Here is a 57,671-nt window from a genome sequence, read left to right as displayed (position 1 = left end):
CGACTTCAGCACCTTTCTCTGCGTCCTGGACTGCGACAGAAGGGCTGCATGAATTTTCAACGGTAGCGTATGACAATGTTGATGCGGTAAGTACAGCAAGTAGTGTAACGCTCACTGTGGGCGCTTCTCAACCAGGAAACGAATCGCCAACTGTCGGTGTGGCTCTGTCAGCGACATCAATTGAGTTAGGCGGTTCTGTAACGCTTATAGCGAATGCTGCAGATGTTGATGGCACAGTGGCTAAAGTCGATTTCTACGTTGCAGGTGCATTAGCGGGTACAGTAACAAGCGCGCCATACACTTTGGAATTTACTCCTTCAAAAGCGGGCTCTTTGGCTGTCTACGCGAAAGCGACGGATGATGCTGGTGCAACTTCGGAATCAGCACTTGTTACTCTGACTGTGAATGGCGGCGCAGTAGCATCTAACTGTCGCCCAGACGGTTTACATCAAACTTCTGGTTTAGATGTGCCTTACTGTACGATTTATGACGAAGAAGGCCGTGAGAAGATGGGGGCAGACCACCCTCGTCGTGTGATTGGTTACTTCACAAGCTGGCGTAGTGGTGATGATCCACAAGCAACTTATCTGGTGAAAGACATTCCTTGGGAGCAGTTAACACACATTAACTACGCCTTCGTGAGTATTGGCTCCGACGGAAAGGTTAACGTTGGTGATGTGAACGATCCAAATAACCCTGCAACTGGCAAGACGTGGCCAGGTGTAGAAGTTGATCCAACATTAGGCTTCCAGGGTCACTTTGGTGCACTGGCAACTTACAAGCAAAAACACGATGTTAAAACCCTCATCTCGATCGGTGGATGGGCTGAAACAGGCGGTCATTTTGGTGCAACTGGTGATCGCGTGGCTGATGGTGGTTTTTACACGATGACGACCAATGCAGATGGCTCTGTTAACCATGCTGGTATTGAGAAGTTTGCGGCGTCTGCGGTTGAAATGATGCGTAAGTACAAATTCGATGGTCTGGATATCGACTACGAATACCCAACCTCAATGGCTGGTGCAGGCAACCCTTACGATAAAGAATTCATGGAGCCTCGCCGAGCTTACCTATGGGCGTCTTACCAAGAGTTGATGAAAGTACTGCGTGAGAAGTTAGATACGGCTTCGGCACAAGATGGCGTTCACTACATGTTGACCATCGCCGCTCCATCGTCAGGTTACCTATTGCGTGGTATGGAAACGTTCGACGTAACTAAGTACCTGGACTATGTAAACATCATGTCTTACGACTTGCATGGTGCCTGGAACGATCACGTTGGACATAACGCAGCATTGTTTGACACAGGCAAAGATTCTGAGCTTGCTCAGTGGAACGTGTATGGTACGGCTGCTTACGGTGGTATTGGTTACCTAAATACGGATTGGGCTTACCATTACTTCCGAGGTTCTATGCCAGCCGGTCGTATCAACATTGGTGTCCCTTACTACACTCGTGGTTGGCAAGGTGTGACTGGTGGTGATAACGGCTTATGGGGCCGAGCTCCGCTACCTAATCAGGCTGAATGTGCAGCAGGTACTGGTGAGGGCGAGAGCAACAACTGTGGCGACGGTGCAATGGGCATCGACAACATGTGGCATGACCTAGATCCTGCTGGAAACGAAATGGGTGCAGGGTCAAACCCAATGTGGCACGCGAAGAACTTAGAAAAAGGTATCTGGGGCTCTTACGCTGATGCTTACGGTCTGGATCCTGCGAATGATCCTAGTGACCAACTAGTGGGTACATACATGCGTCATTACGATTCAGTTGCGGTTGCATCTTGGTTGTGGAACGCAGACAAGAGTGTGTTCCTGTCTACAGAAGACAAAGCCTCTATCGAAGTTAAAGCGGACTACGTTATCGATAAAGAAATTGGCGGCATTATGTTCTGGGAACTGGCAGGTGACTACAACTGTTACGTCCTTGATGCAAATGGCATCCGTACAACTGTTGATACAACTGAACAGGCGTGTGCTACTGGTAATGGTGAATACCACATGGGTAATACCATGACTAAAGCGATTTACGACAAGTTTACATCTGCTACACCTTACGGCAGTAAAGTGGCGACGGGTGCAACGCCGACAGAAGCTGTCGATATCGCTGTGAGTGTTGGCGGATTTAAGATTGGAGACCAAAACTACCCAATTAACCCAAAAATTACGTTTACCAACAACACTGGTCAAGCGATCCCTGGTGGCACGGAATTCCAGTTTGACATTCCAGTCTCTGCACCGGATAACGCGAAAGATCAGTCTGGCGGTGGTTTAAAAGTGATAGCATCTGGTCATACTCGTGCAAACAACATTGGTGGTTTGGATGGTGTAATGCACCGAGTATCCTTCTCTCTACCAGCCTGGAAAGAGCTTCCTGCTGGCGGAACCTACGAACTGGATATGGTTTACTATCTACCTATCTCTGGTCCAGCAAACTATTCGGTAATCTCTGGTGGCAAAGAGTTTGCCTTTAAGTTTGAGCAACCAGAACTACCAATCGGTGACCTAAACTCAGGTACTGGCGGCGATGGTGGCACGACAGAACCAGGCTCTTGTAATACCGCTGGATTGGTAACGTACCCTGATCTTCCTCAAACTGACTGGGCTGGTAATCCAAGCCACGCTAATCAAGGCGATAAGGTCATTTACAATGGCGTGGTTTATCAAGCTAATTGGTGGACTTCTTCAGTGCCGGGTAGTGATGGAAGTTGGTCTACGGTATGTAACATCTAAGTTTTAGCCGTACCAGCTCAATGTAAAAGCGCACGATGATTGTCGTGCGCTTTTTAATTGGGTGCTTATTGAGAACGTTTAGAATTCGTAACTTTCAGGAATAACGACAATGCCTTTTTCCGAAATATGGAAGCGTTTCGCGTCTTCAGCTTTATTGATGCCGATTTGAGTATTCGGAGGAATACGAACATGTTTATCGATGATACAGTTCACCAACTGACATCCTTCACCAACTTCCACATCATCAAAAAGAATACTGTCCGCCACCGTCGCGCTGTCATGGATTCGCACGTTGCAGAAGATAATTGAGTGGTGAACAGAACCGCCGGAGTTGATCACGCCATTCGCAATAATGGAGTTAATAAAGATACCTTCATTTCCGGTTGCCGAAGAAACCGTTCTGGCTGGTGGAAATTGGGGTTCGTAAGTGCGAATCGCCCAGTTTTCTTGGTATAAGTTCATCGGTGGTACAGGTTCGAGCAAATCCATATTTGCTTCATAGAAAGAGTCTATCGTGCCTACATCACGCCAGTAGCAGTCTTTATCAACACGACCTTTACTTCCACAGAACTTATAAGCGTAAACCGACTCGGTATCGATTAATTTTGGGATAATGTCTTTACCAAAGTCGTGGCTAGAACCTTCTTGCTCTGCATCTTCGCGTAAAGCCGCTTTAAGGACATCCATATCAAAAATGTAGATGCCCATTGACGCAAGGCTCTTAGAAGGATCATCAGGCAGAGTAGGCGGTGTTTTTGGTTTTTCTATAAAGGATTTAACTAGTCCGTTTTCTGCTATGCCCATAACACCAAACGCTGTCGCTTCTTCTACAGGGACATCCATACATGCTACGGTGAGTTTTGCGCCTTTTTCTTTATGTTCTTCAAGCATCGCCGCGTAATCCATTCTGTAGATATGGTCGCCGGACAATACGACTACGTACTTTGCATCATTTCGGGACAACAGCCATAAGTTGTGATAAATGGCGTCTGCGGTACCTTCATACCATGCACCACCTTTGCGCATTTGCGGAGGAACGGCTGTGATGTATTCACCAAGCTCGGGATTGAAGATAGACCAACCATCACGAAGGTGTTTTTGTAGCGAATGCGATTTGTATTGTGTGAGGACTAAGATTTTACGTAAACCGGAGTTCAGACAGTTAGTTAACGTGAAATCGATGATGCGATATTTGCCGCCGAATGGTACAGCAGGTTTGGCTCGGTCATCAGTAAGTGGACTAAGTCTGGAGCCCATACCTCCAGCTAAAATAACAGCGAGTGCGTCTTGCATAGTGTTCCCTTTCCCTTATTTTACATGACCCAAAATAGTGCTTAACCGGGGAGAGTTGGTTACAGCAAGAGATATTTTGAATGGCATGTGCTTGTGTGTTGATGTTCTACTGCAAACTTTAGTACAAGAATCGCGCCATAGAATTATTTTTTAGAAATCAATGAGATTAATTTAAGAATGGGTAGTGGATGCACTGCATTAGGGAAGGGTTATTGTGGTGCGCACCATATTGGTGTGCTATTTAAGGTCAAATAAAGTGATTGCGATTTACAATGTAAAGTAGCCAAGAAACAATAAGATAAAGAGAGCACATTGCTCCCTTTATCATTAATGCTTTAATCAATTCAAAGTGAAGTTACTGTCCTAAGAAAGACCGATAATGTTGCCATCGTCGTCTAAGTCTAGGTTCATAAATGCAGGCTTATCAGGCAGACCCGGCATCGTCATTACACTACCAGTCAGTGCATAGACAAATCCCGCGCCAGCACATAAGCGTAATTCACGAATCGGTACAGTAAAACCGCGTGGGGCGCCTTTTATCCCTGAATCGGTAGTAATAGAAAGTGGTGTTTTCGCTATACATACCGCTAAGTCATTAAACCCAAGACTTTCGAATCGTTTAAGCTGCGATGAGGCTAACTCATTTAGAACAACATTAGACGCGCCATAACCGACTTCGCAAACAGACATTAACTTTTCTTTAAGTGATTGTCCTTTATCGTAGAGCGGACGGAAATTCGGTGGGGTGTCACATGCGTCGACTACAAATTGAGAAAGTTCTAATGTTCCTTCGCCACCTTTTGCGAACGCGTTGCTGACCGCAACTTTGACATCAGGGTTAAAAGAATGAATTAACCCTTTTAACGCTAAAAGTTCTTCTTCACAGTCTTGTGGAAACTTATTAATAGCAACAACCGCAGGGATACCATATTTGTGTACGTTGTTAATGTGCCATTTCAGGTTTTCGAATCCAGCTTTTAACGCAGACTCATCTGGATTAAATAGGGAATCAGGGATAGGCGTACCCGGACGAAGATCATAATGTCCCGAGTTTGCTTTTAGTCCACGAAGCGTTGCAACAATAACCACGCAGTCAGGAGCATGGTTCGCCGCCGCCGCTTTTATGTTACATGCTTTTTCGAACCCCATATCAGAACCAAAACCAGCTTCAGTTACAGTGTAACTAGATAACTTTAATGCGATTTCATCAGCGATGATAGAGGAGTTGCCATGGGCGATGTTGGCGAAAGGGCCTGCGTGAATAAGTGTTGGGACACCTTCCAGAGTTTGCATAAGTGTTGGCGCAATCGCTTCTTTTAAGGTTACTGCCATTGCTCCTGCAACTTGAAGATCTTCCGTCGTTACTGGATTCCCATCCAGGTCATAAGCAACAACTATTTTACCTATACGTGTTCGTAAGTCTTTTAAATCCTTAGCTAGGGCGATAATCGCCATTAACTCGGAAGCGGCAGAAATGTCGAAACCTTCATCTCGCTCATTACCATTGATGCTTTTACCCGGTTCATTTAAACCGATTTTGACCATTCGCAAAGCACGGTCGTTATGATCCATCACGCGTTTCCACGTAATGCTGTTAACGTCTATTTTTAGCGAATTTAGGCCTGTACGTGCTTCAAATGCGTCATAGCCTTCTCGTTGCTCGTGGTAAAGACGTGCATCAAGCGCTGCTGAAGCGAGGTTATGTGCTGCGGTAACGGCGTGTATGTCACCTGTCAAATGTAAGTTTAGTTCGTCCATTGGTGCGACTTGAGAGTAGCCACCACCTGCGGCACCGCCTTTGATACCAAACACTGGTCCCATAGATGGCTGCCTGATACAAGCAATTACAGATTCATTCAGTTTTGCCAGCCCTTGAGCAAGACCAATAGTGGTCACGGTTTTTCCTTCGCCAAGTGGAGTGGGAGTGATAGCAGTAACCAGTACTAATTTACCATCTTCATTATCTTTTAAGCGATTGAGACAATTGGGGTGCACTTTGGCTTTGTGTTTGCCGTGTGTGTCATATTCATGAGGCTCTAGACCCGCATTGGATGCGATAGTCTTAATGGATGATAAAGGTGTGTTTCGGCAAATTTCAATATCAGACTGCATGGATACTCCCAAAAAGTGGCTAACATGTGGTGTTTAACTTCAACCTATCTGAAAAACTTACGATGTTTTGCGCAAACGTTTGCGCGAGAATAATACTGGTAAGGAAATGAGTGTAAAGAATTTAATGCGTCTTATTGTGCTACATAATAGCAAAATCAACCAAACAATGCGCTAGATCAAAACAAAAAGGCCACCAAACGGTGACCTAAGTATCTTTTTTATTCTAAGACTCAGAATTTAGCGATCCCAGTAGGTCTCTTCTAAACTGTCTTCGCGTTCTGGTAGTGCGCGTGACAAGCGAGGTGAATGCTGAGTTAATACCTCATAGCTCACTCGATTCGAGTATTTACAAATTTGTGATAGTGATGAGTAAGTCAAACAACGGACTTGATGTTTCTCTGAATTTGGCACTTCTTTATGATGGAAAGAGTTTGCTGCCATGTCATGAAGAAGGGCAGAGAGCGCAGCATCGCCGGCACCGTTTGTATTCTTAATTTCCAGCGGACCACCAAGGTATGGACCGATATGCGAATACACTTTTATTGCGTGTTCGCAGTCATCTTTGCGCATTGCGCGACTGAACTCGAACTTGTTAAAGTCCTCAATCGAACCTTCTAGCATGTCGTGAGTGGTTTCTCTCTTTACCTTTTCATCCGTGTAACCAGCCATGTAAAGGCCATTTGGACCTGCGGTGCACAGTACAAGATCAACCCAATCGAGCGCTTTATCTGCGGCTGCAAGTGGATCAGATAGTCCTGTAAGTGCAGCGCCTTCCTCTTCATTCATGGCAACAACAGAAACGTTCTCACGAATATACTCCTGCCACCACTCAGCATTTCCTTCGATCACGTATTTAGTACCTAGTGTAAGTACGACAGGAACATCGTGCTTCTTAGCAAAATCAATCGCTCTCTGAACAGCCTTTGGCATTGGATCTTCTTCTTTTCCACGCATTAGGTACGAAGAAACCACGAGAGCTGAAGCTTTGCTGAATATTTCTTCAGGAATACTTTCAGGTAGAAGTTGGTTCATGTGACCTTCATTGATTGCGAAGGTACGTTCACCATCTTGTGTAATAAGGGTATAACAACGACCAATTGGACCATCTACAGTTTGCAGATGGTTCAGGTTCATTCGAGAAGATGTACGGCAAAGGTAACGGTATGCGAATGAACCCACCTGAATATTCTTGGACATTACGCCAAGCAGAACTGATTTGCTATCTGCTAGCACAGAGTAGTTGTGTAGCGTGTTCCCTATGGTGTCACCTGGGTATTGGTGAGTAATCAGGCCTTGTTCAACTAGCTCTTCATACAGTGCATCTGCTTTGTTCTCTTCTAGAACGAGAGAGTGTCCTTTACTTAAGTTGTATTTTTCTAAAAACGCGTCATCTACTCGAGCTTCGATATCTACGATGGTTTGACCGACACCAATGATGGTTGGGCGATATAGCTTTGGAGATTGACGAATTTGGTTAACTAATGGATCTCGAGCGTGAGTTGGGAAGTAGTGTTTAGATTTACGCTGACCAGGAAACTTCATGCTTGTTCTTGAGTGAGAAAAAAGAAGCGGGATTGTATCACAAAAAAATGAAATTAAATGGTATTTGTTGCAAAGAAAATTTGCCCACCGACACATTTGGTGGGCTAGGTAGGATCATTTATTCGAGATTAATTGTTTTTTGCTTCGGTTGGCTGAACGTAAGCTTTTGTGCCCCATAGTGGTACTGTTGATAAACTATGCTTAAAGCTACCAGAGGTCTCTTTGGTTGAGTACGAAAGGTACATCAAGGTTTGATTTTCCGGATCATAAATTCGACGGATTTTCATCGATTTAAAGAAGACACTTTTGGACTTCTTAAAGACGACTTCACCAGACTTGCTTTTATCGATTTTAGCGATCATTTCGGAGGTGATTTCACCAGTTTGACGACATGAGATTGAGCTGTCACTTGGATCGGCCAGACTAAAATCAGCTTCAATGCTGGCAACGTGACAAGTCACTCCTGGTACTTCCGGGTCGACAAGCGTATTCAACTTGATGTCTTTCAAAGTGAACATACCAAGCGATACATCTCCAACTTCGTCACTGCCACATCCTGCGAGCAGGGTAAGTAAACTTAAAGCAAGTAAGCGTTTTTTCATTATTCGGTCCTTAACTAGAAAAGTTTATGACTCAATCTATCAGACGTTCGCATGTAAAACAAAATTTGGCGCTACCTCAGGACTTTAGCTAGGTTTGTTATAGGCTTCATGCTAAGGTACCGCCTCAAACGAATGGCTTCTTTAGCGTTTCCCAATTAAAGAGACACATTGGGGTGGGTCAGCTAGCTTTCGTTTTTGACTCGCTAGAGTTTTCTAGCCTGTGATATTAAGGTATTTAAATGAATGAACAACAGTTAGTCAGCATAGAGCGCAAGAATGTGTGGCTGCATGACCTGGTCGAAGTTGAGTTTCCCACTCCTGAAAGTTTGAAAGGGCGAGAGATCTACTTTCAGTCGTTAGAAAAGCAGACATACCAAGTTGTTGAAAAACACACTTTGTTAATGGGCGATTCGGAGTGCAAAGCTGAAGATATTTTCCTCGTTGACTTTCACCGACTCACCATCATGTTTTCTATTCTGCAATCACAGCGCTGGGATGCTCAGTACGACAAAGACATGATTGTCGAGTATCTTACTCAAATCATTTTGACGCCAGATTTTGAACTGTATGTTGGATTCCTAGAAGGAACTCCGGTTGGAGCTGCTATCGTCAGTCAATTTGGCGGTAACACATTGATTTCTGATGTCGCTGTGTCAGATTCACTGGAAAAAAGTCAATTTATCTCTGATCTTGCGAAACGATTAGACGGTGAACAAAAACTGTGTGAAACCGTTGTCTGCGAATGTTAACTCAAGCTCGTCTCACTCTTTGAGTGGGACGCGATTGGTGCGGTAGTTTCGTTGCCTACCGACTTCTTAATTCTCCCTTTCATTAACATATCAAGGTAATACCTCAATTTTCCCCGTGCCGGACATCTTATTGAAAAGAACACGGTTTCACTGCTATTTAGAGAGAAATCGGTGATCTTGCTTTAAAAATAGATAATTGTTCGATGCCATTTATGTGAAATGCCAAGCCCATCGTTTAAACAATCCTAAACTCAAATATTATTAACCTACAAAATAAAATAGGTCAGCGACATTTTTGAGGCGTTCAGGGGAATTCTATGGCTATTAACAATATAAAATGCGTAATTTTTGATTGTGACGGAACACTGGTTGATAGTGAGCGCTTGTGCTGCCAAGCTTTGGTCAATGTGTTTAACCAGCATGGTGCTCAGTTGAGCATGCAAGAATGCTTGGCGCATTTCAAAGGTGGAAAACTTGCCGATATTCTTATTGATACTAAAAAGCTGATGAATATCCATGTCCCAATTGAAGTTTTAGAGCCCGAGTATCGCCAAGAAGTGCAGAAGTTATTTGTACGTCATTTACAGCCCATGGATGGTGCCAAACGCCTGCTTAAGTTTTTTGATTTTCATAACATTGAATATTGTGTCGCATCTAATGGACCAAGAGATAAAATCGAGTATGCTCTTGAGTTAACAGGTTTGTCAGAGGCTTTTAAAGGAAAGGTGTTTTCTGCTTTTGAGGCAAATAGCTGGAAACCTGAACCTGATTTGCTCATGTACTGTGCGATGAACATGGGGTTCCTGCCTAGTGATTGTCTTTATATAGATGATACTCCAAAGGGAGTTGAGGCAGGGCTGAACGCGGGTATTAAAACAGTACAGTTATTTAACGGCGAAGAGGTAAATCGCGTTGATGATGAACGTGTTATCCAAATCCAGCATTTAGACGAATTAAAAGAGCAGCTTTTAAGCTGCTCAATTTAAAACCTAGTGGCGCATTCGGCTCGGGCTATGAATGTGCTTGAGTTTAGATTGTAAGTAAGGTGTTTGATGTAAGCACTGAATTGAAGAGAAGTTTTTGGTATGGAATCCACAAGCCGCGCAAGTGAACTTTTCGCCATCCGAAGATATTAAATATTCGTCACATTGGCATAGAGGGCAGTTTAGGTTTTGATTGTCTTTTGCATCGTTGTAATTATTCATATTGTTTTTCCAGCAGCAAATTGGAATTGGTTAGTTCAAGCATAGCGGAACAAAATCTTGATGAACATTATTTCATCAGATACAAAGCGTTCTTTCGATTCACTTCAAAAAATTGATTTACGTCAATTGGTTGCTCTGTTCAAACATAATTGAGTGCAAAAAATGGGCTCCTTTTCAGGAGCCCATTTTAGTCACGATTTAAAATAACTATTTGGTTCTATAACGAAGTAACACCTCACCTAGATTGGCGGACGCTTTGGTTAAGTTCGCAACACCAATGGTTGATTGTTCTGCGACTTCTCTAATCGTACTCGATTGTGTACGTATGTCTGTCAACTCAGATGCAATATCGTTGGCGACTGCACTCTGTTCTTCCGCCGAAGTCGATATCTGAATACTCATGTCCATTAGAGAACGAGCAGACTCAGCGATAGATGAAATATCGTGACCAACCTCATCTATTAACTGGCTACTGGTTTGTGCCTGTTTCACCGTACGGTCGGTGATAGAAGCGATATTCTGGCTTTCAATTTGTAGCTTCTCTATCATCGCCTGGATTTCTACCGTAGCCTGTTGTGTGCGGCTTGCCAAGGTTCGTACCTCGTCAGCAACAACAGCGAAGCCACGACCTTGTTCACCCGCTCGGGCCGCTTCAATAGCCGCGTTGAGTGCTAAAAGATTAGTTTGCTCTGAGATTGCATTGATGGTTGTTATGACATCATTAATTTGAGTGGTGTTTTCATTTAAATGCGTCACTGAAGTGGCAGCTTGTTCAATGTAGCCTGAAAGCGTGTCGATTTCTGCAATGACATTCTGCACTCGACCACGGCTGTGTTCGATCTTTTGTGCGTCTCGATCAGACTGTGTAGTCGCTTGTTGAGAAATACTTGAGACTTCTTTTGCTGACGCCGTCATTTCTTCCATTGCAGTCGCGACGGAATCCAGGGTTTGATATTGGTGAGATATCTGAGTCGCACTTAGGTGCATGTCACTTTCGAATGCTGAAGAGGTCTCACTCAATGTATTTGCACTATCTTTTACGCTATTGACGAGCTCTGTAAGTGTATCCATTGATTTGTCGAGTGCGCATCCAATCGTTCCAAACTCATCGCGTCCAGGGTGAAATCCAAGACGAGAGGTCAAATCACCTTCACCGATTTTCTGAGTAGTGGTGTAAAGCACCCAAAGTGCCCCTCCAATGAAAGTAGCAACCCAGTAGCAAAACAATGCAAATGGTATTACCCAGATAAAGCTGAGAAGAAGTGAGGTTAGGGCGTTGGACTTAGCTTCTTCGTATTCAGTAGCAATATCATCCGAATACTTAACGATCTCATTAGTGTTAGTGGTTGAATAGACAGTGACAAAGCCGTCTTGAAAAAGGTTCTGTTGCAGACTACTGGCTTTATTGATGCCAGCAATTTGATAAATGTCTACGGGTTGTGCTTCGATGATCCCGGCAAGCCTTGATTGAGCAACTTTAATAGATTGCTGTTCAAATTGAACTACTTCATTGTAGTAGCGGCTTCCCGCTATAGAAGTAAGGGCAACTAAAAATAGTAGGAATATAACCCAGATTTTGTCGTTAATAGACATCTTAATAAACAGTCGATCTATCGTTCTAAACTCAACTTCTCTCATTTAACACTCCATTTGAGATGTAAGGTATTTATCATTCTTTATCGTCACTTCCAGCGAAAACGTGAGATGCAATTCATTAAAATATGTAATAAAACTGATTTGCAGCTTTATAAATGAGATCTATGTCAACTTATAGATTTCAATAATTCGATGGATAAGACAAAAACATTAGAGGTAATCGATATGCAATCGATTACTTTTGGTTTTGTTCAAAGGATTAAAAATCTTTACTTCTCACTGTCATAAATATGTCTTATAAAGACTATAAAAAGGAATCGCTGGCAGAAAATTGGAAAGATCAGTGTCAGTTGGAAGAAGCAAGAACGCTTCATAATTAAGTAAAGGAGGTCACAATGAGCGACCAATACCAAAATGATGAGAGTCTGGAGCTGCTTGATGCGCTTGAAATTGGCATTCTCTTATCCGAGTACTTCGGCTCAGAAAACGAAGCCGAATAGTACTGCACGTATTCTCAATTCATCATCGTAGACGTTATACTAAGTTCATGTCGCATCAGGCTTAAAGGCGAACATGGCGTCGAATGAACTTTCTAGCCCATTTACACATCGCAGACCACTGCAATAGTCATTTATTAGGAAACTTGCTTGGAGACTTCGTGAAAGGAGATCCAAGCAAGCAGTATCAATCCGAAATATCTAATGGCATCAAACTCCACCGTTTTGTCGACCGCATCACCGATCAACATCCCATCGTTGAAGAGTGCAAACCTCACTTTACTGGTGTTGCACGCCGATTCGCTCCTATTGCGTTGGATATGTTTTGGGATCACTGTTTAGCCAAGCATTGGGATCTCTTCTATCAGGGACCACTTGATCAGTTTGTTAATTATGCGCACCAACAGGTCGACCGAGAAGTAATTGATGGCTTACCGCCTCGATTTCTATTGCTGCACAGCAGGATGTGGAGCGGTGGATGGCTTCAGTCCTATCAGGATCTGGAAAATATAGAATTTGCACTGCACAGAATGTCTCAGAGAAGTCCAAGAATGGCGGATCTTACGACCACATTTTCGGTATTAGAGGAAGAGTATGAGGCTTTAGAAGCAAAATTTCCTGTCCTCTACCAAGATGTTCTTGTTCAGGCACTTGAGTATCACAAGCAATTAATCAATGCATAGAGTCAAAAGGTAGTATGGTCAGAAGCGCTCTGGTAAACTCTGCGCTCCAAAAATTATGAGGTTTATCATGTCCGTTAATTTTGCTGACCTTGGCATTGAACAAAAATTGGTAGAAACCCTGAGCAATTTAAATATTGTCACGCCAACACCAGTACAAGAAAAGTCGATTCCCCATGTGCTTGAGGGTAAAAACCTTCTTGCTGCGGCGCAAACTGGTACAGGTAAAACGGCTGCGTTTGGTCTGCCTATTATCCAAAGGGTTCAGCAAGAAAAACTAAACGGAACGCCAAAAGCATTGATTTTGGTGCCTACGCGCGAGCTGGCGCAGCAAGTCTTTGACAGCCTGACTCAGTACGCATCAAAAACTGAGCTACGAATTGTATGTGTTTACGGTGGTACGAGTATTGGTGTACAGAAGAACAAACTCGAAGAGGGTGCAGATATTCTGGTTGCCACGCCAGGTCGTTTGTTGGATCACTTGTTTAACGGCAATGTAAACATTTCAAAAACGACCACGCTTGTTTTGGATGAAGCAGACAGAATGCTAGATATGGGGTTCTGGCCAGATTTACAACGCATACTGCGTCGTTTGCCGGCAGAAAAACAGATCATGCTATTTTCTGCTACATTCGAAAAGCGTATTAAAACTATCGCTTATAAGCTGATGGAGTCTCCAGTAGAAGTCGAAGTGACACCGCCAAATACGACTGCCGAAACGGTTAAACAGATGGTTTATCCCGTAGATAAAAAGCGTAAGCGTGAATTACTGGCTTACTTAATCGGTTCACGTAACTGGCAACAAGTTCTGGTTTTCACGAAAACCAAGCAGGGAAGTGATGAACTTGCAAAAGAGCTAAAGTTGGATGGCATCAAAGCGGTGTCGATCAACGGAGACAAATCTCAAGGTGCTCGCCAGCGCGCATTAGACGAATTTAAACAAGGTAAAATTCGTGCATTAATTGCTACTGATGTCGCTGCTCGTGGTTTGGATATTCAGGAGCTTGAGCAAGTTGTAAACTTTGATATGCCTTTTAAAGCAGAAGATTATGTTCACCGTATAGGTCGAACTGGACGCGCTGGCAATTCTGGGCTTGCTGTATCTCTCATGAGCCGAGACGAAGAATATTTATTACATGCTATAGAAAACTTGCTAGACCAACGATTGCCTCAAGAGTGGCTAACTGGATTTGAACCAAGCTTAATCGAAGAAGTTGAACCTGAAAACAATGGTGGTGGTCGTCGTAAAAGCCGCTCTTCGGAAAAACGTAAGCTAAAAGCTAAGCTTGCTATACACAAGAACCGTGGCAAAAATCGTCGCTAACTAAAGTGGTTTGTTTAGTTAGCCAACCTAATTATTCAGTGTTCAACTAAGTCATCAGGCTGTTTTCACTTGCTCATAGACCTTTAGAGGTTGTGGGAGCGCAAGAAAATAGCCTTGATACATATCGAAGCCGAGTTTTTTCATTAAATTAAGTTGATGCTCAGTTTCAATTCCTTCAATAACGGTTTTAGAGCGTAAATTCTTGGCCAGTGAAAGTGCGCTCATCAAAGCAGAAAAATCTCCATCTTCGTATTTCAGCAACAGCGATCTATCCATTTTGATGATGTCAGGTCGGACACTCCTTGCTCGCTCAATTGTTGAAGCATTTATCCCATAGTCGTCTATCGCTAGTTTAAAGCCTCTCCGACTAAGTTCTTTCGTCGCTTTATAAAGAAACGATTCTTCGCTTGTGTTTAGTTCAACCAGTTCCATTACAATTTGGTCTGTTTTCAAGCCTGATTGACAGATAGTTTGCTTTAGCAAGTGACCATAAGATAAATCCTTAACCATCATTTCGGCAGCTTTTGGGAGGACGTTCAGAAACAGCTTTTTATTACAGTAACGAGATTGGCCGAAGTTTTTTACGTGAATTAAACGACTTAAACGTTCAACATTCAACAACTCGGCGGCGGGAATCGTCTGCGAATGGAAAAATTGATCCGGTCGGATCGAGGTTCCGTTAGAGTCGGTGATTCGAACAAGCGCTTCTAGGCCCACAATCGTAAGATTTTTTCTATATATTGGCTGGAATACACTTTTAAGCGTCAAATTTTGGTAATGCGCGATGTACTGTCCATCTTCGTGTTTTGAAATACAGCCTATCAGCTTCGACGTGTTCATCATTATTACAACCTAGTTCAATGCTTATCAGCGATGCGAGAACATCAACTCAACTTGAATTAGGAGAATCTAATACTTTAGTGGTAATAACAAGAGAGTTAATAAAAGTCCACCAGATTTATCGAGCCATATCAAATTAATATATGAATAGATTGATAAGTTAACGCTGGCAATTTGATGTTACCACTGCAGTACTGCGTATAGTTGCAGGTATTTTCGTACCAATTGTTGTTTGTTCGAACGACGTAAAGGATGGCCAAATTTTATGTAGCAGGGATTGATGTCAAAACGTATATTGAGGGACTGAGTCAGTTGCGATTCACTTGTATAAAGCGTTATACCTTGAGCTGTGTATTCGTTTATTGGTTCTGGTAATTCTCCCATCCACCAATGCAAAAGTTCTCGGCTAGTCTTGCTTCTACTTATCCAATGATCACAAACCAAAAAAAGAAGATCGTTAGGTTGTAACGCGTATCCATATTCACTTTGCCATTCGGTAATCGAAGAGAGCATCTTTTCACGACAAGATCTACCTGCGCTGACCATGTGATAGCTTAAAACCCAAACTGTGCCTATCTCAGACGTGATGCGATAATGGTGTGGCAGATCGGGGGCATTTAATACTTCGAGAGGTTTGATGACACTACTGTGGCCAAAATGATGAAGCGTCCGTTCCATACGTCTTGAGAAAGCCAGCCCCAGATGGTGTTCGCTCATACCCTGATTGTGAACGGCAGGATAATGCTTTTCACAGATCTTAAGGCAGTCTTCTTGAAAGTCATTAACGCTTTGTATTACTAAGTCGAGTAGCAAAGATTATCCCTTAACGATTATCGAAACTAACGGCAGAAGGTTAGCATAGTCTTTTTAGAATAGACTAATTTCGCTCGGCAACTTCTTGATCTAAACATCAAAATTGGGAATTCTACCCATCAAAGTAAGAAAGTGTTCGGCGACGATTGTTCTAAAAATAAATTTGTATGACACGAAATAATTGAACGCAGATACCTAAAGGGCAACCAATGATTAAATTAGATAGGGCGCAAAAAGAAACGCTAGCGACTGCGATTCAAGACTATATGCAAGATGAATTGAGTATTGAAATTGGTCAGTTTGATAGCGAGTTTTTGATTGATTTCATAACAGATAAACTTGGTGCAGTGTACTACAACAAAGGGGTCGAAGATGCTAAGGCAGTGATAGAAAGTCGTATGCTTGAAGTGTCTGATGAACTCTATGAGATAGAAAAAGAAGTGAAACTATAAAATTCAAAAATTCTTACATTTTAGTTGTTCTAAATTTTCGAACAGGTTGGTAGATATGGTGCAATTGGCTGGATGTAAATAATAGTAAATAATCTGTGCCATATGCAGTAAATCGGTTAATGTGATGTTTATTGCTTAACATTAACATAGAAAACTTCTGGAAATTTAGATGGATAGATCGGTAAAAAACTACAACGCTCTTACTCGCGCCCTGCATTGGTTATCAGCCATATGTATCGTTGGCCTATTCGCAGTCGGTTTGTGGATGGTCGATCTAAGTTACTACAGTGCGTGGTATCGTACAGCGCCTGACTATCATCGCTCAGTCGGTATTTTGCTCGCCATCGCTACTCTGGTGAGAATAGTTTGGAAACATATGAGCGCATCCCCAAAACCAGAAGGTAAGCCACTTGAAGTCACTGCTGCTAAGTTTGCGCACAGTCTGATGTATTTACTGCTTATCACCATATTTGTATCTGGTTACCTCATTTCAACATCTGACGGTCGTGGTATCGAAGTATTTAATTGGTTTACTGTACCAGGGGCAGGCGAATTATTCCCTAATCAATCAGACCTTGCGGGTGCTATCCATTTTTACGTAGCGTGGGCAGTTATCCTGATCGCAGGCTTGCATGCTCTTGCTGCACTAAAACACCACTTTATCGATAAAGACAACACATTAAGAAAAATGTTAGGAGCTTCAAAATGAAAAAGTCACTATTTGCTACAGGATTAGCGTTGGCGATGGCACTACCTTTAGGTGCACAAGCTGCGGACTATGTTATCGATACTAAAGGGGCTCACGCGTCTATCAACTTTAAAGTTAGCCACCTTGGTTACAGCTTCATCAAAGGTCGTTTTAATACATTTTCTGGTGACTTTTCTTTTGATGAAAACAACATCGCTGATTCTAAAGTGAACGTTGTTGTTGACACTACTAGTCTGGACTCTAACCACGCAGAGCGTGATAAGCACATCCGTAGCGGTGACTTCATTGACGCAGGTAAATTTGGCCAAGCGACTTTTACTAGTACAAAAGTGACTGAGAAAGGCGATGGTAAACTGGACGTAGCGGGTGACTTAACACTTCACGGCGTAACTAAACCTATCAACATTGAAGCTGAGTTTATTGGTGCTGGTAATGACCCATGGGGCGGAGAGCGTGCTGGTTTCATTGGTCAAACTCGACTAGAACTTGCTGACTTTAATATTCCAGTAATGGGCACTTCAAGCTACGTAGATATGGAACTTCATATCGAAGGCGTTAAGAAGTAATCCATTATTTAAAGTAAAACAAAGCGCTCTTCAATTGAAGAGCGCTTTTTTTATGCCAACTAACTTAGTTAGTGTTTTATTGTTATGCTGATTCTAGTTCTTTTTGCTCAACGAGATTTAGTCGCTCACCGTAAATAGGGCGTAATGCACTAAGTACTTCATTACGCGTTACCACGCCGACCATATGTCCATTCTCTAATACTGGCAATACTTGCGGCTTACTGACTTTCATACTCTTCGCGCGCTCTTCCAGAGAGAGAGTAGTTAAGCGGGTCGCGATGCCCATATCGCTTGTTGGAAAAAGCTTGTCTTTATCAATGCACAGGAATTCTACAACATCCACCAAACGATCATCTGCATCAATCGCTACAACGTCACGAGACATCAAATCGACAACTTTCTGACCTTCAACTGGAATGTAATCTTCGCACCATAGATCAACCATCACATCGTGTGCAGAGAAGAAACCAACCAAGCGATTGTGAAAATCAACAACAGGTGCACTTGTAAGGTGGTTATCAAGCAAGGTATCAAGTGCTGCAACAACAGGCATCTCTGCGTTGATAGTGATTGGGTTAGGATTCATGATGTCCTTAACAAATGAGCTATTTTTCATGTTGGATTCCTTAACTGACATGAGTGGTGTTGTCTTAGTAATAGAGAAAATGTTGGCTGCTTTTAACTCTGGTCGACGGAAAATACACCAGTTAGCTAAGCCAACTAACACAGCGCCGCCAACGATATTTCCAAGAGTTACGGGTATTAAGTTTGCCGTAATAAAATGGGCGATATTTAAGTCTGCGTATTGCGAAGCCGGAACGCCTACTGAAGCCCAAAATGATTCCGGCGCAAAGTTTGCGATCACGATACCTAGTGGCACCATAAACATGTTGGCTACACAGTGCTCAAAACCGCTGCTTACAAACATTGCTACAGGTAAGATGGTCATCACTGCTTTTGTCATTGCGTTGGCAGAGCTAAATGTTAGCCAAATAGCCAGACAAACCAGCAGGTTACATAAGATGCCAAGTGCGAATGCCTGAACTAATGTGTGATGAAGTTTGTGCTGTGCAATATTTAGTGCGTTCAATCCCCATTGGCCACCGTCCATCTGATACAAGCCTGCAGCAGTGACTAAAGCAAGCAGAATCATTGCCCCAATAAAGTTACCCACATAAACCTTGCCCCAAATCGTCAGCATTTTGCCGAACGTGATCTGTTTGTTTGCCCACGAGATGCTTGAAAGCACGGAGCTTGTAAACAGTTCACCGCCACAGATGACGATAAGAATCAATCCCATGCTAAACGCAACGCCACCTGCAAGGCGGCTTAATCCCCATCCAGCGCCAGCACTGCCTGTAGTAACAGTGATATAGAACAAGAACGCTAAGCCAATAAATGCACCTGCCATCGTGGCAAGACTCAACGTCATACTGCTGGTCTTTTGGGATTTACTCAGAGCAAATTTCTCTGCTTCAGCCATCATTTCTTTCGGAGAAAAATACTGGTGACTTTCTGAACTGCTCACCGCCATACTGACTCCTTAGGTTTTGATGCCATAAAAACTCCTTGATATATAAACTCAAATTTAAAGTTATTGTTGTTTTTCCTACGGCATTCCTGAGCCGCACACTCAGGCTAATAGGAAAAGTACTACAGGGAAAATTGATATTGTTTAAGGTGCACATCAATTCAATTGATAACTAGCCTAAGATGAGTAAAATGAATTCCGTTGCGTATATATGCCTAATTAGATGAGAGATGAAAGGTTCAAAAAATGGGTTGAAGGATTTGCAAACAGCTGAACCTCGCTTCATGACGAGATTTAGGTCTGATGATTTGTTTTATAAAAATAGTGAGAGTATGAGTAATACTCGCTCGTAAAGGAGGACACGTTGCGCTATTCACTAAAGCAGTTGGCGGTTTTTAATGCAGTAGCCGATTCCGGTAGCGTAAGTCAGGCCGCAGATAAACTGGCCCTTACACAGTCTGCGACAAGTATGTCGCTGGCTCAGTTGGAAAAAATGCTAGGAAGGCCTTTATTCGAAAGGCAGGGCAAACAAATGGCTTTAACGCATTGGGGAATGTGGTTGAGGCCTAAAGCAAAGCGATTATTACAAGACGCTTTGCAGATCGAAATGGGGTTCTACGAGCAACATTTGCTAAGTGGTGAGGTTCGGATTTGCGCTAGTCAAACCCCGGCTGAGCACTTAGTCCCTGACCTTATCAGTATTATTGATAACGACTTTCCTGAAATGAGGATATCCCTCGATGTAAAAAGTACCAAAGGTGTGCTTGAAGGAGTACTGGATTACAAGTACGACTTAGGAATTATTGAAGGTCGTTGTGACGACAACCGGTTACACCAAGAAGTTTGGTGCCGTGATCACCTCACTGTCGTGGCTGCTTCACATCATCCTTTTGCGAAAAACAAAACAGTCAGTTTAGCACAGCTAGAGCAAGCCAAATGGGTTCTGCGTGAACATGGCTCGGGTACACGTAAAACCTTTGACAGCTCAGTGAGTCAACTTATCGAAGACTTAGATGTATGGCGTGAGTATGAACACGTACCGGTACTCCGTAGTCTGGTTGCGAATGGGCAATATCTAACCTGTTTGCCATATTTGGATGTTGAGCGCTACATTGAAGCCGGCCTACTGGTTGCATTAGATGTTCCCGAGTTAAAAATGGAACGTACTCTTTCATTTATATGGCGCGCTGATATGGCAGAAAATCCGCTTGTAGAGTGCATTAAGCGCGAAGGATTACGAATGATGAAAGGTAAGCCATCAGTGTTATAGGCTAGTCAACAACTCGGTTAGTTACTTAATCACAGACCTTTAAGCAAGTATTTTAAGGTGAAAACCGCTATCTATGATATTTACTAAATCTGTTGATTTACCGGTTGCATCAAATTAATTATGTAAAACATGAAATGAATGATGGTATTGTTGTGATCAATGTCACCGATAAGACAGGGGGATACCCGTAGTATCGGTACTTGATTTCAATATATGAAGGCAGTTATCAAACCAGAAAGGTGTGATACAAGCTGAACAGGTACGAATACCATGACAACACTTTTAGCTATTTCTATTACGACTGGGATTTTGTCTGGCGTTTGGGGGTGGATTGCTATCTCCCTTGGTCTTTTATCTTGGGCAGGCTTCTTAGGTTGTACTAGCTTTTTTGCTTCACCGACAAGCGGGCTGAAAGGGCTGGCGATTAGCTTGATTACCAATTTAACTGGTGTGTTCTGGGCAATGGTCATTATCTATGGTTCAACTTACGCTGGACTAGAGATCTTTGGCTATGTAATCACAGCTGTAGTGGCATTTTTTATGTGTATTCAAGCTAAACAAGCTTGGTTGTCGTACATTCCTGGTACTTTCATTGGTTCATGCGCGACTTTCGCTTCAGATGGTAATTGGCAACTTGTTGTTCCATCACTTGTATTAGGTGGCGTTTTTGGCTACCTGATGAAAACTACTGGTTTATGGTTGCACTCGAAATCAACCGCTACTTCTGCTTCGCTCACCGAGCAAGTGCAGTAGACCCCCAATCTTATTGGTATCCACTCGGTATTGACTATTATCCATCTCAATACCTTTAATCAAAATTATTGATATTTGATACAAGCACACTTTAATAGTGTGCTTTTTTTTTAACTTATTATTTGCCTGCACTAGGTATTACCACTAGCCATCGAAACGATGCGTTTCAGTGTCCAACGCAAGAGTAAGGGGATACATTCCACGCCATTTTCTTCACAATGAGAAACAATTGCTAAGGCTAAGTCCGGTTTAGCATGCTTTTTAAGTACCCGGTTCACGACTTTCTTGGCAGGTATCTGATGATCGTGAGGCACTTTTATCATGTCCTTAAAGAAAAGCTCGAAGCCATGATTGTAAAGGAAATGCTCAATATCTTGGTCAGGTAATTCGGTTAAGCGATGACGCTCCTGATCGTGTTCTAACTGCGAACGAACGGTATGAGCGTACTTTTTACCTGCAGCATCGCCATCTGTTACAACATGCCAGTCGATCCCAAACTCTTTGGCGACTTTGATAATCGATTTTAGTCCGGATTGTGCAAACTCTACGATTTGAACACCTTCTGCAGCCAAGTCGTAACCACATTGACGAGCTAACTCATTAAAAAGCCATACTTCGGTTTCACCTTCAACCAGCAACCAGCAACGTGCAAATAGGGCACCCGCCCGATGGAATCGAATATGGAATCCTATGCGTCTTAGTTCATCCCGTCCAAATTTAGACGAATTCAGACTCTTAGCTATAGTTCTATCGGAAAGACGGAACAAGCGTCGGATAGAATACAGGGGGACGGAACCAAGCAGACTCCCACTATTCGTGGTAAGGATCTTTTGCATTGGTAACAGCTGTAGCAGTGACCAGGCTCTTGCTAAATGCGTAGGGTGCAAGCGACCTTCTGGGTCTTCAATGATTAATATTGGTCGAGAACAGCGTCTTAATTCCGTGGGGCCTTTTGCCTGCAAATAGGCATTGAGCATACCCATTAAAAGCAATCTGCTCTGTTTGTCATTGGTTTCTTTGAGATATTGGCTCAAGCCCTTGTCTGAAGGATGGATGTTATAAAACAGGCCATCTCTTGGTTGTCTTGGATTACCTCTGCTAACGCTGCCAAAAGCAAAATAGTGATCGACCAGGGTTTGCATAGAAGAAAGGCTACTGCGAATTTCTCCCTTATTAACTTGACCTGGCATAGCCGCTAATCGTCGACAGGTGTTATCAATCCGTTTTTCAATTCGAGCGTTTTTACCGTCTCCATTGACATGAGACAAGCGAGGGAAGCGACGAGAGTCCCTCAAGCGAATAACAGGATGAAGTGTCATCAACTCGATAGCAAGTTTCTCGGAATGGTGAATTTGCTTTGATTTCCCGTCCTCATCAAGAAAGCTGTATTGTGTCGTAATGTCATGGTCAACACGTGAACCACTGAGTCTGTAGTAGATGACATGTTCGCCATTATCTTTTGTGCACCAGGCTGGTTTGATACGGCGGTAACGACCAGCCTTTAGCTCTTGTTTATCTTGTGCCTTAAAGCAAAGGATGATTTCAATATGTTGTGATTGTGGATGGGAAACTGAGTAATCAACGTGAAAATCTCTGAGTTCAAACTCGTACAGTTTCCCATCAATTGGTAATGCGATGGATAGGGCATCCAGTAATGAAGACTTACCCCATGTATTTTCACCAATGAGCGTGGTGACTTCATCAAAAGATAGTGAAAGGCGTTTGATGCCCCTAAATCCGGAGATTTCGATGCGTTCTAGTCTCATCTCAATCCTCCTTGCAATTATTTGAATTATAGAGAGTTATCTTGCTATTTCTAAGCATATATTAATTCTAAATTATGGAGATAAGTTCAGTTCACAAAATTACGAGAGCCTGCTACGGAATAAAGATCGACTTGAATAGTACTTGCTTTCAAAATCGACATTCTCTTTTTAAGATCACGTTAATATGAAATGGAAAATTCGCTGTTTCATAAAATTCATGATTCTGTCATCATTCACTTCTTATTATTATAAGGAATGAAAAGAGAGAAGATGAAAATGAATAAAAATCATAAGCCAGTACGAATTAAACTGGCACACATCAATGACACTCATTCCTACTTTGAGCCAACGTCATTACAGCTAAAACTAAAAATCAATAACGAAGTTACCCTGGATCCTTATGTGAGCGCTGGCGGCTTCTCACGAATTGCGACTCGTGTGGAACAACTCCGTGATGACGCACAGCGTCAAGGGCACGGTATGCTTTTCCTTCATGCCGGTGATTGCTTTCAAGGCACCCTATATTTTTCACTGTTTAAAGGTAAAGCCAATGCGGATCTTCTTAACGCATTAAAGATAGACGCGATGGCATTAGGCAACCATGAACTAGACATGGGTAACGAACCTGTGGCGCTGTTTTGTCAGCGAGCAAACTTCCCTTTACTTGCCGGCAACTGGGACTTATCCAACGAGTCAGATTCTAAATCTCATCGTGTCAGTGATTGTGACAATGTATTGAGTTATCAGCCTAAAACTCAAACCGCTCAATACTTGGTGAAAGAATTTGATGGTGAAAAGGTCGCGATTTTTGGTCTATCAATAGACAAAATGAGTGATATCGCCAACCCTGATGCAGATACACCGTTTGTAACTGCAATTGAAACCGCACAAGCGACGATTGAACACATTCATGCTGCAGGGATAAAAAACATCATTTTACTAAGTCACCTTGGATATGAAGGTGACTTAGAACTCGCAGAGAAGGTGGAAGGGATTGGTATTATTGTTGGTGGGCACAGTCATCGATTACAAGGCGATTTTTCAGCGATAGGCTTAGGGAAAGATGACCAATACGGCGTAAATATTAATGGTACTTACGTAGTGCAAGCTGGTTATCACGCGTTAACGATGGGGCATTGTCTGCTTGAATTCGACAAAGAAGGTAAGGCGACAATGTTGAATGGACAAAATGAACTATTACTTGGCCGTCGTATATTCTGGGATTCATCACTAAACCAACAGTTGGACCAAGGTGTGTTCGAAACGGCTTGTGACTTCATTCATGGGCAACCCAATGTCGTCGTATGTAAAAAGCATCCTGAAACTCAAGCAATTTTGACTGAAAAGTACATTCCACGTGTGCGCGCACTACAGTCGCAAGTGATCGCCAAAGTGGAAAATAAGAAGCGACATGTGCGTATTCCCGATGAATTTGGTGGAAGCGAACTGGCTTCAGCCGTTGCTCGTTCATTTCTGCACAGTTTAAATCAGCGTGGGCACGACATTCAGTTTGCGATACATAATGCCGGTGGAGTTCGTACGTCATTGAATCCAGGTAATATAACCGTTGCCGACATTGCCGGACGATTATTGCCATTTGCCGTTCCAATCGGATTTTATGACGTTCAAGGCAGCGTTATTCGCAGAGCGTTGGAAGGGGCGATAAATAATGCACTAAATAATGGTGTGGAAGGCACGGGTTCCGGGAGTTACCCATATACGTACAACCTTAACTTTGAGTACAAAGCGGATCTCCCTAAAGGTAAACGAATCACGGTATTAGAAATCTTTAGGGATAATCGTTGGATGAGAGTCAAAGACGAGGTTTGGTATCGAGGTACATCATCCGCATATACGATGAAAGGCAAGGAAGGATATGAAGCACTGCTGGACATGGCAGGAGAAGGCAGTGTAAGTAATTTATCTATGGCGGATTGCTTCATAGAATTACTCACCGATGAACCTAACTGTTTGAACCTAAATCACAGATTTTACTCTCAGCAGCAACGATAGCTATTTTTGGTATCTATTTTGCCTAACTTTTTACGTGACATGCGGTTAAAAGGTGAAAGGTATGTGGAAAAATGCTTGGGTAGACGTCGCGGTAATGGCTGCATGGATTGTTGCTTGGACAATGCTGGTTCATTTTGTACCAATCAACATATTCTAAATATATAAATCATAAGGAGCATATTTGAGCTCCTTTTTTGTTTATGGCATTCAATAAACTGCTTAGTGTTCTCCTAGAAAATCCGCCAAACTTATCGGTAGCAGATCTTTGTTGGATATCAGTTCTTTCAGGCGTATGATGTTGCTGTTTGGGGAGTAGTTAGCGCAAGTTTACTTATCGTCATCTCGTTAAGCATAAGCTTATCCGGTAAGTAAAGGTGCCACTTTTATATTTCATTTTGGCACTTCAACGAGACCAACGCATTCAGTTACTAGTAGACGCATTTTAAATGCGGATGCTGGTTTGTATTGTATGCGGAAGGTCACCAAATAAGTGGTTCTTCCGCGTAGGAGGAAGCATGTCTCTAATTGAAAATACCACTCAGCTAAGCCAGTCCGTTCTGTTTCAAGAAACACTCACAATGTATGGTACCTTCGGCCTAATTACATTGATTTTAGTTACGCTCGATATATATCAAACGCGTGGTGGTGTAATTCCCATGAAAAAGGCGATTGTATGGAGCTTTTTTTGGTTCTTACTCGCATTTGTTTTTGCTGGCACGATCTATTTCTTCTGGGATCTTTACGCTCCACACAGTCATTACTCGAATGAACAGGCAACGGTATCTTTCCTTACGGGGTACCTGCTAGAAAAATCACTCAGCGTTGATAACTTGTTCGTGTTCGCAATCATTTTTGCTCAATACAAAGTCCCGGAACATTTACGCCCAAGAGCCTTACTGTGGGGGGTTATTGGTGCATTGTTACTACGTGCTGTGATGATAGGAATAGGAGCTCAGTTGTTGGCTCAATATCACTGGGTACTGTACCTCTTTGCAGTATTTCTAATCTGGACTGGTATTAAACTCGCGCGGGACAAAGATGATGATGAGGAAGAGGTCAATCCGTACCCGGAAAAAATCATCCGGAAAATTCTTCCCGTTACCGATGAATATCAAGGCAACCACATAATGTTAAAGCGGGCAGGCAAGTGGGTAGCTACTCCGATGATGATTGTCGTTGGCGTGATCGCGGTGATGGATGTCATGTTTGCACTGGATTCAATCCCCGCTATTTTTGCTGTCACACGTGAACCTTTTCTGGTTTTGGCCGCAAACGTGTTTGCATTGCTTGGGTTACGGTCGTTGTACTTCGTATTACAAGCTATGCTCGATAAGTTTGTTTACTTAAAACCAGCTTTGTCTGTGATCATGATGTTTATCGGTATGAAGATGTTATTGGTTGGTTCACCATATGAAATACCTACGATTTGGTCACTGTCATTTCTCATCTCCGTGATGACGACCGCAGTTGTTGCCTCAATCTGTAAGAACAGAGACAGTAGTGAGCACAACGTTAATATTACTAATCAAAAATATTGATGAGTTTTGTTTGTTGAAGATGACTAAAATAAATTTTGGTTAATAAAATGTTGCGAATGATATGAACTGTGACAGCTTAAGTTCAAGTTATTCAACCCAAAATAGGTCTAAATGAATGAATAGTCACTGAGTGAGAATTTGTATTTCTCTTATGTGTAAAAGGTTTGTTTCATTAGAAAAACTAATTCGGATAGCTAAATTTTGTCATTTTTTAAACGAATGCTAAGTGACTAATATACAAGCAACAAAACATACAACTGCTTTTAAAGAGAGGCAATCATGGCACAAGCAATGCAGATGACAAATGTAGCTTTACCAACCTCTATGGATAAGAAGACCTATACGGTTAACTTCAAAGGATTGATTGCTCACTTATTAGACATTCTTTTCGTAGATAACTCTGCACCTCGCAGCTACTACGCAGAAGACTTGTCAGCTCACATTCAGAAAGATATCGGTATGTATCGTTAACCTGAATTCAGTGAAGGAATAATGCCAGCTTAATTGCTGGCATTTTTGTATTTGCTCGGTGACAACGCTTTGACATCGCAGCTAGTAATCTTTACTTTGCCCCAAATAAAAACAGGGTCCCGCCTGGAACCCTGCTTGATATCAAAAGTAATGGGAATTACTTCTTACGGCAGTACTCAGCGATCACGTACATAGACTGACCGCCATTTGCCTTACCTGAAATCAGTTTTGGATCGCTACCAAGGCTGATACCGCGGATAACAGTACCTTGCTTGATGACTTGGTTAGTACCTTTAACTGGTAGGTCTTTAATAACCGTTACATCGTCACCTTTTTTCAGTTCAGTGCCGTTGCAGTCAAGAGTTTTGTCGTCTGCTGACATTCCTGTCATCGCCCAGTTCTTCTGCTCTTCTTCCATGTACATCATATCAAGAGCGTCTTGAGCCCAGTTTTCTGAGTTTAGGCGAGTTAGTTGGCGCCATGCAGTAACTTGCACTGCTGGAACCTGACTCCACATGCTGTCGTTTAGGCAACGCCAGTGATTAATGTCTTTAGGTTCTTCGATCTCGCCCAGGCATTTGTCACAAACCATAATAGCGGTATCAACAGTTACGTGACCGTGTGGTGGTACAGCGTAAGCAGTTAATGGAGATTCAGACGAACATAGTTCACATTTTGACTCGCAACGTGCAAGCAAAGTAGCTTCGATAGACATAAGGACTCACCTTAGTAAAGTTATTTTGTGGCGGTATTATCCACTTTATCCTGATAAATAAAAGGGTGTTGGGGAAATAAGCCCCGATTTTTACAATATTCCAACCTGAATAATGGAAATATGTAAAACAATAGTTCATAAATAATATGCGAATTATCAACGCTTAGCTTTATTACTTTCAGTTATGAAGCATCCATAAGTAGATTGGCTCAACCCTCAGAGTTTATGAGGTTCATAAAAAAGCCCAGTAGAAACTGGGCGTTAGAGCTAATACGAACTCAAGGGTGTTTACCTCAGAACTGACGTGTTAGATACCGCTGATAACGCATTATCTATTAGGAAATCTACGTTTTCTGTTTGCATCTCTATGTGGTGATCTAAGTCAGCTAAGGTACCGCCCGGAGAGGCAAACGTGCTGTGTGTTGCTGTCGAGTTAAACTGAACGAAGCTTGCAGCAGGTGACAACACCGCCGTGTTTGAACTGTTTACAGGGGTCAGGCCAAGTTTAGCCGCTAGTGCCTCTGTACCGGCAAATGGTGCTTTAACGACGCTATTCGGAACCACTACATCGCCATCGGTTTCTGTCATAAAAAATGGCGTAGATAGTGTACCCGAAGACATCAAATCACTTGCATTGGTGAATGGGTCAACGGTATCCAGCGTTGTTTGTGCTGCATAGATGAATTGAGAGAATCCAGAGCTTAGCTCAGCAAGTTGCTCAGCTGTTGCCAGCCCTTCAAACGTTTCGTAACAGGTACTGTCATCTAACGCGGTACATTGTGCATCTGCAAAAGACATGTAACCCGTTGAGGCCGCATAAGCCAGGTTATGTTTGATCTGAGGACCAAAGTTTGAGGAACCCAACAGCAAATTGCCAATTTGGCCACCTGAGTTTTGGATAGAAGCAGCGCTAAATGAATAGAGTGCATCCGCAGACGGGCTTCCTAGTGTATTGTTTGCTGCAGAAACCGCTGATGTGCCTACGATACCACCAAGAGAGTGTCCCAACATTTTTACCTGAGAGCCTGTCATAGGATTGAACCCTTGAAGAGGTCCTCCAGCCAGAAGGCCGCCTTGTGCGGATACGACTAAGCTAGCACGAAGACCTAGTACGTCCAGTACGCTTTGACGAAGGTTGTCACGTGCAACGGCTAAGTTAGACAGGTTCAGATAAGCAAGAACATTCGCATTCGCAGAACGTTGTTCATCAAGACTACGTGTTCCATGAAGCGGCAAGTCAATAGCTATAACGGCTACACCAGCTTTGACCATGTTGTAAGCGAACGCATAGGCGTTTTCTTTAGATGAGGTAATGCCGTGTTGGTAAACTACAACATCCGTGGCGACACCTGATTGCGGCGTGAACAGAAGAAATTCGACATCCTCAAGAGACTTCACCGCTGGTACCGGCGAGTAGCGTGTAATAACACGTTCACTATCCAGTTGGCTTCCATCAGATAGGTATAATGTTGAGCCGACTAGTTTCAGTTGCTCGGTAGGATCACTCGCTAGTTTTGTCAGATCCACTGGATTTTCAGCAAACACACCAGTAGAAAGCTGCTGAACCATATTTGCTTGTTCAGTTGGGTCAGCAAGTGCTGCACTGAGTTTTGCCAGGCTCGGCATTGCAGAAACCATTGGCTGCATATTCCAGTCCGCACCTTTCTCAAGGTAGTAAGGCAACTTCACCGAACCTTGAGTGACATTAACGCTAGCGCCAGAAGCATTGTAAAGCCCCTTGATCGCTGTCTTGGCGGCATCCAGATCACTAATGTATTGGTTGAAATCTTCATCATTATCCAGAGCGGTGACGAAATCTTGTGTAGTACCATAAGTCATGGTGTATGCGGTCGCGAGATCAACTGAACTATCGTTTGAATCCGCTTTGTATAGGTCATTGAGCGTGTTTGCACCAGTAGAGAAACCCGTTGCTGTTACGCCTTTGACTGCCGCTAGCGTATCACCAACAGATTGCGTACTGAACCAAGATGAATACACGATATCGTCCGGGTTTACATTCGCTAAGCCGAAAATACCTTCCACAGCAGTCGTTACTGCTTGTACAGAAGCAAGATCTCCCGACTCATAAACCACTTCTTTACTTTTCGCAATGGCATAATTCGACGACGTTCCAATCGGGTCACCGTTAACATCAATTATGTCTTGTGTAATAGCAAAGATATATTCGCTCGATTCATCAAGCGCATCCATAAATTGGATGTAAAGAGAATTACCGTTTGACTGAACAATGAAATCAGTACCAAGTGTAAGAACTTGCTCAATAGGGTTGCTTGTACCATTCCATTCAGTCAGGCGTGTATTGATTTTGATGATTTTCACACCAGATGTCACCATGCCAGTGGCGAAACCATCCCCTTCAAAGTTCAACACGATTGGCATAGTGGTTGACCAACCATCCATGGTGTTCATTGCTGCTCTAGGGTTGGTAAGCGAGTTATCTCCACCAGTTGGCAATCCCAAAGTGCCATCTGTCGAATCCATTAAAAGGTAAGATGGGGCAGGAACAACAGCTTTACTACCTTGTAGTGTAAATTGAATAGAAGTCTGGCGGTCAAGAAGTGCCTGAACAGCAGGCTCAAAGCTTACTTGTTCAGAAGTGCCTCGGCTCTCTGATTCATCGCCACAGCCAGCAAGCAGGATCGCAGAACAAAGCAGTGATAATTTAAAAGTATGTTTCATTGGTTTACTCCGTTAAACCTACTAATTGAAGGTGTAATTCATTTGTACTGAGCTGATGTACGCTTTGCCGTCAGAATCGAATGTGATTTCTTGTCCAGACGCATTAACTTCGCTGAAAGAGCTATCGTCACAGTGGACTAAAGCGAAGCCTGCGTCGATTGTGAGGTTGTCGTTCCACGCATAAGTTAAACCTGCGCTGTACCAGTAACGATCAGTATCAGGAATACTCAATGTGGCCTTACCTGCTTGCTCGTCATAAGCAACACCAGCACGGAATGTCCAGTCACTGTTCAGTGTGTAAGTCGCACCCAAGGAATAGCGGTTGTTATCTTCATACTTTTCTGGTTTGGAGAAGCATATACCATCATTACATTGGTCACTGGTTGCGCGTAGTTCGGTAAACTGGCTCCAGTTTGTTAGCATCCAGCTGTAATGAAATGCCCATTGGCTATTCACTTGGTGGAAACCGGAGAGCTCAAACATGGAAGGAAGCGTGATTTTTAAACGGCCATCAACTTTCGCGGCCGTCGCGATGCCTGAGTCGTAACTACTGAATTCACCTTCATCAAAATCGAGATCGATTTTAGAACGGTAGCCGAAACCAAAACGATTATTTTCATTAACTTCATAAAGAGCACCTACGTTCCAACCCCAAGCAAATGTCTCATCTGTCATACCGATGAGTTTGTCAGACTTTTTGCTTCCTGGACCAAACAATGGAGCCAAAGAACCTTTATGGCGAGTCAGCTCTGCTTCTGCATAAACCAAACTTACACCGCCAGCAACACTGAACGCATCATTGATGCGGTAAGCAAGATTTGGGTTAAGGCTCACAGACATTAGAGACGTATCACCAGCCAAATCCCCGGCGGAGATGTCATCTGGATAATCAGTCGATACACCATAAGTTGTAAACATCCCAATACCCCAGGCGAACTTGTCATCAATAGGGCTTACATAGTGCACCGCAGGTACGATTGCCAACGGTGCGATATCGTCTGAGTGTTCATCATAAAAAGTGTCATAAATGTTCACTTCAGGATCAACGACCGTAATAGCTCCTGAAAACTGAGCTTGTTTGAAAAGTGTCATTGCTGCCGGGTTTCTTGCCAAAACGGCCGCATTGTCTGCGACTGCGGCTTCGCCTGAAAATGCTCGACCAAGACCAGATGCTGAATGTTCAACAACCTGAAAACCCGCTGAATGGGCATTACACGCAAACAATATTGATATTGCAAGCAGAGAGCAGCGCTTCTTGTTCATCCTTGACCCTCCTAGGGTATCCTTATGCAGACCGGAGTCCTTGTAATTATTGTGAAGTAGTGCAACTAATTCTTTTTTGTTATGAAACATGTGTACAATGTAAATGCAATGTTAAACGTATGTTTAATAAATTGTCAAAGCTTGTACGAGTTTGGAAGTTTAAATTTGATGCACAGGTCAAATGCCGACTGATAACGTTATGTATTAACGTTATATTTTTTTTCTGAATGGTTAGACCAGAATTATTTTGAAATACTAATGGCTAAATAGTGTTCAAACGGGCTCACGGTCATGCTTTACTTGTTTCATAGTTATCCAAATAAGTGGAAACTTTGAATATTGAAGTCATAAGAGCACAAAAGGCATAATTCGCGTTTTGTGGTTATCGCATTAGGAATCGCGTTGGAATTATTACATATAGAATTTTTGGGGCGACCGCTACGACTAGAAGGATCAATGGCAGGTTGGCAACAGTTGTATTGGGATCATACTTTAGTATCACAGATTGATGCTGGTGAAAAAGAGTCAAAGATAAGCACGCATCAATTTAAGCTAAAGGCTGGTGATGCCATCCTGTTATGTGAGCTAAGTTGCGAAGTGCTTTGGCAGCCGTTTATGTTGTCATACCGTGTCACAGTGAACGACGAATTAGTGACAGAAGGCTCTCGCAACGAGAAAGACATCGAACGCCAGACGCCACAAATCGCGCCGCCAAGCGAAAAGCGTTTGAGCTTAGTCGGTATTGTGTCTTTAGGTATGAAGGCGTTAAAAAGCGCTAAAGTGATTAAAGTAGCTTTAGCTACTGCGAGTTTGGCTGCATATTCTTGGTTGTTCTCTGTTCAATTTGCACTTGCTTTGATTGCTTGTCTTGTTTTTCATGAATATGGGCATATCAAAGCGATGAAGTATTTTGGTATGAAGACGAAAGGAATCTATCTGATTCCGTTTATGGGTGGACTGGCACTTAGCGACGAAAAAATCAACACACGCTGGCAAGACGTAGTTATCTCAATCATGGGGCCATTTTTTGGCTTGGTGCTGAGTATTGTATTTACCTTACTGTACTGGGTGACAGGAGAGGTTACTTTTGCCGGCTTAGCAGTATTTAATGCGCTGTTAAACTTATTCAATTTGTTACCAATTCTGCCTTTAGATGGTGGACATGTACTTAAAAGCATTACGTTTTCAATGAACACCTGGGTTGGATTAGCTGGCAGCATTGTCACAGCAATCTTAGGTATTGTACTGAGTTATTCACTGGGCTTAACGTTACTCGGTTTTTTATTGATTATGGGGATGTTGGAAGTTGTGATGGAGTGGCGTACGCGTCATCACAGTCACTTATTGCCATTAACACGTTATGGGCAGTTATTCTCATTTATATGGTATCTGGTGTCCGTTGGCGGTTTCGTAGCCATCATTTGGTATTTCGCTGGACTAGGGGATAACCTGCTCAGTTTACCGATGCAAATATTAGGAACGTAGTTATTCATACTCAATCAATACAGAAAAAAGCTCCGATTGGAGCTTTTTTCCTATGTTTTTTAATGTACTAATAGCAGTAGCAATAAGGTTTTAGCCACATTTTGGCGCTTTAACATTGTAATGTGGTAGCTTATTTATTGTCGCTTGTAATTCCTTGATACGCGTACTGTGAGAAGGGTGAGTCGAGAAAAACTCAGGTGGTTGAGAGCCACCGGATGCTGCACTCATGTTTTTCCACAAAGCGATACTTTGGTTTGGATCGAACCCGGCTTTAGCCATGTAATCTAAACCAACGATATCGGCTTCGGACTCCTGAGTTCGACCGTATGGCAAAATAACACCATATTGAACACCGACTCCTAATGCTGCCATCGTCATCTCTTGATATTGGCTATATTCTGAGGCTCCAATAACAATGTTCGCAAGTGACAGCCCCGTGTTTGCTAACTGGCTCTGGGACAAACGTTCATTACTGTGATCGGCTAACACGTGTGCTACTTCGTGACCAATCACCGTTGCCAATTGATCTTGGTTTTTGGCAACCCCTAAAAGCCCGGTATACACGCCTATTTTTCCGCCAGGCAGAGCAAAAGCATTGACCTGTTTACTGTCAAACACAACAACTTCCCAGTTTTGAAACCCTGGTTGTGGTGGAATGACATCGGTAACATGTTTAGCTACACATTGAACGTAAGCATTTGTCTTTTTGTCTTTGCTTATTGGGGTATCTGTCTTCATTTGTTCAAAAGATTTGGCACCGAGTGAAGACATCTCTTGATCAGAAAACATTAAGAGTTGGTTACGACCAGTAGGAGAGGCGCTACAAGCTGTCAAACCTGCAACGACCAAAAGAGCAGAAGCTTTAATCCATACTTTCATAATTGGTTCCACGTGTTTATTTTCTATTTTGAGACAATAGTATATACCCAAATAACGCTTATTAAAGAGCATCTTGCCCTTGGAGTTATATCTTGATGTTTAGACGCGATACCGACTATGCTAAGCAACACCTAATCCATGATTACTAACATTTAAAAACAAGAGCAAACAATGAGTATTTGGAAAAAGCCAATCAGTGTAGAGATACTAAATGCAACATCAAAAAATACAATGATGGAGCATCTTCAAATTGAATATACCGGTTTTACAGAAGACTCGATTAGTGCAACGATGCCTGTCTGTAGCTTTACCCACCAACCTCTAGGCTTATTACATGGTGGCGCCTCGGTGGTACTGGCTGAAACGCTCGGTTCAGTTGCTGCAAACTTCTGTGTGAGTGAAGGGAGCTATTGCGTAGGTTTGGATATAAACGCGAATCATGTCAGAGCAATGCGTAGTGGCTTTGTAATTGGCACTGCTAAGCCATTGCATTTAGGTGTTTCAACTCAGGTTTGGCAGATCAATATTACCGACGAGCGCGAACGCTTAGTTTGTACAAGTCGTTTGACTATTGCTGTGAAACAGCAAAAAGCGAAGTGAGCACAGAAAAATGGTCATTGAATTCTCTCTGGGCAAAATCATCGCAACTCAGCGTGAAGTCGTTATAAAACTCACTGGAGGCTCGATGATCACGCTTCAAGCTCAAACTGATGCCATTCAATTGCTTGGGAGAGGTGCGAATGTCGTTTTATCTCATGGTGCTGAATGTAAATGGTCAATTAAGCTGGATAACGAAAGCCAGCTCAGCCAGCTAGCGAAAGAAATAGGCATAGATATTCAATAAATTACCCATCTTAATTTGCACTTTCTTATAAAAATGAGGAAACTTGTCTTATTGAATTATAAACAAGATTTTCCTCTTTATGAGTAGCCCGCGCTTACGTGTTCAGTTTGAAACGCTATTTGAAAAATTTGCCGGTAACGATACTGAAGTTCAGCTCGAAGACATTACTGAAACGCTTTTTTGTACGCGTCGTAATGCCCGTATCGTCCTCAATAAGTTAGAAGAAGAGGGCTGGATTGAGTGGCATCCTGCCGCTGGTCGAGGAAAACTCTCTAAGCTGGTATTTAAGCGAAACCGCAGTGACGTTAGTGAAAATCTTGCCAGAAGATATTTAGACGAAGGTAAAATTGGTCAAGCACTGGAAGCGCTGGACAATGATGCGACGAGACTAACTCAGGTTATTCAAGGCTATCTTGGGCTGCAACATCGACAAGGTGAGCAGGTTATCCGTTTGCCTTACTATCGACCTTTAGCAATGCTGAATCCACAAAAACCGATGCGTCGTTCAGAGCAACATATCGCGAGACAGGTTTTTAGTGGCCTCACCCGTCTCGATGAACATGAGCAGCTTAAACCAGATTTAGCCCATACATGGGAATCATTAAGTGATACACACTGGCGCTTCTATTTGCGTCGTGGCGTACGCTTTCACAATGGTGAACTTCTGACAACGGATTGTGTATTGGAGAGTATCCAATCTCTGAGTAATTTAAATCTGTTTGCGCACATTTCGAAAGTCTCTTCACCACAGCCTTGGACAATCGACATTGAACTCATGCGCCCAGATCGATACTTACCGCTGGCATTAAGTGAATCTCAGGCAAAGATATTACTACCGAAGTCGTTGCGAACTGAAGATTTTGACAGAGAACCAGTCGGCACAGGGCCGTTTCAAGTTAAAGTGAATGACGATAAACGCCTTATTTTGACAGCGTTCGATGGATACTTCGGATTCAGACCGTTATTGGATCAAGTTGAAGTCTGGGTGATAGATGAAGCCTATTCATCGATGGTTTATCCAAGTTTGTCAAAGCCTCAAATGGACAAACACTCATCATCAGATGAGGTGGAACTCGATCCTGGTTGTACCTTCTTATTACTCAACAAAAAGACTGGTGTCGCCAAAGATCCTCGATGGGCTGAATTTATCAGTCAAACGCTAAACAGCCATCAGATATATGCCCACGTACCACAAGATAAAGTAATCGAGCTTGGAGTTTTGCAAGCGTTTGGTATTAAACCGGGCTGGATTGATTTGAGACCAACTCAGGCTGGTGTGGTACCGCAACAAGGTAAAACCATATCGGTTGCGTATCAGAAGAAGCATCCGATGTTTCCTGTCATTGCCAAAGCCATTAAGAGCCTCTTAAGGCCACATGGCATCGAGGTCGAATTTATTCGATATGACAGTCAACCACCAGAACCATCCGAGGTCGATATCTGGGTTAAAGCGATGGGAATCGCAACAAACAGAGATGATGCACTTGCTGGTTGGTTACTGGACTATAGTGATATCGAGACATTCAGTTCTGGTAATGATTTTTCTGACTGGGCGGCGTTAGTTGATCAGTGGAGGGCAGGATCATACCAAGAGTTCCCTGCTCGTGAGCTTGGACGACAATTGGTGAAAAGTCGCCAGGTAGTTCCTATGTTTCACTGTTGGCTTGGCGTAAACAAAGACCATAGTGGTGCCTTACAAAACGCAAAATGTAACGCACTGGGCTGGTTCGATTTCAGTAATGTATGGGTAAAACCTGATATAACCGACAATGGCGAAACCGAATAAGAAGCAACCGACGAAAACCGTCGAGATCTATTGTGCGAAATGCAAAACTCAGCTGTTTAAATATCGCAAAGGTGGTAAAGGTGCACTGGTCAAATGTTTTAAAGAGCGCATTGTAGAGAATTTCACACATACACCTTGCATCTGCCCTGGTTGCAAACAAGAGTTTGCGCGAGATACATTGGTAAGAGGCACACCCGCTTATAAAATGATTGGCGGCAAAGTGACAATGAAGTAAGGACAAATGATGACGCTAAAGAACGATTACTGCATAGTGTTAAGCACCACGGGTAATGAACAAAACCGAGATCAAATCATAAAAGGTCTTTTAGGTGCTGAGTTAGCGGCGTGCATTCAAACCATGCCAATCGAAAGTCATTACGTTTGGAAAGGGGAAATTTGTACCGACACTGAGTGGCTTTTAATTATTAAAACTCGCCGTGAACTGTACGAATTAGTTGAAGAGAAAATCGAGAGCTTGCACGAATATGAAGTTGCTCAGATCGTGCAAGTACCGATTGTTGACGGATTTAATCCGTACCTAGAATGGCTTCGCGAGTCGACGTTGAGTCGTCATTAAAACCAAAGACACGATTGCTCCTAAAGTGTCACATAATATGTCTTTCTGGGCGTCCCAGACGTCTCCTTGTGAGCCCAGAAATGCGATTCCTTCTTCACCACCAGCAAGCACTGCATACCACCATTCAATGATTTCATAACCTGCCGCTAACGACATAATCGCAAACAAAGCAAACCAACAAGAAAATTTAACGTTGAACTTTTTCTTATAAATTAAATATTCAGCGATTGGGTAGGCGTACAGACCAATAGAGAAATGTGCTACTCGGTCAAAATTGTTCCTTTCAGATCCGATCAAGTTGTTAAACCAGTCAAAGGGGACTTCAGCAAAAGTATATTTAGCCCCGACTGTGTGAAGGCACAGCCAGACAAACATCAGGATATAAGCGGTGTTACTAAACTGGTAACGAATCGAAATGACCCATATCGAAATAAGGAGACCAATCGCGGGGAAAATTTCAGCAAACCAAACGGCTCTTGAGTTCGGTTCTAACGCTGAGAACAAAAAAACGACGGCATAAATAATCGTCAGCCCCAAAAGTGTAGAAATGCTTTTCATAAATTTTTCGATCCTTCACATGGTTTCTTACGAAAAGTCGAACTGAGGGAGCATTGTTCAACTTGAGGCACATATAATTACACTGAATTGAACGCTGTGCAATTGTTTGTTTTTAGGCGCGAATTGATCACGATAATTGTTGAATAATATACAGAGCGCTCAACAATGAACCGTTTGTGCATATACATTTCATTAAAGTTTGATTTACAACATATCCATCCATAGAATTCGAGATTCAATCTAATAAAAAAGAAGTAAAGTCATGAAACTGGAAACTGTCGATTACCTTGCTGATGATGCTGCCCAACAATTTGTTGCATCGCTACGCGAAACCGGATTTGGTGTGTTAAAAAACCACCCGATTCCTCAAGAGTTGGTGGAATCAATTTATAAAAATTGGCATGCGTTTTTCTGCTCAGAGCAAAAAAATGATTTTCACTTTAACGTAGAAACTCAAGATGGTTACTTTCCTCCTTCGGTATCTGAAGTGGCAAAAGGGCATAGTGTAAAAGATATCAAAGAATACTTTCATGTTTATCCTTGGGGACAGATTCCAGAGCAGTTGAAAGCTGAGATCCTAGAATACTACGAACGTGCTAATGCATTTGCGCAAGAGCTTTTAGGCTGGGTTGAGCAATACGCGCCGAAAGAGGTTCAAGAGAAGTTTTCAATCGAGTTGTCAGAAATGATTAACAATAGCCAGAAAACGCTACTTCGAGTACTGCATTACCCACCGATGACTGGCGAAGAAGAACCAGGGGCTATCCGTGCTGCTGCGCATGAAGACATCAACTTACTTACTGTGCTACCTGCTGCGAATGAGCCGGGTCTACAGGTTAAGAGCCGAGAAGGTGATTGGATTGATGTACCTTGTGATTTCGGTAACTTGATCATCAATATTGGTGACATGCTACAAGAAGCGTCGGGTGGGTATTTCCCATCGACAACGCACCGTGTGATTAATCCGACTGGCGGACGTCAAGATAAGTCTCGCATTTCATTACCATTGTTCTTACATCCTAAACCAGACGTCGTTCTATCAGAACGTTACACCGCGCACAGTTACTTAATGGAACGTTTGCGCGAGCTTGGCGTTATTTAATACGCAATTTGAAGCAAAAAATAAGGCAGCTCTCATGGCTGCCTTTTGATTAAACGTATCGTGTCGTTTAATGAGATGGTTTGAACTGAGATTTACGCATGCGGTTTAGAGCTGCCATCACATCCAAAGTACGAGGCTTTGCTAAGTCACCCTGTTTTGGTAATGGTGCATGCCATTCACCAGATAGCATTTCTTCGATTTCTTTCGCAGGATTGTTACACCAGCCAGGAAGTTGTGCTAACTGGAACCACAGCCAACCAATGGTATTCACTTCGTCTGCGGATTCTAACTGCTCTAACGCGCTTAGATCGGTAAATTCTTTGCCGAATCGAAGTGAATCTTTTCCTTTTGCATTAATGCGGAACTTTCCATCAGTGAGAATGTTCATTAACGCCACACGGTTAAGAGCACGAGGGCGGAACGTTTTCAACGCTTCTTCAGATTCGTTGTGACGCTGAGTAGGATGCTGGTCGATAACTTGCTTGGCTTTCTCTGTCACGTCAACAGCTTGGTAGTCATGCATTTGAATCACGGTGTTGGCAACATCAAGGTAGTCACCAGAGCCACCCATTACAATGATTGTTGAAATATCCAGTTCATCACGCAGCTGACCAATACGGTCAACAAGTGGTGTAATCGGTTCATCGCCTTTTGCAACCAGCGCCTGCATGCGTTCATCACGAATCATAAAGTTCGTTGCTGACGTATCTTCGTCGATAAGTAAAGACGTAGCACCCGATTCAATCGATTCTTGCAGCCACGCAGCTTGAGAAGTAGAGCCAGATGCATCTTGGGTAGCAAAATCAGCGGTGTCTTTCCCCATCGGAAGATGGTTGATGTAATTCGACAAATTCAGATGATGGACACAGCGACCATCTTCAGCACGAATCTTCATCGCTTTGTTGTCCGTGACAATATACTCACGACCATCACCAGAAATGTGGTCATAAATAGAGCGCTCAATTGCATTCAGTAAGGTTGATTTACCATGGAAACCGCCACCAACGATCAAAGAGATACCTTTAGGAATACCCAAACCGGTCACATAACCCTTATTCGGAGCATGCAATGTAACTTGTAGCGATTCTGGAGCTCTGAATTCAACGGCATCTTTCATCGGTAAATCGCAGTTACCAGCAACACGAGGAAGAATACTTCCATTAGCAACAAACGCGACTAAGTTGTGCGCTTCTAATTGCTCTCTAAGTGCATCCTGATCTTCTACTACCTGGCAGTGCTTTAACATCGCTTCTTTATCTAACTCGCGTTCTAGCGTTGCGCGACGAATGAATTTAGGCAAATGGAACGTCAGTATGTTGTTGGCTTTTTTGCCTAGCACAGAACGGCCTTCTGCTGGAAGATCGACTCTAAAACGTAATTCTATCCCTTCTTCAGTAAATAGAACGGCTGTGCTATCCAACACGGTTTGGCCACTTAGAGCGATCGAAACGGCATTCTCCTGCTTGGCGAACTGATCAAAACTTCGAGCAATAAAATCGCGAGCAGCACGTTGGAAAGCAGGTGATTCATCTTTCAGCCACTCTAGGCCAGTTAAAGACCACGCTCTGATTGCTCTTAGACGAGATGCTGACGCGTAAGGGTCACCTTGAACATGATCGATAAACAGCGTGAAATCAGTAAAGTCATATTGACCTTTGATTTGCTGGTAAGCACGGTAGTTCTGCTTTTCGATTTTCTTTAGTGCGGCAGTTAACTGATCCATGAAAATATTGGCCTTTTAATTAGAAGCGGGCGGCGATTATAGGAATCACCGCCAAGAGAGTAAAGCAGTATACCCCATTGACTTTAATATGCAGGTATCAATGGCACAAACCGATACCGAGCAGGGGACTTTCAACTTATTTCGGCAAAAGCTCTGGTGGATAAGCATACTCTCCACCTAGCGGACGTTGATTAAGCAAACCTTGTTCAAACTCATTACAAGCCATGGGTTTACCATAGAGAAAACCTTGTGCTACATCGCAACCTTCTTGAATCAAAAACTGTTCCTGTGAAGTTGACTCAACGCCTTCTACAACAACTTGCAGATCGAGCTTTTTAGCGATGTGAATAATAGAGCAAATGATGGCGCGATCATTGTCAGACTTTGCCATTTGCTGGACAAAACTCTTGTCGATTTTTATTGCATCGAACGGATACTTTTTCAAATAACTAAAAGACGCAAAGCCTGTACCAAAGTCATCAAGTGACAGCGTCACTCCGGTCTGGTGCAATTTATTTAAGGTTGCCTGAGCAATGATTTCATCTGCGATTAATGCACTTTCCGTTATTTCCAATTCAAGAAAGTGGGCCGGAAGATGATAGGTTTCTAACAGATGTTCCACCTGCTCGGCGAAGTTAACATTTTGTAGTTGAACTGGAGAGACATTAACTGCAACTTTAAAGTTATCAACCAATTCTGACCACTGCTTTGCTTTTGCAATCGCGGTGCGAAGCACAAACAAACCGACCTCAAATATCAGCCCGTTCTGTTCTGCCATTCGTATCAACGCTTCATTAGATACATCACCTAATACAGGGTGACGCCAACGCAATAATGCTTCTGCGCCAATCCACTTATGAGTCTGCAGGTTAACTTTAGGTTGAAAATAGAGCATTAGGTCGTCGTTACGAACCGCTTGTAATAAGTAACCTTCCAACTCATTGTGGTTGTTAAGTTCGTTTGAGTGACTCTCAAAAAAGTATCGGTACGCTTCTCCTGATTCTTTACAAAGCAACATGGCATAGCAGGCATTTTGGAGCAGTTGTTTTGCGTCACTTTTTCGATGAGCCTTAACGACACCAATGTAAGAGTGCAGGTGAATTTCAGTCGCGTTGATGTGAAAATCACCTAAACTGATGTGAGTAATTTCTTCGAGTAACTTGTGTAGTTTAGTATCTACATCGTCTCCCCAAATTAATAGAACCAGATCATTGGAACTAGGACGACCAGTTACAAAACTGGAATCATGTTGGATTAGCCGGGAATGAAATTCTTTGAGTACTTCATCGAAGGCTTCAAAGCCGAATCGTGTTTGTATACTACGTGCATTACTAAAACCGATATTAATAACGATGAGTGATTGTTGATCGTCTTCAAGGGAGCACAGCGTGTTTTCAACAACTTTCTCTAACGCTGAGCGGTTTAAAAATCCAGTCCCTTGATCGTGAGTTTTCTGATAATTGACTTGTTTTTCGGCCGCTTTTCGCCGATCAATTTCTTTGCTTAGTGAAAAACTGAGTTGCGCAAGGTCTGTGGTGCGGTTCTCTACACGATTCTGTAGCTCATGGTTCAATCTTAATAACTTGTGTTGCTGGAAAACAACAGCGAGTTGGGCTTCAACTGAGTCTTTAAATTTGGTTAACAATTGGCGATAAGTATCGTTGAAATCATTTGCCTTTGAATCAAGCATACAGATGGTTCCAAACACTTCGCCATTGGGCCAGAGCAAGGGTAGACCTGAGTAAGAAATCATGCCAAGTTTTATATCTGGGTTATTACTCCAAGTTTTATCAGACAGGGCGTTGGGAACATTGAGCTCACATTTGTTGTGGATGACATATTCGCAATACAAACCACTTCCCAGAGTCTCTTTATCACCAGGCTTGTATGGATTGTCAGGTGAATCGCTCGACGTATTGACCTCAATGTAGTCATCGTGAGCTCGCATAATGAGTGCTGTCGGCACTTCGGCAATTTGACCAAGCAGATTAACAATGTCCTGCCAGCTACTTTGCATGGAGTCAGGGATTTTATAATCTAGAGTCTGAAATCTCCCCATAAGTTCGTCCTTTAAAGTGAGTTCACATCCTGTGAATCTAGGCTTTGTTCAGTTTTTGTTTTTATAACATTACTTATACTTGTTAAGTATAGAGGTGGGTCATCGCGAAACAAAAAAAAGTCCTGAAAACGATTCAGGACTCTTTATTGTTACGAACTGTCTCAAAGATGAAACATTGGGGTAGAGCTTAAGGCTCAAGTAACTTTAGGTCTTCTATTGATATCTCTTGCGAGTAATCAACATTGTCAAAGTTAAAGCCATTGAGCTTCATAAACTCATCTTTATAACCTTGATAGTCTCCAATCTGTTTGAAATTATCTCCGTTCATTTGCTCGACAATCTGTTTCACTTCTTCTTGTACTTGTGGATCGAGCTCCAGATCATCTATACGAATCAGCCTTTCGCCATCCAAAGGTACTTTTGACCCAGTGAATAACTTAGTTGTGAACAAACGCTGCATCTGTTCTATGCATCGTTCATGTGTGCCTTTGGCCTTCATGACTCGATAAAGTGCAAGCAGATAAGGGGACAACGCAGGAATGAAAACACTTGCTTTCGTTACCAATGCTTTACATACCGTCGCGTAAGCGCCGCCACCATAATTAGCCATTTTAAGGTTTAACGCATGGCTGGTTTGGTGTAAGTCGATTTTTGCTCGCCCTAAAGTTCCATCTAAATAGATAGGGTGGGTAAGCTCTGGCCCCATGTACGAAAATGCGATAGTTTTACAGCCTTCGGCAAGAGATTCCGTGTTAATCAACGTGTCAATCCAGCTTTCCCAGTCTTCACCACCCATTACTTTAATGGTTGCCGCTGCTTCTTCCTCTGTCGCAGGCTGAAGGGTGGTCTCTACCCACTGGTCATTTTCCAGCATGATAGAAGCACCCGTTACAGCATTACCAATCGGCTTAATCACACTGCGCCAAAATTCGTCGCTGTTTGGTTTAGGTCGAACACCTGTAGCTAAGCTGTAGATAACTAAATCTACTTCACCTTCGAAATACGTTTCTATCGCTTCAATTACGTCGTTGCGTACCGAATCAGAGAATGCATCACCGACGATATTGATCGCCGTGCGACCAGCGTTATTCGCTTCTTGCTTGAAAAATACATTGTTGTACCAGCCTGCGCTGCCAACCCCTTTTTCAGATGGACCATGCTCAAAAGAAACGCCAATAGTGTCAGCTTTTGCTCCACCAAAGGTAAGGGCAATACGAGCCGCCAGCCCGAATCCAGAGGATGCACCAATAATCAATACCCGTTTTGGGCCATTTTTGATCTGTGGAGCTTGTTTTACGTATTCAATTTGCTCTTTTATCGATGCATGACATCCATATGGATGCGCAGAACGAGCAACAACACCTTGAATTAAAGGTTCTATTCGCATGTTGTTATCTAACCTCGATGAATGAAATCTCAACTAGAATAACGTAAAGTCAGAGACCACTTATTGAGCTAGACCATTAAAATTAAAAATGTTTGATCAATTCTTGTGCGACAAAATCCGCTATCCAAGGCTGTGCTTCTTGTTTCGGATGTAGCCCGTCATCCATCATCCAGTCGGGCTTTGTCACTAAATGCTCTAAGAAAAATGGCATTAATTGTACTTGCTGATTTTCAGCCAATTGCGGGTATATATCGTAAAACATATCGCTATAGCGGGTACCGTAATTTGGTGGGACACGGATTTGCATCATGATGACTTCCGCACCAAATTCTTTGATCATAGTAATCATTTGCGAAAGGTTTGCCGTAATAACTTTTGGTGGGAATCCACGTAGTCCATCATTTGCACCCAGTTCAATCAAGACGATGTCTGGAGCATGTTGTTCCAGAAGTTGTGGGAGACGTGCCAAACCGTTACCTGTAGTGTCTCCTGAGATACTACCATTAATAACTGTTACATTTTGACCATGTTCTAACAGCACTGCGGGGAGTAAGCTAGGCCAACTATTCTCAATCGGCATATTGTAGCCAGCACTCAGGCTATCACCCAAAACAAGCAGTTTTTCGTTCGCTTGCGCGGTAATAGAAAGACAAAAAAAGAGAACTAAGGAAAGTAATCGAATCATGCAAACACCTGTACTTAAAGCACCTATTGTTCAAGCGAATTTAGTTTCTAAACAAGTCTCTACTAATAACGAACGATTAACAATCCTAAAAGATGTAAATATTGACATCAGGAAAGGTGAAAAAATAGCGATAGTTGGTACCTCTGGTGCTGGTAAATCGACGCTAATGACGCTATTGGCTGGCCTTGATACGCCAACATCAGGTGAAATCACTTTGCTTGGTAACGAACTTTCTAAATTGGACGATGAAGCTCGAGCGAAGATCCGGGCTGAATCGCTGGGCTTCGTTTTTCAAAGCTTTTTACTTATTCCAAGCCTGACAGCACTGCGTAATGTAACGCTCCCATGTTTATTAAGAGGCGAAGTCGAAGATGAAAAACGGGCTTCAGAGCTATTAAAAGCGGTTGGATTAGAGAAACGTATGGACCATCTACCAAGTCAGTTGTCTGGCGGAGAGCAACAGCGTGTTGCACTGGCACGTGCATTTATGACACAACCAGAACTGCTTTTTGCCGATGAACCTACCGGTAATCTCGATCACCAAACGGCCGATAGAGTCATCGAGTTACTCTTTGATCTCAATGAGCAGCATGACACTACTCTCATTTTAGTCACTCATGATAGTCATTTAGCAAGTCGATGTGATCGCGTTTATCGCATGGAGGCTGGTGAGCTTCAGGAGGCAGTGTAATGTCAGTAGTATCTTCAAGTGACCAGAGCTCGACTGAGCAAGGAACAATACAAAAGCATTCTCCAAACAAAAGCTTAATTCGTTGGAGTTTCGGCGAAATAAAACAGGGGAGCCTTTGGCCGATAAGCGTGGCTCTCGTGCTGGTGATTGCGAGTATTTTTGCGTTGTCTGCTTTAGCTTCCCGAATGGAGCAGGTGATCGTTAAGCAGGGTAAAGATGCCTTAACTGCTGATGCGGTATTTGTGTCTGCTAATCCAATTCCAAAAACGTTGCTCGCATCAACAGACAAACTTGAACGTTCAACAATGACACGCTTTCCAACAATGGCTTTCAGTGAAAAAGGCATGCAGTTGATATCGGTGCTCGCGGTGGATGATTACTATCCGCTGATGGGGGAGTTAGTATTAGGTGACACCACCTCAGGCCGAGTGAAATCTGGTCAGCTATGGCTTGATGAGCGCATTATGGCCCAGTTGGAAGTTCATAAGGGTGACGTTGTCACTATTGGCGACGCGGATTTTACCGTTTCAGGAGCAGTTTTGCTGGAACCCGGTTTAAGCTTCAATCCATTCCAGCAAATGCCGTCGGCTTACATTCATCAAAGTGATGTCGCTAAAACGGGAGCGATACAAGTTGGTAGCCGTGTGCAATACCGATTGTTCTTGAAAGCTGATGACAAGACATTAAAGCAACTGCAAGACACAACGGAGCTATCGCCAAGCGATCGCTGGCGTACGCAAGACAGTGCAAACCGAAGTAATGAAATCTTTGAAAGAACGACACAATATCTGTCCTTAACAGTAGCGATTGTTATCATTATGGCATCAACAACATTGGTGCTTACATGCCAGAATTATGTGAATAGCCGCACTCAAACCATCGCGATGCTAAAGAGTCTGGGAGCCAGTCGTCGTTGGATAGAGAAATGGCTGTTTATTCAGGTGACAATACTGCTCCTGAGCGCAAGTATTGTTGGTTTGCTTTTAGGGAGTGGACTCGAATATCTGTTACGTATTCCATTAAAAGATCTGCTACCTAACCCACTACCAAGTTACGGTGTCACACCGTTTTTGGTCGCTTTTACGTCAGCGGTGTTGATTACTGTACCAGCATTGGGAATTCCGTTGCTCGGGCTTATTAAAACGCCCGCTCTGGAAGTATTGCAACAAGGCAAAGCACAACGATCTTGGAAACGGATGTTGTTAGTTTTAGTTCCTGTAGTCCCACTATTAGTTCTATACGCAAACAACACTTTAGTTTGGATTGTTCTCATCGGTATTGCGACGTTATTTGCTGTTCTAGCAGCGTTGAGCGTCACACTGACAAAATTGATCGCGCGCTTTTCAACACAACCAGCTACGAAATTGGCGCTTAGCAGAATCAACCGAACGCCAGTTACTAGCGGTTTGCAATTTGGTGCTCTATCTCTGTCCCTGATGTTGTTATCTATCATCTGGTTAGTGCGAAGCGATATTCTTGCTGATTGGGAGAGAACGTTACCAGCCAATGCTCCCAATGTATTCGCATTAAATATTGCGGAGTATGAGCTTGCTAATTATTTAGAAACGCTCGATAAAAATGGTGTTACAAGGTCACAAGCATTCCCAATAATTCGGGGGCGGTTAACCGAAATAAATGGCGTGAATGTCAAAGATATTGAGCATAAAGGAGAAGGATCAGACGCTATTCGTCGTGAGCTCAACTTGACCTGGGGTGACAGCCTTCCGGACTATAATGAGGTACTTTCTGGAGAGTGGTCAAATAAAGAAAGTGTATCTGTAGAGGCTGATGTAGCGAGAGATTTGGGAATAAAGATTGGTGACACGCTAAGGTTTGTGATTAACAGTCAAAACTTCGATGCTAAAGTCGATACTATTCGCCACGTAGAGTGGCGCGACATGAAACCAAACTTTTACTTCATATTTTCTTCTGACGTGATGGCAAGTTTGCCAGGCTCTTATCTTATTAGTTACCGGATAAAAGAAGCAGACCAAGAATTGCTAACCACTATGTCTCGCGCACACCCAACAGTGTCTGTATTAGACATTCGTACTATGGGGCAAAAAATTCAGGCGCTGATCCAACAAATCGTGTCTGCGATTACTATTCTTGCCCTATTAGGTGTAGTGGCTGGTTTACTGCTTATTTTCACGTTGTTGCGCTTAAGCTTGTCTCAGCGCCAACAAGAAATTCGTTTGTATCGCACGTTAGGTGCGAGCAGAAAGCGAATCAATACCACTTTATGGGTTGAGTATGGGATTATGGCGTTGGTAGCCAGTAGTGTCGCTGTGTTGGCATCAGAACTTTGCGTTGCTGCAGTGATGGTATATGGACTTGACCTTAATTCACAAATTCACCCTGAACTATGGATAGCTTTACCTCTGGCGACCTTTGTTACGTTGGCACTTGTTGTAATGAGTTTATTGAGAAGATTATTAACACCAATAAACACTGAATCGGTATAGATCTAAAAGAGTTATAAGCGCTCCATGACACTTTTATTTTAGTTATCCACAAAAACAGTGGATAACTTTAGGGATAACTGAGAGGGGGAAAAAGTAAGGTAATACGAGAGGCTTTATGCCGTGGGTCTTGTGGTAAATATATTATTCACAAAAGCATAAAACACTCTCTAACTCATAAGGCCGTCAAGTACTTTTTCTCAATTTTTTTTCTTTAAAAAAACAAGTTTTGAGGTCTATGCAAACCCATGAACTTTTTGTGATTTTAATCATGCTCAAAGACGAGTAGAATTAACCAATAGTAAAGAATTTCCCTTATAAAATTATCAGTGAAGCAATGAAGTCTGAGTTTCCAAGTTACAAACAAAAACACATCGTTGTTGTTGGCGGCGGAGTTGCCGGTGCAACAGCAGCAATTCATTTTGCAGAACTAGGTTTTCAAGTATCCGTGATCGAAAAAGGCGTGTCACTGGTGAATGGTCCTCCCATCTGTCACCTGCATGCTGGCGGCAACTTATACCGAGAGATTTCTGAGCAACAGTGTTTAGACTTGCTTTCTCAATCTATAGATACCATTCGTCTATATCCGCGTTCACTGAATATTCGTCCTACAATCATTGCAGTTCCGCACTCAGATGGCGGTGATCCTGCAGCGCTTATCCCTCGTCTTGAGGTAATTAAAAACGCTTACCAATCACTCGTTGATAGAGACGTAAGCAACAAGGTATTGGGCGAACCTAACGAGTATTACAAGTTGTACTCAAAAGAACAGTTAGTGGAACTAGCGAAGTGCTCTCAGCCAACCGAGCCATCTACCTTTGATGACTGGTGTATTCCTTTTGCTCAGCATACAGACTTAGACGAGTTAAAATATCCGGTCGTTGCGGTACAAGAATACGGCTGGAGCGTTTTTCGCCTTGCGGCGATTGCCAATCTGACTTTAGAGCAACTACCTAACGCCAATGTCCTTACCCAAGCAGAGCTTAAACAAGCGGATTGGAAGGGCGATCATTGGCAACTCAAGTATGAGCACAACGGAATAAATCATACTTTGACGGGTGACTATTTAGTCAATGCCTGTGGTTTTGAGACTGGATCTGTTGATAATGTTGTTGGAGCTAAACGCGAACGCTTGGTTGAGTTTAAAGCAGCCTACATTACGCAGTGGCAAGCGTGTGACCAGCAATGGCCTGAAGTCATTTTCCACGGTCCTCGCGGGACTGATAAAGGAATGGCACAGTTAACGCCTTATGGCGATGGCTATTTCCAACTACATGGTATGACAAAGGGGATTACCTTGTTTGACGATGGCTTGGTTGCGAGTACTGGTGAATCGGCTCAACCGGAGCTTCCGAGGCTTTTATTGTCCAAAATTCGTGAGGGCTGGAGAGAAGAAGCATTAGAAGAGAGAACTAATAATGCTATTCAGCATATGGCACAGTTCATCCCTGACTACAGCTCAGCTGTAAAAGGTGGAAAAGCACTATTCGGCGCTCAACAGATCCCAGGAACTGACCCGGTATTAAGGGCTGCGGACGTCTCTTTCGAGCGAAATAACTATGCTCGTATTGAAATCGTAAAAGCTTCTTCTACATTACTCGCTGCCCAAAAGATGCTGCAGCATTGGTTTGATATTGAACCTCAACGTAATGTCGAATTACAACATCCGGTCGCGGTGCATTGGAGTGAAGAGGAAGTCGAGCAATATGCAATACAACTTACACAAGAGCGCGACTATCCGAAATCTTTAGCGGAACGTTACGGTATGTAACTCTTTTTGGTCTAAGATTATTCGCGCGACGGGCTTAGTATCCGAAAAACTGAGCCCATTGGCACCACAAGTCTTGCAGTTTCCGTCTATCACCTTTAACAAAGCGCACCTTTTGACCGGGTTTCGCTTGCGCCAGCCTAGGTAAATCAATTCTCGCAACGCATCCAAGCTTTGGATATCCACCTATCGTTTGATGGTCATTAAGCAAAACTATCGGATTCCCGTCACTTGGAACTTGAATTGCACCAAGCGCAATGCCCTCCGAAAGCACACCATTGTACGGAGGATTAATGGTATTGCCCTCCAAGCGATACCCCATGCGGTTTGAGTCTGGCGAAATGGTAAACTCACTTGAGTAAAAAGTGTCTACCACTTCTGTATCAAAATCCTCATATTGGTAGCTTTCTATTACGCGTAGCTTTATCGGTAAATTGTAATCAGGCTTGAAACGGAAGGTCATTTGTCTTGGTTTATGCTGTGGCAGATGATGAGCTGTAAACCTCAGAACATCGCCAGATTTTAGTGCGCTTCCGTTAGCATCAAGTCCACCAAGTGACTCTCGCGTTATGGTCGATGAGCTTCCAAGATGCTGTGGAACATCGAATCCACCTTTAACTGCAAGATAAGCACGCAACCCGTTTTTAGGCATTCCAAAGTGAAGCTTTTGGCCTTTCTTTAATGCAAAATCAGACCAATTTGAGACAGGAGTACCATCAACCGTCGCGTTTAAGTCACCACCACAGATAGCGAGGTGACAATTGTGCAATGCGACAAAGCTAGCATTTCCTAATGTAATTTCTATTGCTGAGCAATTTACAGGGTTCCCCAAAAGATAATTTGCCCAATTATAAGCGTATCCATCAACAGGTCCGCCTTGGGTGATGCCGATATGCCCTAAACCAAAACGACCAAAGTCTTGAATCAGTGAAAGAGGGCCTGGTTTCTCGACTAACAATCCAGCCTCGCTCATAAAACTCCTCCTAACTCAATAAACTCTGGTTTGGATATAGAAGTAAACGTCACCCTGTCACCGACTTCGAACGGAATAAAAGGAGGAGTGTCAGAAAACAAAGCCATAGGACTTCGGCCAATTATGTTCCAACCTGCTGGGCTATCAGAAGGATAGACGGCAGTTTTACTGTCTGCGATTCCAACACTACCAGCTGGAACACGGGTTCTTGGGGATGTCAGTCTCGGCATTTTTAGTTCTTCGCAAACATCAGACAGAAATGCAAATCCCGGAGCAAAGCCAATAGCAGAGACCGTATAAACAGTCTGAGTGTGGAGCTTGATGATATCTTGCAACGACAAACCACTCTCGTTAAATCGCGTTAAGTCCAAGGCAGTTTCTTCTGCATAGTAAACAGGGATAGCAATAGTTCTAGGCTCAGGGCAACTATGCTTTTCAGGGTCAAACTGACTGATAATCTTGTTTAATGTTTCTATCAGAGTCGTCTCATCAATTCTAAAGGGCAAGTAATCAATTAAGATCGTTCTGTAGGATGGAACGACATTCATGATAATACTTTCCAACTGTTCCCTTATTCGGTGCGCCACTTCACCAACGACATTCTCTGGATAGCTCTCGTCAAATCTGACAAAAACACTGCATTCTGAAACAAGTGAAAGACTAAATTTTTCCCGATGCATTAATTCCCTCCAGCATATAGGCTCTGACGGATTTTCTTGATCAACGCAATGGATTCTTCGTTGTCTCCATGTACACAAATCGTGTCTGCTTCGAGGAGAATATAATTTCCAGAAGCAGTTTTAACTCGGCCAGATTCTGCAAGCGTACGAACCTGTTCAAGGATAGCGTGTTCTGTTTTTAGTACCGCATTAGGCTGCGTCCTTGGAGTAAGCATTCCGTCGTCTTGATACAACCTGTCGGCAAACGCTTCAAATAATAATGGGACATCGAAATCGTCAGCGATTTCTAAATATTTTTCATTTTCCTGTGAAGCGAGGATCATCAGCGGTACTTTAAATAGGGCAGCAGCCTTAACGACAGCTCGAAACACCGAATCACTTTTCATCATGTCGTTATACAGTGCACCATGGGGCTTGATATAACCAATGTCAGTATATTGTGCACGACAAAGCGCTTGTAGGGCACCGACTTGATAAACAACCATATTGGTGATTTCATCACCTGCCATGCTCAATGAGCGTCTTCCAAAGCCTTGCAAATCTGGATAGCCTGGATGGGCACCGATTTCCACATCATGCATATTGGCCAGAGTGATAGTATCATGCATAACGTTTGGGTCTGACGCATGAAAACCGCAGGCGATATTAGCCAAATCCACGTGAGGCATAACATCTTCATCGGCGCCCATTTTCCAGGAACCGAAGCTCTCGCCCATATCGCAGTTTAATGTAAGTTGTTGTTTATTCAATGTCATAGTTCTGCTTCTACCCAAGTCTTAACTTCACGATGCGGGAAACCATCCTTGGGTTCAGTAATTTAGTTCATTATTTCCGAATTGGTGTGCGTTTTAGTGTGGTTAGTCTCGTTACACCAATAAGTTTTCCGATTATTTGATATGTTTCGAATTTTAACTTAATTCATTCAACTACAACCTTTTTTTTTCAGAGGTTGGCAATGAATTGTATATTCATCATGTTATTCTTGGCGCCCTTTATGAGAGATGGATTGCATAACAATCCTTCTGTTGTTTGATTATTGTCTGGCGACAGGATTATATATGTCATTACGAATAAAGCTTATTTGGCCAATTCTGGTATTCATCGTTGCCATTTTTGTAGTTAATCACGGTTACGTTTACTACACCACACATCAACCGTTACAACTCGAGCTTATTAAAGAAACACGACTTTTAACTCACAACATCTCTCATTCAATTAAAGATGCGCTTATCGCGAACGACAAGAAAAAAGCAGAAACAATTGTGGCTGAATTACTCACACAAAAAACGATCGTTAGTGCCCAACTCTATGATCGAGAGAATAAAACCATCGTTTTGCTGAATAGGAGTAATGGTGTTACGCCTATTTTTCATCCAGATGAAGTCTCAGCGTTGGGTTATATCCAGACTAAAAACTATTTGTATATCGTTGAACCAATAATCCAAGCGGGTAATGTGGTGGCGCAGTTGGGCATAACCCTAACAAATCAACCTATCGTCATGAATTATTGTTCGTTTTTGAAAGATATCGCAACACTCCTAATTTTCCTAAGCATTAGTAGCGTTTTCTTCTATATCTACATCGGACGTTTAATTCTTAAACCACTGCTTCAACTTAATGGTGCGGTTCAAGATTTGACACATGAGCACACCAATTATTCTGAAATACGCTATCACACCAAAGATGAAATAGGTGAGTTGATAAGTTCGTTTGATCGCATGGTGCTTAAGTTACTTCAACGCGACAAGCAGCGCCAACATTCATTAGAAACTCTCAAACAGAAAAGTACAGTGTCCAATGAAGTTATTGAGTCTATCCGTTATGCGCTGGTCATTACGGATAATCTTGGCACTATTATTCACGCCAATTCAGCGACCTACGACATGTTTAATAAAAACAGTAGAGAACTACTGCATACCGACATCCGCAATCTCATTAGTACCAAGAGCTCCATTGAACTGAACTATATATTGGACAAGTGGGTAGAATGTACTGAAATCAAATTGAGTCGTATTGATAACGAACAGCAATATAGCCTTTCCAGCCGTTTTTTATCTAAACAAGGATATCTGTTGTTTGAAATTAGAGATATTACAGAAATTGAAGCGGCTACGAGTAGGGAGCATATCGCTGGACGTGTTTTTGAAAGTAGCCAAGATGGTTTGATTGTTCTCAATGAAAGGGGTGTCATCACAATGGTCAATCCAGCGGTGACAAAGTTGCTCGGTAAAAACATTGAAAAGTTAGTAGGGCATACGTTTATAAGCACTATTCGCAGCCCAGTACTTCGAAAGATGCTCCCAAGTATCATTAAGTCCATCGAAAATTACGGTCTCTGGCAAGGAGAAGTCATCGAGCAGACTCAGTCCGGTCAATTCATTCCTATGTTTGCGAAAGTGAATCGGATAATGAAGTGTGAGAGTAATGAGCTGTATGATTCCGTTATCGTTCTCACCGATCTTTCCGAAGCTAAAGAGATGGAGCGGCTGGAATATCTTGCACACCATGATCCACTAACAGGGTTAGCAAATCGTTCTAAGTTTAATTTTGTATTAGAAGAACTCGTACAAAGATCAGCATACGTTCGGGATGAATTTGCGGTAATTTATCTGGACTTAGATGGGTTTAAAGCGATCAACGATACATATGGTCATGATGCCGGAGATGAAGTACTTAAAGTAGTGGCTGAGCGTATGACCTCCGTTACTCGACACAGTGATTTAATCGCCAGACTATCGGGGGATGAATTTGTCATATTGATTAACCCAGCGAATCAACCCGTCGTCACTCGCGTATCAGAACAGTTACTCAAGAGCATATGTACTTCGATTTCATATAACGGTCATACGCTTAGCGTTGGTGTCAGTATTGGCGTTAAACTGGTCGGTTTGAATGAAAGGGATGCAGACCGCATTTTAAAAAGCGCGGATAAAGCCATGTATCAAGCCAAAAAATCAGGAAAAGGTCGAGCAATATTAGCCGGATATGAGCTGTAAGAGAGTGTTTAATTTCAATCACTAAAGCTTTAAACTATCCCTATTCGCGTCAGAAGGAACAATAAAATGAAGGTACTTGTTACAGGTGGTATGGGTTATATCGGAAGCCACACTTGTATTCAGATGATTGAAGCTGGGATGACACCAGTAATTTTAGATAATCTATATAACAGTAAACCTACTGTGCTAGAGCGGATTGAAAAGGTATGTGGCGTACGTCCAGCTTTCATTCAGGCAGACATTCGAGATAAAGCTGCTTTAGTTGATGCGCTTATATCAAATAATATTGAGGCGGTTATTCATTTCGCTGGCCTAAAAGCCGTCGGGGAATCTGTCGCTAAGCCTTTAGAGTATTATGATAATAACGTAAACGGTACATTGGTTTTAGTTGATGCGATGCGAGAAGTGGGTGTTAAATCACTGGTATTTAGCTCTTCGGCAACCGTTTACGGTGACCCGGCGTCTGTGCCAATTACAGAAGACTTTCCAACTAGCGCAACAAATCCATATGGACGCAGTAAATTGATGGTAGAAGAGTGCTTAACTGACTTTCAAAATGCAAACCCAGACTGGAGCATCACACTTCTACGTTATTTCAATCCTGTAGGTTCTCATCCAACAGGAGAGTTGGGTGAAGATCCACAGGGTATTCCAAATAACCTGATGCCATTTATCTCTCAAGTCGCGGTAGGTCGCCGAGAGTTCCTATCTGTATTTGGCAGTGATTATCCAACAAAGGATGGTACTGGAGTACGTGATTATATTCACGTAATGGACTTGTCTGATGGGCACGTTGCAGCATTAGATAAAGTAGGCCGTAAAGCGGGTTTACATGTTTATAACTTAGGCACTGGTAATGGTTATAGTGTTATAGAAATGGTCGATGCATTCATAAAAGCAAGTGGTAAAGACGTTCCTTACAAATTGGTTGAACGTCGACCTGGTGATATTGCAGAATGTTGGGCTAACCCTAATAAAGCAACCTCTGAATTAGGCTGGAAAGCATCGCGCACACTTGAAGAGATGACAGCCGATACGTGGAGATGGCAATCGAATAATCCACAAGGGTATCCTGACTCAAATTAATGTATTTCACATGTTAATAACAAAAAAGGCGCATTACTGTGCCTTTTTTGATCTAACTCGTAAAAATCGTAAATTTGAAGTTAAAAGGTAGCAACGGATATTAGAACTGCTAGACTATGTACGATTTTAAATTTAGGTCTTTAGTTTATCTTCATTATTGAGGTCGTTTATGGAGTTAGGTCTAATCATCGCATTCATCGTTGCAGCCGCTGTGATGGTGAAAAAAGAGATGGCACAACAGTAAGTTTTCATTTTTCATACTTTTATTTACCTTTTTGAAATGAAAACTGTTAGAAAAGCCAGCATTATGCTGGCTTTGTTGTATCTGTAGCTAAAAACGCCATTAAAATTAAGTAATCACCTTAGAATTGATAATCTACCGAAACACCCCAATTGCGGCCAGGTTGGCTATAGAAATCTTTATTATCTGAGCTATCCAAGCCACGTACATCCTGATACGTCCAGTATTTCTTATCTAACGCATTAAATAGACCTGCTGAAATAGTTAAGTCTCTCACTGGTGTGTAGTAAGCGGTAACGTCCATCACACCGTAACCTGAAGAATCGATTTGATCTTCATCTGCCCAGTTATCTTTTTTAGCTGAGAGTTTAAGGGAAGCTAGCGCGCCAAACTGGTGTTCATCGTTATCGTAGCCTAAACCGAACACAGATGAGAGTGGAGCCACTGATTCCAACTCCTTGCCAGTCGACTTGTCTTCACTGTCCAAATAGGTAACATAAATTTTCGTGTACATACCTTTAGGTGCAGAAAAGCTTTCATCTAACAGCAGAGTAGAGCTGAACTCTACGCCGGAGATGTTAACTTCATCGCGGTTTACAATAGTAAAGCGATCTTTGTCTGGATCTACGCTGACGAGATTCTCTGAATCAATGAAATCTTTGTATTGGGTGATAAACCCAGTAAGTTCAAACTTAGCGAAGTCATTCTGACCACGGAAGCCCATTTCGTACGAAAGACTTTTCTCTGCTTCTAGATCCGGGTTTGGAACAAACTCTGCGCCAGTATTGTATTCATAGTAAAGTTGTTCAATTGTTGGCGCTTTGAAGCCTTGGCTGATCTGGGCAAAGGTACTTAGCTTGTCATTGAAGTGGTATACCGCCCCCAGTTTGCCAGTCAACGCATCATTGCTGTTCTTTTTACGAACTGTGGTAAATCCTTCATCTGAAGATGGGTCTGCTTCAAACGAGTCATATCGAATACCTGCGTTTAGCACAAGTGTATCTTCAAATAGAAAGGCATTGTCCTGCAAGAACACGCCCCATTGATTTACTTTCGCGTCTGGTATCGTAGTCGAACCGGGATTACTGGTATTTGTGTCGTGATAGATATCAATGTTATTTAGGTCAAACTCAGTGTTTACGTAGCTTACGCCGTAGGTAAGTTCATGAACAGAGTTGCCCAACGTGACGAGTTTTCCAAACTGACCATCGAATTGAATCGATTTATCTTCGGCCTGGCGTAACCGAGTTCGGTCACCTGAGTAACCGATATAACCTAAGTGATCAGCCACGTTCGAAAAGTTTTCGTTTACTGTTTCCGTCGTTTGGTAATTTAGACTGAGTTTCATGGAATCGAAAATTACGTTTTCATGAGTCAATTCATAATTTAAACCATAACGAGTACGTGTGGTTTCGTCGGCGCTATTTGTATTCGCGTAAGTTACGCCAGGTATGGATCCGAAGTTGAGAGTGTAATTGCCTTTACGTGTATTTTCGTCATAGTTGTAGTTGTATCGCTCAAAAACGACTCCGATCTTATTAGAGTCATTAAGGCGGTAATACATCTTAGCAAGCACGTTGTTCAGGTCTTTATCAGCCGGGTTTTCAAGACCGCGGTCACTGCCATCGATGTCAGCGCCATCACCGTATGTTTCAAGCTCATTTCCCTTAGCGTATGTACCAATTAACAGCGTTTCTAGAGCACCACGACGCATTGCCCAAGTCAGAGTGTTTTTAAATTGCTCATCAGAAGAATAATAGCTTGATTTGATACCAAATCGACTTTCGTCACCATCTGTCTTTAGTACATCTGAAGGATCTTTTGTTTTCAGAACAACAACGCCAGCCATTGCATCTGAGCCGTAGAGAGTCGAAGAAGGGCCTTTGTTGATCTCAATATTTACTAAAGTATCAAGTTCAATAGCATTAGGATAAATAGCTTGTACCGCTCCACCGCC

Annotated in this window: 48 protein-coding genes (2 of these 48 running past the window's edge); 25 read left to right on the top strand and 23 right to left on the bottom strand. The window is 42.7% G+C overall.

What is annotated here, in order from left to right:
• A protein-coding gene (locus WJM94_RS11810) for a chitinase C-terminal domain-containing protein (RefSeq protein ID WP_444494409.1) crosses the window boundary here: on the top strand, positions 1–2,732 show its 3' portion. It extends 436 nt beyond the left edge of the window; only the last 2,732 of its 3,168 coding nucleotides appear in the window; the start codon falls outside the window, past its left edge; the stop codon is at positions 2,730–2,732.
• A gap of 78 nt (positions 2,733–2,810) precedes the next feature.
• Here the strand turns inward: WJM94_RS11810 and glgC are convergent, their stop codons facing one another.
• The 4 genes from glgC to WJM94_RS11790 form a co-directional block, all read right to left on the bottom strand.
• Positions 2,811–4,025: a glucose-1-phosphate adenylyltransferase gene (glgC, locus tag WJM94_RS11805; protein ID WP_444494408.1), complete on the bottom strand. Its 1,215-nt coding sequence runs from the start codon at positions 4,023–4,025 to the stop codon at positions 2,811–2,813.
• Positions 4,026–4,388: 363 nt separating this feature from the next.
• Entirely contained in the window at positions 4,389–6,137 is a 1,749-nt protein-coding gene (locus WJM94_RS11800; protein ID WP_444494407.1) for a formate--tetrahydrofolate ligase, read from the bottom strand.
• A gap of 237 nt (positions 6,138–6,374) precedes the next feature.
• Positions 6,375–7,679: an inosine/guanosine kinase gene (locus WJM94_RS11795; RefSeq protein ID WP_444494406.1), complete on the bottom strand. Its 1,305-nt coding sequence runs from the start codon at positions 7,677–7,679 to the stop codon at positions 6,375–6,377.
• 128 nt (positions 7,680–7,807) lie between these two features.
• Positions 7,808–8,281, bottom strand: a complete 474-nt coding sequence (locus WJM94_RS11790) for a CreA family protein (protein ID WP_444494405.1) — start codon at positions 8,279–8,281, stop codon at positions 7,808–7,810.
• Positions 8,282–8,520: 239 nt separating this feature from the next.
• Between WJM94_RS11790 and WJM94_RS11785 the strand changes: the two genes are divergently transcribed.
• Together WJM94_RS11785 and WJM94_RS11780 are read left to right on the top strand one after the other, a co-directional pair.
• A complete protein-coding gene (locus WJM94_RS11785; protein ID WP_444494404.1) occupies positions 8,521–9,030 on the top strand; it encodes a flavodoxin in 510 nt (169 codons plus the stop codon).
• 317 nt (positions 9,031–9,347) lie between these two features.
• Positions 9,348–10,016, top strand: coding sequence for an HAD-IA family hydrolase (locus tag WJM94_RS11780; RefSeq protein ID WP_444494403.1), 669 nt, complete (start codon positions 9,348–9,350; stop codon positions 10,014–10,016).
• A 3-nt stretch (positions 10,017–10,019) separates the two neighbouring features.
• Here the strand turns inward: WJM94_RS11780 and WJM94_RS11775 are convergent, their stop codons facing one another.
• On the bottom strand, positions 10,020–10,235 hold the full coding sequence (locus WJM94_RS11775) for a hypothetical protein (RefSeq protein WP_444494402.1): 216 nt from the start codon (positions 10,233–10,235) through the stop codon (positions 10,020–10,022).
• A 207-nt stretch (positions 10,236–10,442) separates the two neighbouring features.
• Complete coding sequence (locus WJM94_RS11770; RefSeq protein ID WP_444494401.1) at positions 10,443–11,873, bottom strand: methyl-accepting chemotaxis protein; 1,431 nt, start codon at positions 11,871–11,873, stop codon at positions 10,443–10,445.
• Positions 11,874–12,414: 541 nt separating this feature from the next.
• Between WJM94_RS11770 and WJM94_RS11765 the strand changes: the two genes are divergently transcribed.
• Together WJM94_RS11765 and WJM94_RS11760 are read left to right on the top strand one after the other, a co-directional pair.
• On the top strand, positions 12,415–13,011 hold the full coding sequence (locus WJM94_RS11765; RefSeq protein ID WP_444494400.1) for an acyl carrier protein phosphodiesterase: 597 nt from the start codon (positions 12,415–12,417) through the stop codon (positions 13,009–13,011).
• A 67-nt stretch (positions 13,012–13,078) separates the two neighbouring features.
• Positions 13,079–14,332, top strand: a complete 1,254-nt coding sequence (locus tag WJM94_RS11760; protein WP_444494399.1) for a DEAD/DEAH box helicase — start codon at positions 13,079–13,081, stop codon at positions 14,330–14,332.
• Positions 14,333–14,386: 54 nt separating this feature from the next.
• On the opposite strand, the gene WJM94_RS11755 is transcribed toward WJM94_RS11760, so the two are convergent.
• Together WJM94_RS11755 and WJM94_RS11750 are read right to left on the bottom strand one after the other, a co-directional pair.
• Positions 14,387–15,175 carry an EAL domain-containing protein gene (locus WJM94_RS11755; RefSeq protein ID WP_444494398.1) on the bottom strand — a complete coding sequence of 263 codons (789 nt, stop codon included), beginning with the start codon at positions 15,173–15,175 and terminating at the stop codon, positions 14,387–14,389.
• 177 nt (positions 15,176–15,352) lie between these two features.
• Positions 15,353–15,985, bottom strand: coding sequence for a hypothetical protein (locus WJM94_RS11750; protein WP_444494397.1), 633 nt, complete (start codon positions 15,983–15,985; stop codon positions 15,353–15,355).
• A gap of 209 nt (positions 15,986–16,194) precedes the next feature.
• Here WJM94_RS11750 and WJM94_RS11745 point away from each other — a divergent pair, with 209 nt between their 5' ends.
• From WJM94_RS11745 to WJM94_RS11735, 3 genes are all read left to right on the top strand, one after another.
• The gene (locus tag WJM94_RS11745; RefSeq protein ID WP_444494396.1) at positions 16,195–16,437 is read left to right on the top strand and encodes a DUF2164 domain-containing protein; all 243 of its coding nucleotides are present in this window, start codon (positions 16,195–16,197) and stop codon (positions 16,435–16,437) included.
• Positions 16,438–16,606: 169 nt separating this feature from the next.
• Positions 16,607–17,146, top strand: a complete 540-nt coding sequence (locus WJM94_RS11740) for a cytochrome b (protein WP_444494395.1) — start codon at positions 16,607–16,609, stop codon at positions 17,144–17,146.
• Positions 17,143–17,712 (top strand): YceI family protein, encoded by a 570-nt coding sequence (locus WJM94_RS11735; protein ID WP_444494394.1) that lies wholly within the window; start codon positions 17,143–17,145, stop codon positions 17,710–17,712. Before WJM94_RS11740 ends, WJM94_RS11735 begins: the two co-directional genes overlap by 4 nt.
• 82 nt (positions 17,713–17,794) lie before the next feature.
• Here WJM94_RS11735 and focA read toward each other — a convergent pair whose 3' ends face one another.
• Positions 17,795–19,246, bottom strand: coding sequence for a formate transporter FocA (gene focA / locus WJM94_RS11730; protein WP_444494393.1), 1,452 nt, complete (start codon positions 19,244–19,246; stop codon positions 17,795–17,797).
• Between the two features lie 361 nt (positions 19,247–19,607).
• On the opposite strand from focA, the gene WJM94_RS11725 reads away from it, so the two are divergent.
• Complete coding sequence (locus WJM94_RS11725; protein ID WP_444494392.1) at positions 19,608–20,513, top strand: LysR substrate-binding domain-containing protein; 906 nt, start codon at positions 19,608–19,610, stop codon at positions 20,511–20,513.
• 270 nt (positions 20,514–20,783) lie between these two features.
• Positions 20,784–21,266, top strand: coding sequence for a DUF1097 domain-containing protein (locus WJM94_RS11720; RefSeq protein ID WP_444494391.1), 483 nt, complete (start codon positions 20,784–20,786; stop codon positions 21,264–21,266).
• A 131-nt stretch (positions 21,267–21,397) separates the two neighbouring features.
• Here the strand turns inward: WJM94_RS11720 and WJM94_RS11715 are convergent, their stop codons facing one another.
• Positions 21,398–23,032 carry an ATP-dependent endonuclease gene (locus WJM94_RS11715; protein WP_444494390.1) on the bottom strand — a complete coding sequence of 545 codons (1,635 nt, stop codon included), beginning with the start codon at positions 23,030–23,032 and terminating at the stop codon, positions 21,398–21,400.
• 270 nt (positions 23,033–23,302) lie between these two features.
• Here WJM94_RS11715 and WJM94_RS11710 point away from each other — a divergent pair, with 270 nt between their 5' ends.
• From WJM94_RS11710 to WJM94_RS11700, 3 genes are all read left to right on the top strand, one after another.
• Positions 23,303–25,045, top strand: coding sequence for a bifunctional metallophosphatase/5'-nucleotidase (locus WJM94_RS11710; RefSeq protein ID WP_444494389.1), 1,743 nt, complete (start codon positions 23,303–23,305; stop codon positions 25,043–25,045).
• 515 nt (positions 25,046–25,560) lie between these two features.
• Positions 25,561–26,583 (top strand): TerC/Alx family metal homeostasis membrane protein, encoded by a 1,023-nt coding sequence (locus WJM94_RS11705; RefSeq protein WP_444494388.1) that lies wholly within the window; start codon positions 25,561–25,563, stop codon positions 26,581–26,583.
• A gap of 279 nt (positions 26,584–26,862) precedes the next feature.
• Complete coding sequence (locus WJM94_RS11700) at positions 26,863–27,054, top strand: hypothetical protein (RefSeq protein WP_193291555.1); 192 nt, start codon at positions 26,863–26,865, stop codon at positions 27,052–27,054.
• Between the two features lie 157 nt (positions 27,055–27,211).
• On the opposite strand, the gene WJM94_RS11695 is transcribed toward WJM94_RS11700, so the two are convergent.
• The 3 genes from WJM94_RS11695 to WJM94_RS11685 all read right to left on the bottom strand — a co-directional run bounded on the left by WJM94_RS11695 (position 27,212) and on the right by WJM94_RS11685 (position 31,732).
• A complete protein-coding gene (locus WJM94_RS11695) occupies positions 27,212–27,769 on the bottom strand; it encodes a PhnA domain-containing protein (RefSeq protein WP_444494387.1) in 558 nt (185 codons plus the stop codon).
• A gap of 288 nt (positions 27,770–28,057) precedes the next feature.
• Positions 28,058–30,469 (bottom strand): VolA/Pla-1 family phospholipase, encoded by a 2,412-nt coding sequence (locus WJM94_RS11690; RefSeq protein ID WP_444494386.1) that lies wholly within the window; start codon positions 30,467–30,469, stop codon positions 28,058–28,060.
• Between the two features lie 21 nt (positions 30,470–30,490).
• Positions 30,491–31,732 (bottom strand): porin, encoded by a 1,242-nt coding sequence (locus tag WJM94_RS11685; protein WP_444494385.1) that lies wholly within the window; start codon positions 31,730–31,732, stop codon positions 30,491–30,493.
• Between the two features lie 456 nt (positions 31,733–32,188).
• Here WJM94_RS11685 and WJM94_RS11680 point away from each other — a divergent pair, with 456 nt between their 5' ends.
• Positions 32,189–33,217, top strand: a complete 1,029-nt coding sequence (locus WJM94_RS11680) for a site-2 protease family protein (protein ID WP_444494384.1) — start codon at positions 32,189–32,191, stop codon at positions 33,215–33,217.
• A gap of 90 nt (positions 33,218–33,307) precedes the next feature.
• Here WJM94_RS11680 and WJM94_RS11675 read toward each other — a convergent pair whose 3' ends face one another.
• Positions 33,308–34,096, bottom strand: coding sequence for a M48 family metallopeptidase (locus tag WJM94_RS11675; RefSeq protein ID WP_444494383.1), 789 nt, complete (start codon positions 34,094–34,096; stop codon positions 33,308–33,310).
• Positions 34,097–34,267: 171 nt separating this feature from the next.
• Here WJM94_RS11675 and WJM94_RS11670 point away from each other — a divergent pair, with 171 nt between their 5' ends.
• The 5 genes from WJM94_RS11670 to cutA all read left to right on the top strand — a co-directional run bounded on the left by WJM94_RS11670 (position 34,268) and on the right by cutA (position 37,303).
• Positions 34,268–34,696: a hotdog fold thioesterase gene (locus tag WJM94_RS11670; protein ID WP_444494382.1), complete on the top strand. Its 429-nt coding sequence runs from the start codon at positions 34,268–34,270 to the stop codon at positions 34,694–34,696.
• A gap of 10 nt (positions 34,697–34,706) precedes the next feature.
• Entirely contained in the window at positions 34,707–34,940 is a 234-nt protein-coding gene (locus WJM94_RS11665) for a DUF3389 domain-containing protein (RefSeq protein WP_444494381.1), read from the top strand.
• Between the two features lie 79 nt (positions 34,941–35,019).
• The gene (locus WJM94_RS11660; protein WP_444494380.1) at positions 35,020–36,726 is read left to right on the top strand and encodes an SgrR family transcriptional regulator; all 1,707 of its coding nucleotides are present in this window, start codon (positions 35,020–35,022) and stop codon (positions 36,724–36,726) included.
• The gene (locus WJM94_RS11655; protein WP_444494379.1) at positions 36,710–36,961 is read left to right on the top strand and encodes a hypothetical protein; all 252 of its coding nucleotides are present in this window, start codon (positions 36,710–36,712) and stop codon (positions 36,959–36,961) included. Before WJM94_RS11660 ends, WJM94_RS11655 begins: the two co-directional genes overlap by 17 nt.
• Before the next feature lie 9 nt (positions 36,962–36,970).
• The gene (gene cutA / locus WJM94_RS11650) at positions 36,971–37,303 is read left to right on the top strand and encodes a divalent-cation tolerance protein CutA (protein ID WP_444494378.1); all 333 of its coding nucleotides are present in this window, start codon (positions 36,971–36,973) and stop codon (positions 37,301–37,303) included.
• Here the strand turns inward: cutA and WJM94_RS11645 are convergent.
• Positions 37,265–37,861, bottom strand: a complete 597-nt coding sequence (locus WJM94_RS11645; RefSeq protein ID WP_444494377.1) for a DUF2238 domain-containing protein — start codon at positions 37,859–37,861, stop codon at positions 37,265–37,267. The two genes, cutA and WJM94_RS11645, sit on opposite strands and share 39 nt — an antisense overlap.
• A 262-nt stretch (positions 37,862–38,123) precedes the next feature.
• On the opposite strand from WJM94_RS11645, the gene WJM94_RS11640 reads away from it, so the two are divergent.
• Complete coding sequence (locus tag WJM94_RS11640) at positions 38,124–38,963, top strand: isopenicillin N synthase family dioxygenase (protein ID WP_444494376.1); 840 nt, start codon at positions 38,124–38,126, stop codon at positions 38,961–38,963.
• Between the two features lie 67 nt (positions 38,964–39,030).
• Here WJM94_RS11640 and WJM94_RS11635 read toward each other — a convergent pair whose 3' ends face one another.
• The 4 genes from WJM94_RS11635 to WJM94_RS11620 form a co-directional block, all read right to left on the bottom strand.
• The gene (locus WJM94_RS11635) at positions 39,031–40,686 is read right to left on the bottom strand and encodes a P-loop domain-containing protein (protein WP_444494375.1); all 1,656 of its coding nucleotides are present in this window, start codon (positions 40,684–40,686) and stop codon (positions 39,031–39,033) included.
• A gap of 136 nt (positions 40,687–40,822) precedes the next feature.
• Positions 40,823–42,745 carry a putative bifunctional diguanylate cyclase/phosphodiesterase gene (locus tag WJM94_RS11630; RefSeq protein ID WP_444494374.1) on the bottom strand — a complete coding sequence of 641 codons (1,923 nt, stop codon included), beginning with the start codon at positions 42,743–42,745 and terminating at the stop codon, positions 40,823–40,825.
• 187 nt (positions 42,746–42,932) lie between these two features.
• On the bottom strand, positions 42,933–44,132 hold the full coding sequence (gene fabV / locus WJM94_RS11625; RefSeq protein WP_444494373.1) for an enoyl-ACP reductase FabV: 1,200 nt from the start codon (positions 44,130–44,132) through the stop codon (positions 42,933–42,935).
• 82 nt (positions 44,133–44,214) lie between these two features.
• Positions 44,215–44,817, bottom strand: coding sequence for an arylesterase (locus WJM94_RS11620; protein WP_444494372.1), 603 nt, complete (start codon positions 44,815–44,817; stop codon positions 44,215–44,217).
• On the opposite strand from WJM94_RS11620, the gene WJM94_RS11615 reads away from it, so the two are divergent.
• From WJM94_RS11615 to WJM94_RS11605, 3 genes are all read left to right on the top strand, one after another.
• On the top strand, positions 44,816–45,508 hold the full coding sequence (locus WJM94_RS11615) for an ABC transporter ATP-binding protein (RefSeq protein ID WP_444494371.1): 693 nt from the start codon (positions 44,816–44,818) through the stop codon (positions 45,506–45,508). The genes WJM94_RS11620 and WJM94_RS11615 overlap by 2 nt on opposite strands.
• Positions 45,508–47,973, top strand: a complete 2,466-nt coding sequence (locus tag WJM94_RS11610; RefSeq protein WP_444494370.1) for an ABC transporter permease — start codon at positions 45,508–45,510, stop codon at positions 47,971–47,973. Before WJM94_RS11615 ends, WJM94_RS11610 begins: the two co-directional genes overlap by 1 nt.
• 334 nt (positions 47,974–48,307) lie before the next feature.
• Complete coding sequence (locus tag WJM94_RS11605; protein ID WP_444494369.1) at positions 48,308–49,741, top strand: FAD-dependent oxidoreductase; 1,434 nt, start codon at positions 48,308–48,310, stop codon at positions 49,739–49,741.
• A 34-nt stretch (positions 49,742–49,775) separates the two neighbouring features.
• Here WJM94_RS11605 and WJM94_RS11600 read toward each other — a convergent pair whose 3' ends face one another.
• The 3 genes from WJM94_RS11600 to WJM94_RS11590 are packed head-to-tail and all read right to left on the bottom strand — an operon-like array spanning position 49,776 to position 52,146.
• A complete protein-coding gene (locus WJM94_RS11600; protein WP_444494368.1) occupies positions 49,776–50,711 on the bottom strand; it encodes a biotin-dependent carboxyltransferase family protein in 936 nt (311 codons plus the stop codon).
• Entirely contained in the window at positions 50,708–51,391 is a 684-nt protein-coding gene (locus WJM94_RS11595) for a 5-oxoprolinase subunit B family protein (RefSeq protein ID WP_444494367.1), read from the bottom strand. The genes WJM94_RS11600 and WJM94_RS11595 overlap by 4 nt, the downstream gene beginning before the upstream one ends.
• A complete protein-coding gene (locus WJM94_RS11590) occupies positions 51,391–52,146 on the bottom strand; it encodes a 5-oxoprolinase subunit PxpA (protein WP_444494366.1) in 756 nt (251 codons plus the stop codon). Before WJM94_RS11590 ends, WJM94_RS11595 begins: the two co-directional genes overlap by 1 nt.
• Before the next feature lie 303 nt (positions 52,147–52,449).
• Between WJM94_RS11590 and WJM94_RS11585 the strand changes: the two genes are divergently transcribed.
• Both WJM94_RS11585 and galE read left to right on the top strand, forming a co-directional pair.
• Complete coding sequence (locus tag WJM94_RS11585) at positions 52,450–54,387, top strand: diguanylate cyclase domain-containing protein (protein WP_444494365.1); 1,938 nt, start codon at positions 52,450–52,452, stop codon at positions 54,385–54,387.
• A gap of 66 nt (positions 54,388–54,453) precedes the next feature.
• Entirely contained in the window at positions 54,454–55,473 is a 1,020-nt protein-coding gene (galE, locus tag WJM94_RS11580; protein WP_444494364.1) for a UDP-glucose 4-epimerase GalE, read from the top strand.
• Positions 55,474–55,835: 362 nt separating this feature from the next.
• Here the strand turns inward: galE and WJM94_RS11575 are convergent, their stop codons facing one another.
• A protein-coding gene (locus tag WJM94_RS11575) for a TonB-dependent hemoglobin/transferrin/lactoferrin family receptor (RefSeq protein ID WP_444494363.1) crosses the window boundary here: on the bottom strand, positions 55,836–57,671 show its 3' portion. 336 nt of this gene lie beyond the right edge of the window; only the last 1,836 of its 2,172 coding nucleotides appear in the window; its start codon lies off the right edge, out of view; its stop codon occupies positions 55,836–55,838.

The organism is Vibrio sp. YIC-376, from assembly GCF_052353105.1.
Taxonomy (GTDB): domain Bacteria; phylum Pseudomonadota; class Gammaproteobacteria; order Enterobacterales; family Vibrionaceae; genus Vibrio.
This window is presented reverse-complemented; position numbering and strand designations above follow the sequence as displayed.

What these genes read in the sequence shown, in the direction of transcription:
- WJM94_RS11695 (WP_444494387.1), bottom strand. Translation starts at nt 27,769, where the DNA reads ATGTCTATCGAAGCTACTTTGCTTGCACGTTGCGAGTCAAAATGTGAA.
- WJM94_RS11715 (WP_444494390.1), bottom strand. Translation starts at nt 23,032, where the DNA reads ATGAGACTAGAACGCATCGAAATCTCCGGATTTAGGGGCATCAAACGC.
- WJM94_RS11700 (WP_193291555.1), top strand. Translation starts at nt 26,863, where the DNA reads ATGGCACAAGCAATGCAGATGACAAATGTAGCTTTACCAACCTCTATG.
- WJM94_RS11800 (WP_444494407.1), bottom strand. Translation starts at nt 6,137, where the DNA reads ATGCAGTCTGATATTGAAATTTGCCGAAACACACCTTTATCATCCATT.
- WJM94_RS11790 (WP_444494405.1), bottom strand. Translation starts at nt 8,281, where the DNA reads ATGAAAAAACGCTTACTTGCTTTAAGTTTACTTACCCTGCTCGCAGGA.
- focA (WP_444494393.1), bottom strand. Translation starts at nt 19,246, where the DNA reads ATGGCGGTGAGCAGTTCAGAAAGTCACCAGTATTTTTCTCCGAAAGAA.
- WJM94_RS11615 (WP_444494371.1), top strand. Translation starts at nt 44,816, where the DNA reads ATGCAAACACCTGTACTTAAAGCACCTATTGTTCAAGCGAATTTAGTT.
- WJM94_RS11785 (WP_444494404.1), top strand. Translation starts at nt 8,521, where the DNA reads ATGAATGAACAACAGTTAGTCAGCATAGAGCGCAAGAATGTGTGGCTG.
- WJM94_RS11735 (WP_444494394.1), top strand. Translation starts at nt 17,143, where the DNA reads ATGAAAAAGTCACTATTTGCTACAGGATTAGCGTTGGCGATGGCACTA.
- WJM94_RS11740 (WP_444494395.1), top strand. Translation starts at nt 16,607, where the DNA reads ATGGATAGATCGGTAAAAAACTACAACGCTCTTACTCGCGCCCTGCAT.
- cutA (WP_444494378.1), top strand. Translation starts at nt 36,971, where the DNA reads ATGACGCTAAAGAACGATTACTGCATAGTGTTAAGCACCACGGGTAAT.
- WJM94_RS11795 (WP_444494406.1), bottom strand. Translation starts at nt 7,679, where the DNA reads ATGAAGTTTCCTGGTCAGCGTAAATCTAAACACTACTTCCCAACTCAC.
- WJM94_RS11585 (WP_444494365.1), top strand. Translation starts at nt 52,450, where the DNA reads ATGTCATTACGAATAAAGCTTATTTGGCCAATTCTGGTATTCATCGTT.
- WJM94_RS11645 (WP_444494377.1), bottom strand. Translation starts at nt 37,861, where the DNA reads ATGAAAAGCATTTCTACACTTTTGGGGCTGACGATTATTTATGCCGTC.
- WJM94_RS11655 (WP_444494379.1), top strand. Translation starts at nt 36,710, where the DNA reads ATGGCGAAACCGAATAAGAAGCAACCGACGAAAACCGTCGAGATCTAT.
- WJM94_RS11600 (WP_444494368.1), bottom strand. Translation starts at nt 50,711, where the DNA reads ATGAGCGAGGCTGGATTGTTAGTCGAGAAACCAGGCCCTCTTTCACTG.
- glgC (WP_444494408.1), bottom strand. Translation starts at nt 4,025, where the DNA reads ATGCAAGACGCACTCGCTGTTATTTTAGCTGGAGGTATGGGCTCCAGA.
- WJM94_RS11590 (WP_444494366.1), bottom strand. Translation starts at nt 52,146, where the DNA reads ATGACATTGAATAAACAACAACTTACATTAAACTGCGATATGGGCGAG.
- WJM94_RS11765 (WP_444494400.1), top strand. Translation starts at nt 12,415, where the DNA reads ATGAACTTTCTAGCCCATTTACACATCGCAGACCACTGCAATAGTCAT.
- galE (WP_444494364.1), top strand. Translation starts at nt 54,454, where the DNA reads ATGAAGGTACTTGTTACAGGTGGTATGGGTTATATCGGAAGCCACACT.
- WJM94_RS11630 (WP_444494374.1), bottom strand. Translation starts at nt 42,745, where the DNA reads ATGGGGAGATTTCAGACTCTAGATTATAAAATCCCTGACTCCATGCAA.
- WJM94_RS11610 (WP_444494370.1), top strand. Translation starts at nt 45,508, where the DNA reads ATGTCAGTAGTATCTTCAAGTGACCAGAGCTCGACTGAGCAAGGAACA.
- WJM94_RS11635 (WP_444494375.1), bottom strand. Translation starts at nt 40,686, where the DNA reads ATGGATCAGTTAACTGCCGCACTAAAGAAAATCGAAAAGCAGAACTAC.
- WJM94_RS11595 (WP_444494367.1), bottom strand. Translation starts at nt 51,391, where the DNA reads ATGCATCGGGAAAAATTTAGTCTTTCACTTGTTTCAGAATGCAGTGTT.
- WJM94_RS11675 (WP_444494383.1), bottom strand. Translation starts at nt 34,096, where the DNA reads ATGAAAGTATGGATTAAAGCTTCTGCTCTTTTGGTCGTTGCAGGTTTG.
- WJM94_RS11640 (WP_444494376.1), top strand. Translation starts at nt 38,124, where the DNA reads ATGAAACTGGAAACTGTCGATTACCTTGCTGATGATGCTGCCCAACAA.
- WJM94_RS11770 (WP_444494401.1), bottom strand. Translation starts at nt 11,873, where the DNA reads ATGAGAGAAGTTGAGTTTAGAACGATAGATCGACTGTTTATTAAGATG.
- WJM94_RS11755 (WP_444494398.1), bottom strand. Translation starts at nt 15,175, where the DNA reads ATGATGAACACGTCGAAGCTGATAGGCTGTATTTCAAAACACGAAGAT.
- WJM94_RS11775 (WP_444494402.1), bottom strand. Translation starts at nt 10,235, where the DNA reads ATGAATAATTACAACGATGCAAAAGACAATCAAAACCTAAACTGCCCT.
- WJM94_RS11710 (WP_444494389.1), top strand. Translation starts at nt 23,303, where the DNA reads ATGAAAATGAATAAAAATCATAAGCCAGTACGAATTAAACTGGCACAC.
- WJM94_RS11670 (WP_444494382.1), top strand. Translation starts at nt 34,268, where the DNA reads ATGAGTATTTGGAAAAAGCCAATCAGTGTAGAGATACTAAATGCAACA.
- fabV (WP_444494373.1), bottom strand. Translation starts at nt 44,132, where the DNA reads ATGCGAATAGAACCTTTAATTCAAGGTGTTGTTGCTCGTTCTGCGCAT.
- WJM94_RS11690 (WP_444494386.1), bottom strand. Translation starts at nt 30,469, where the DNA reads ATGAAACATACTTTTAAATTATCACTGCTTTGTTCTGCGATCCTGCTT.
- WJM94_RS11745 (WP_444494396.1), top strand. Translation starts at nt 16,195, where the DNA reads ATGATTAAATTAGATAGGGCGCAAAAAGAAACGCTAGCGACTGCGATT.
- WJM94_RS11720 (WP_444494391.1), top strand. Translation starts at nt 20,784, where the DNA reads ATGACAACACTTTTAGCTATTTCTATTACGACTGGGATTTTGTCTGGC.
- WJM94_RS11605 (WP_444494369.1), top strand. Translation starts at nt 48,308, where the DNA reads ATGAAGTCTGAGTTTCCAAGTTACAAACAAAAACACATCGTTGTTGTT.
- WJM94_RS11685 (WP_444494385.1), bottom strand. Translation starts at nt 31,732, where the DNA reads ATGAACAAGAAGCGCTGCTCTCTGCTTGCAATATCAATATTGTTTGCG.
- WJM94_RS11620 (WP_444494372.1), bottom strand. Translation starts at nt 44,817, where the DNA reads ATGATTCGATTACTTTCCTTAGTTCTCTTTTTTTGTCTTTCTATTACC.
- WJM94_RS11780 (WP_444494403.1), top strand. Translation starts at nt 9,348, where the DNA reads ATGGCTATTAACAATATAAAATGCGTAATTTTTGATTGTGACGGAACA.
- WJM94_RS11760 (WP_444494399.1), top strand. Translation starts at nt 13,079, where the DNA reads ATGTCCGTTAATTTTGCTGACCTTGGCATTGAACAAAAATTGGTAGAA.
- WJM94_RS11665 (WP_444494381.1), top strand. Translation starts at nt 34,707, where the DNA reads ATGGTCATTGAATTCTCTCTGGGCAAAATCATCGCAACTCAGCGTGAA.
- WJM94_RS11660 (WP_444494380.1), top strand. Translation starts at nt 35,020, where the DNA reads ATGAGTAGCCCGCGCTTACGTGTTCAGTTTGAAACGCTATTTGAAAAA.
- WJM94_RS11705 (WP_444494388.1), top strand. Translation starts at nt 25,561, where the DNA reads ATGTCTCTAATTGAAAATACCACTCAGCTAAGCCAGTCCGTTCTGTTT.
- WJM94_RS11680 (WP_444494384.1), top strand. Translation starts at nt 32,189, where the DNA reads ATGGCAGGTTGGCAACAGTTGTATTGGGATCATACTTTAGTATCACAG.